General features: G+C 63.9%; 61 protein-coding genes and 3 tRNA genes (1 of these 64 running past the window's edge). 24 read left to right on the top strand and 40 right to left on the bottom strand.

All coding sequences use genetic code 11. From position 1 onward, the window contains the following. From AC1DQR_RS14420 to AC1DQR_RS14400, 5 genes are all read right to left on the bottom strand, one after another. A protein-coding gene (locus tag AC1DQR_RS14420) for a phage portal protein (RefSeq protein WP_477133201.1) crosses the window boundary here: on the bottom strand, positions 1–148 show its start. Its footprint begins 1,439 nt before the window's first position; 148 of the gene's 1,587 nt are visible here — the first part of the coding sequence; it begins with the start codon at positions 146–148; its stop codon lies off the left edge, out of view. Beyond that, positions 145–360, bottom strand: coding sequence for a DUF6148 family protein (locus AC1DQR_RS14415; protein ID WP_477133200.1), 216 nt, complete (start codon positions 358–360; stop codon positions 145–147). Before AC1DQR_RS14415 ends, AC1DQR_RS14420 begins: the two co-directional genes overlap by 4 nt. A gap of 3 nt (positions 361–363) precedes the next feature. Continuing rightward, complete coding sequence (locus tag AC1DQR_RS14410) at positions 364–2,469, bottom strand: phage terminase large subunit family protein (RefSeq protein ID WP_477133199.1); 2,106 nt, start codon at positions 2,467–2,469, stop codon at positions 364–366. Further along, positions 2,453–2,977, bottom strand: a complete 525-nt coding sequence (locus AC1DQR_RS14405; RefSeq protein ID WP_477133198.1) for a terminase small subunit — start codon at positions 2,975–2,977, stop codon at positions 2,453–2,455. Before AC1DQR_RS14405 ends, AC1DQR_RS14410 begins: the two co-directional genes overlap by 17 nt. A gap of 140 nt (positions 2,978–3,117) precedes the next feature. Then, a complete protein-coding gene (locus AC1DQR_RS14400; RefSeq protein WP_477133197.1) occupies positions 3,118–3,756 on the bottom strand; it encodes a hypothetical protein in 639 nt (212 codons plus the stop codon). 215 nt (positions 3,757–3,971) lie between these two features. Between AC1DQR_RS14400 and AC1DQR_RS14395 the strand changes: the two genes are divergently transcribed. After that, a complete protein-coding gene (locus tag AC1DQR_RS14395) occupies positions 3,972–4,355 on the top strand; it encodes a hypothetical protein (RefSeq protein ID WP_477133196.1) in 384 nt (127 codons plus the stop codon). Positions 4,356–4,574: 219 nt separating this feature from the next. On the opposite strand, the gene AC1DQR_RS14390 is transcribed toward AC1DQR_RS14395, so the two are convergent. The 6 genes from AC1DQR_RS14390 to AC1DQR_RS14365 form a co-directional block, all read right to left on the bottom strand. Continuing rightward, the gene (locus AC1DQR_RS14390) at positions 4,575–4,970 is read right to left on the bottom strand and encodes a hypothetical protein (protein WP_477133195.1); all 396 of its coding nucleotides are present in this window, start codon (positions 4,968–4,970) and stop codon (positions 4,575–4,577) included. Positions 4,971–4,984: 14 nt separating this feature from the next. Next, positions 4,985–5,311: a hypothetical protein gene (locus AC1DQR_RS14385; RefSeq protein WP_477133194.1), complete on the bottom strand. Its 327-nt coding sequence runs from the start codon at positions 5,309–5,311 to the stop codon at positions 4,985–4,987. After that, on the bottom strand, positions 5,308–6,462 hold the full coding sequence (locus AC1DQR_RS14380) for a hypothetical protein (RefSeq protein WP_477133193.1): 1,155 nt from the start codon (positions 6,460–6,462) through the stop codon (positions 5,308–5,310). Before AC1DQR_RS14380 ends, AC1DQR_RS14385 begins: the two co-directional genes overlap by 4 nt. 195 nt (positions 6,463–6,657) lie before the next feature. Next, positions 6,658–7,059 (bottom strand): hypothetical protein, encoded by a 402-nt coding sequence (locus tag AC1DQR_RS14375; RefSeq protein WP_477133192.1) that lies wholly within the window; start codon positions 7,057–7,059, stop codon positions 6,658–6,660. Continuing rightward, positions 7,056–7,388, bottom strand: a complete 333-nt coding sequence (locus AC1DQR_RS14370; RefSeq protein ID WP_477133191.1) for a hypothetical protein — start codon at positions 7,386–7,388, stop codon at positions 7,056–7,058. Before AC1DQR_RS14370 ends, AC1DQR_RS14375 begins: the two co-directional genes overlap by 4 nt. Next, complete coding sequence (locus AC1DQR_RS14365) at positions 7,385–7,957, bottom strand: RNA-binding protein (RefSeq protein ID WP_477133190.1); 573 nt, start codon at positions 7,955–7,957, stop codon at positions 7,385–7,387. Before AC1DQR_RS14365 ends, AC1DQR_RS14370 begins: the two co-directional genes overlap by 4 nt. A gap of 480 nt (positions 7,958–8,437) precedes the next feature. Here AC1DQR_RS14365 and AC1DQR_RS14360 point away from each other — a divergent pair, with 480 nt between their 5' ends. The 15 genes from AC1DQR_RS14360 (at position 8,438) to AC1DQR_RS14290 (ending at position 18,315) form a co-directional block, all read left to right on the top strand. Next, the gene (locus AC1DQR_RS14360) at positions 8,438–9,145 is read left to right on the top strand and encodes a S24 family peptidase (protein WP_477133189.1); all 708 of its coding nucleotides are present in this window, start codon (positions 8,438–8,440) and stop codon (positions 9,143–9,145) included. Positions 9,146–9,231: 86 nt separating this feature from the next. Beyond that, entirely contained in the window at positions 9,232–10,053 is an 822-nt protein-coding gene (locus AC1DQR_RS14355; RefSeq protein WP_477133188.1) for a DUF7946 domain-containing protein, read from the top strand. After that, positions 10,050–10,619, top strand: coding sequence for a hypothetical protein (locus AC1DQR_RS14350; protein ID WP_477133187.1), 570 nt, complete (start codon positions 10,050–10,052; stop codon positions 10,617–10,619). The genes AC1DQR_RS14355 and AC1DQR_RS14350 overlap by 4 nt, the downstream gene beginning before the upstream one ends. Positions 10,620–11,097: 478 nt before the next feature. Continuing rightward, complete coding sequence (locus tag AC1DQR_RS14345) at positions 11,098–11,229, top strand: hypothetical protein (protein WP_477133186.1); 132 nt, start codon at positions 11,098–11,100, stop codon at positions 11,227–11,229. Positions 11,230–11,237: 8 nt separating this feature from the next. After that, a complete protein-coding gene (locus tag AC1DQR_RS14340; protein ID WP_477133185.1) occupies positions 11,238–11,681 on the top strand; it encodes a hypothetical protein in 444 nt (147 codons plus the stop codon). Further along, positions 11,678–11,803: a hypothetical protein gene (locus AC1DQR_RS14335; RefSeq protein WP_309405553.1), complete on the top strand. Its 126-nt coding sequence runs from the start codon at positions 11,678–11,680 to the stop codon at positions 11,801–11,803. The genes AC1DQR_RS14340 and AC1DQR_RS14335 overlap by 4 nt, the downstream gene beginning before the upstream one ends. After that, positions 11,800–12,024 carry a hypothetical protein gene (locus tag AC1DQR_RS14330; RefSeq protein WP_309405552.1) on the top strand — a complete coding sequence of 75 codons (225 nt, stop codon included), beginning with the start codon at positions 11,800–11,802 and terminating at the stop codon, positions 12,022–12,024. The genes AC1DQR_RS14335 and AC1DQR_RS14330 overlap by 4 nt, the downstream gene beginning before the upstream one ends. Before the next feature lie 9 nt (positions 12,025–12,033). Then, positions 12,034–12,423, top strand: a complete 390-nt coding sequence (locus tag AC1DQR_RS14325) for a hypothetical protein (RefSeq protein WP_477133184.1) — start codon at positions 12,034–12,036, stop codon at positions 12,421–12,423. An 8-nt stretch (positions 12,424–12,431) separates the two neighbouring features. Then, positions 12,432–12,842, top strand: a complete 411-nt coding sequence (locus tag AC1DQR_RS14320; protein ID WP_477133183.1) for a hypothetical protein — start codon at positions 12,432–12,434, stop codon at positions 12,840–12,842. Positions 12,843–12,870: 28 nt separating this feature from the next. Beyond that, on the top strand, positions 12,871–14,952 hold the full coding sequence (locus AC1DQR_RS14315; RefSeq protein ID WP_477133182.1) for an H-NS family nucleoid-associated regulatory protein: 2,082 nt from the start codon (positions 12,871–12,873) through the stop codon (positions 14,950–14,952). A gap of 33 nt (positions 14,953–14,985) precedes the next feature. Continuing rightward, complete coding sequence (locus tag AC1DQR_RS14310) at positions 14,986–16,077, top strand: hypothetical protein (RefSeq protein ID WP_477133181.1); 1,092 nt, start codon at positions 14,986–14,988, stop codon at positions 16,075–16,077. Further along, positions 16,074–16,388: a hypothetical protein gene (locus AC1DQR_RS14305; protein ID WP_477133180.1), complete on the top strand. Its 315-nt coding sequence runs from the start codon at positions 16,074–16,076 to the stop codon at positions 16,386–16,388. The genes AC1DQR_RS14310 and AC1DQR_RS14305 overlap by 4 nt, the downstream gene beginning before the upstream one ends. Further along, positions 16,381–16,839: a hypothetical protein gene (locus AC1DQR_RS14300; protein ID WP_477133179.1), complete on the top strand. Its 459-nt coding sequence runs from the start codon at positions 16,381–16,383 to the stop codon at positions 16,837–16,839. The genes AC1DQR_RS14305 and AC1DQR_RS14300 overlap by 8 nt, the downstream gene beginning before the upstream one ends. A gap of 112 nt (positions 16,840–16,951) precedes the next feature. Continuing rightward, positions 16,952–17,197: a DUF4224 domain-containing protein gene (locus AC1DQR_RS14295; RefSeq protein WP_477133178.1), complete on the top strand. Its 246-nt coding sequence runs from the start codon at positions 16,952–16,954 to the stop codon at positions 17,195–17,197. Beyond that, positions 17,194–18,315 carry a tyrosine-type recombinase/integrase gene (locus AC1DQR_RS14290; protein ID WP_477133177.1) on the top strand — a complete coding sequence of 374 codons (1,122 nt, stop codon included), beginning with the start codon at positions 17,194–17,196 and terminating at the stop codon, positions 18,313–18,315. Before AC1DQR_RS14295 ends, AC1DQR_RS14290 begins: the two co-directional genes overlap by 4 nt. Before the next feature lie 92 nt (positions 18,316–18,407). On the opposite strand, the gene AC1DQR_RS14285 is transcribed toward AC1DQR_RS14290, so the two are convergent. The 14 genes from AC1DQR_RS14285 to AC1DQR_RS14220 all read right to left on the bottom strand — a co-directional run bounded on the left by AC1DQR_RS14285 (position 18,408) and on the right by AC1DQR_RS14220 (position 30,855). Next, positions 18,408–18,484, bottom strand: a tRNA-Pro gene (locus AC1DQR_RS14285). A 56-nt stretch (positions 18,485–18,540) separates the two neighbouring features. Next, entirely contained in the window at positions 18,541–18,972 is a 432-nt protein-coding gene (locus AC1DQR_RS14280; protein WP_416048156.1) for a MerR family transcriptional regulator, read from the bottom strand. A 124-nt stretch (positions 18,973–19,096) separates the two neighbouring features. Next, positions 19,097–19,513, bottom strand: a complete 417-nt coding sequence (locus tag AC1DQR_RS14275) for an integration host factor subunit alpha (protein WP_183031521.1) — start codon at positions 19,511–19,513, stop codon at positions 19,097–19,099. A 69-nt stretch (positions 19,514–19,582) separates the two neighbouring features. Next, positions 19,583–22,030: a phenylalanine--tRNA ligase subunit beta gene (gene pheT / locus AC1DQR_RS14270; protein ID WP_477133176.1), complete on the bottom strand. Its 2,448-nt coding sequence runs from the start codon at positions 22,028–22,030 to the stop codon at positions 19,583–19,585. Positions 22,031–22,101: 71 nt separating this feature from the next. Continuing rightward, positions 22,102–23,133: a phenylalanine--tRNA ligase subunit alpha gene (gene pheS / locus AC1DQR_RS14265; protein WP_416048154.1), complete on the bottom strand. Its 1,032-nt coding sequence runs from the start codon at positions 23,131–23,133 to the stop codon at positions 22,102–22,104. A 334-nt stretch (positions 23,134–23,467) separates the two neighbouring features. Further along, the gene (rplT, locus tag AC1DQR_RS14260; protein ID WP_006163216.1) at positions 23,468–23,824 is read right to left on the bottom strand and encodes a 50S ribosomal protein L20; all 357 of its coding nucleotides are present in this window, start codon (positions 23,822–23,824) and stop codon (positions 23,468–23,470) included. 27 nt (positions 23,825–23,851) lie between these two features. Next, positions 23,852–24,049, bottom strand: coding sequence for a 50S ribosomal protein L35 (rpmI, locus tag AC1DQR_RS14255; RefSeq protein ID WP_006163215.1), 198 nt, complete (start codon positions 24,047–24,049; stop codon positions 23,852–23,854). 170 nt (positions 24,050–24,219) lie between these two features. After that, positions 24,220–24,741, bottom strand: coding sequence for a translation initiation factor IF-3 (gene infC / locus AC1DQR_RS14250; RefSeq protein ID WP_081488948.1), 522 nt, complete (start codon positions 24,739–24,741; stop codon positions 24,220–24,222). A 45-nt stretch (positions 24,742–24,786) separates the two neighbouring features. Further along, complete coding sequence (gene thrS / locus AC1DQR_RS14245; protein WP_043345032.1) at positions 24,787–26,694, bottom strand: threonine--tRNA ligase; 1,908 nt, start codon at positions 26,692–26,694, stop codon at positions 24,787–24,789. A 367-nt stretch (positions 26,695–27,061) separates the two neighbouring features. After that, a tRNA-Val gene (locus tag AC1DQR_RS14240) sits at positions 27,062–27,138 on the bottom strand. A 69-nt stretch (positions 27,139–27,207) separates the two neighbouring features. After that, a tRNA-Val gene (locus AC1DQR_RS14235) sits at positions 27,208–27,284 on the bottom strand. 21 nt (positions 27,285–27,305) lie between these two features. Continuing rightward, a complete protein-coding gene (locus tag AC1DQR_RS14230; protein WP_174422750.1) occupies positions 27,306–29,528 on the bottom strand; it encodes a RelA/SpoT family protein in 2,223 nt (740 codons plus the stop codon). Positions 29,529–29,543: 15 nt separating this feature from the next. Beyond that, positions 29,544–29,906, bottom strand: coding sequence for a RidA family protein (locus AC1DQR_RS14225; RefSeq protein ID WP_416048153.1), 363 nt, complete (start codon positions 29,904–29,906; stop codon positions 29,544–29,546). 61 nt (positions 29,907–29,967) lie between these two features. Continuing rightward, the gene (locus tag AC1DQR_RS14220) at positions 29,968–30,855 is read right to left on the bottom strand and encodes an alpha/beta fold hydrolase (protein ID WP_416048152.1); all 888 of its coding nucleotides are present in this window, start codon (positions 30,853–30,855) and stop codon (positions 29,968–29,970) included. Between the two features lie 202 nt (positions 30,856–31,057). Here AC1DQR_RS14220 and AC1DQR_RS14215 point away from each other — a divergent pair, with 202 nt between their 5' ends. After that, a complete protein-coding gene (locus AC1DQR_RS14215) occupies positions 31,058–31,834 on the top strand; it encodes a 3-hydroxybutyrate dehydrogenase (protein WP_416048151.1) in 777 nt (258 codons plus the stop codon). A 35-nt stretch (positions 31,835–31,869) separates the two neighbouring features. Beyond that, entirely contained in the window at positions 31,870–32,343 is a 474-nt protein-coding gene (locus AC1DQR_RS14210) for a DUF411 domain-containing protein (protein WP_416048150.1), read from the top strand. A gap of 96 nt (positions 32,344–32,439) precedes the next feature. Here AC1DQR_RS14210 and AC1DQR_RS14205 read toward each other — a convergent pair whose 3' ends face one another. Both AC1DQR_RS14205 and AC1DQR_RS14200 read right to left on the bottom strand, forming a co-directional pair. Then, the gene (locus AC1DQR_RS14205) at positions 32,440–33,078 is read right to left on the bottom strand and encodes a CoA transferase subunit B (RefSeq protein WP_477133175.1); all 639 of its coding nucleotides are present in this window, start codon (positions 33,076–33,078) and stop codon (positions 32,440–32,442) included. Positions 33,079–33,089: 11 nt separating this feature from the next. After that, positions 33,090–33,791, bottom strand: a complete 702-nt coding sequence (locus AC1DQR_RS14200; RefSeq protein ID WP_043345022.1) for a CoA transferase subunit A — start codon at positions 33,789–33,791, stop codon at positions 33,090–33,092. A gap of 173 nt (positions 33,792–33,964) precedes the next feature. Between AC1DQR_RS14200 and AC1DQR_RS14195 the strand changes: the two genes are divergently transcribed. Then, positions 33,965–34,510 carry a PAS and helix-turn-helix domain-containing protein gene (locus AC1DQR_RS14195; protein WP_043345020.1) on the top strand — a complete coding sequence of 182 codons (546 nt, stop codon included), beginning with the start codon at positions 33,965–33,967 and terminating at the stop codon, positions 34,508–34,510. A 10-nt stretch (positions 34,511–34,520) separates the two neighbouring features. Here the strand turns inward: AC1DQR_RS14195 and AC1DQR_RS14190 are convergent, their stop codons facing one another. From AC1DQR_RS14190 to AC1DQR_RS14165, 6 genes are all read right to left on the bottom strand, one after another. Next, complete coding sequence (locus AC1DQR_RS14190; protein WP_416048149.1) at positions 34,521–34,919, bottom strand: acyl-CoA thioesterase; 399 nt, start codon at positions 34,917–34,919, stop codon at positions 34,521–34,523. Between the two features lie 210 nt (positions 34,920–35,129). Beyond that, the gene (locus AC1DQR_RS14185) at positions 35,130–35,834 is read right to left on the bottom strand and encodes a DUF2968 domain-containing protein (protein WP_416048148.1); all 705 of its coding nucleotides are present in this window, start codon (positions 35,832–35,834) and stop codon (positions 35,130–35,132) included. Between the two features lie 236 nt (positions 35,835–36,070). Next, the gene (locus AC1DQR_RS14180; protein ID WP_477133174.1) at positions 36,071–37,099 is read right to left on the bottom strand and encodes a DctP family TRAP transporter solute-binding subunit; all 1,029 of its coding nucleotides are present in this window, start codon (positions 37,097–37,099) and stop codon (positions 36,071–36,073) included. A gap of 69 nt (positions 37,100–37,168) precedes the next feature. Beyond that, positions 37,169–38,473 carry a TRAP transporter large permease gene (locus AC1DQR_RS14175; protein ID WP_416048147.1) on the bottom strand — a complete coding sequence of 435 codons (1,305 nt, stop codon included), beginning with the start codon at positions 38,471–38,473 and terminating at the stop codon, positions 37,169–37,171. Next, positions 38,470–39,078, bottom strand: coding sequence for a TRAP transporter small permease (locus tag AC1DQR_RS14170; RefSeq protein ID WP_416048146.1), 609 nt, complete (start codon positions 39,076–39,078; stop codon positions 38,470–38,472). Before AC1DQR_RS14170 ends, AC1DQR_RS14175 begins: the two co-directional genes overlap by 4 nt. Before the next feature lie 317 nt (positions 39,079–39,395). After that, complete coding sequence (locus AC1DQR_RS14165) at positions 39,396–40,181, bottom strand: SDR family oxidoreductase (protein ID WP_043345010.1); 786 nt, start codon at positions 40,179–40,181, stop codon at positions 39,396–39,398. Positions 40,182–40,529: 348 nt separating this feature from the next. Here AC1DQR_RS14165 and AC1DQR_RS14160 point away from each other — a divergent pair, with 348 nt between their 5' ends. Beyond that, positions 40,530–42,215, top strand: coding sequence for an electron transfer flavoprotein-ubiquinone oxidoreductase (locus tag AC1DQR_RS14160; protein ID WP_416048145.1), 1,686 nt, complete (start codon positions 40,530–40,532; stop codon positions 42,213–42,215). 55 nt (positions 42,216–42,270) lie between these two features. Here the strand turns inward: AC1DQR_RS14160 and AC1DQR_RS14155 are convergent, their stop codons facing one another. Continuing rightward, the gene (locus AC1DQR_RS14155) at positions 42,271–42,732 is read right to left on the bottom strand and encodes a hypothetical protein (protein WP_416048144.1); all 462 of its coding nucleotides are present in this window, start codon (positions 42,730–42,732) and stop codon (positions 42,271–42,273) included. A gap of 148 nt (positions 42,733–42,880) precedes the next feature. After that, on the bottom strand, positions 42,881–43,771 hold the full coding sequence (locus AC1DQR_RS14150; protein ID WP_416048143.1) for a flagellar brake protein: 891 nt from the start codon (positions 43,769–43,771) through the stop codon (positions 42,881–42,883). A gap of 305 nt (positions 43,772–44,076) precedes the next feature. On the opposite strand from AC1DQR_RS14150, the gene AC1DQR_RS14145 reads away from it, so the two are divergent. Continuing rightward, positions 44,077–44,775 carry a FadR/GntR family transcriptional regulator gene (locus tag AC1DQR_RS14145; protein ID WP_416048142.1) on the top strand — a complete coding sequence of 233 codons (699 nt, stop codon included), beginning with the start codon at positions 44,077–44,079 and terminating at the stop codon, positions 44,773–44,775. A 108-nt stretch (positions 44,776–44,883) separates the two neighbouring features. After that, on the top strand, positions 44,884–45,990 hold the full coding sequence (locus AC1DQR_RS14140) for an NAD(P)/FAD-dependent oxidoreductase (RefSeq protein WP_416048141.1): 1,107 nt from the start codon (positions 44,884–44,886) through the stop codon (positions 45,988–45,990). Between the two features lie 30 nt (positions 45,991–46,020). Here AC1DQR_RS14140 and AC1DQR_RS14135 read toward each other — a convergent pair whose 3' ends face one another. The 5 genes from AC1DQR_RS14135 to AC1DQR_RS14115 form a co-directional block, all read right to left on the bottom strand. Then, positions 46,021–47,247: an MFS transporter gene (locus tag AC1DQR_RS14135; protein WP_416048140.1), complete on the bottom strand. Its 1,227-nt coding sequence runs from the start codon at positions 47,245–47,247 to the stop codon at positions 46,021–46,023. Position 47,248: 1 nt separating this feature from the next. Beyond that, positions 47,249–48,367 (bottom strand): chorismate synthase, encoded by a 1,119-nt coding sequence (gene aroC, locus AC1DQR_RS14130; RefSeq protein ID WP_309405460.1) that lies wholly within the window; start codon positions 48,365–48,367, stop codon positions 47,249–47,251. An 87-nt stretch (positions 48,368–48,454) separates the two neighbouring features. Then, positions 48,455–49,174: a glutathione S-transferase C-terminal domain-containing protein gene (locus AC1DQR_RS14125; protein WP_174422767.1), complete on the bottom strand. Its 720-nt coding sequence runs from the start codon at positions 49,172–49,174 to the stop codon at positions 48,455–48,457. 22 nt (positions 49,175–49,196) lie between these two features. Beyond that, positions 49,197–51,095: an MFS transporter gene (locus AC1DQR_RS14120; protein ID WP_416048139.1), complete on the bottom strand. Its 1,899-nt coding sequence runs from the start codon at positions 51,093–51,095 to the stop codon at positions 49,197–49,199. Between the two features lie 163 nt (positions 51,096–51,258). Further along, positions 51,259–51,705, bottom strand: a complete 447-nt coding sequence (locus AC1DQR_RS14115) for a CBS domain-containing protein (protein ID WP_006163173.1) — start codon at positions 51,703–51,705, stop codon at positions 51,259–51,261. A 202-nt stretch (positions 51,706–51,907) separates the two neighbouring features. On the opposite strand from AC1DQR_RS14115, the gene AC1DQR_RS14110 reads away from it, so the two are divergent. Together AC1DQR_RS14110 and AC1DQR_RS14105 are read left to right on the top strand one after the other, a co-directional pair. Next, positions 51,908–53,218, top strand: a complete 1,311-nt coding sequence (locus AC1DQR_RS14110; protein WP_183031501.1) for an O-acetylhomoserine aminocarboxypropyltransferase — start codon at positions 51,908–51,910, stop codon at positions 53,216–53,218. Beyond that, entirely contained in the window at positions 53,218–54,042 is an 825-nt protein-coding gene (locus AC1DQR_RS14105) for an alpha/beta fold hydrolase (protein WP_477133173.1), read from the top strand. Before AC1DQR_RS14110 ends, AC1DQR_RS14105 begins: the two co-directional genes overlap by 1 nt. Positions 54,043–54,416 lie beyond the last annotated feature (374 nt).

Below are 54,416 nucleotides of genomic sequence, written 5' to 3'. Positions count from 1 at the left end.
GGGAGGCTCCGTCATAGGCGCCCGAGTAGGCCTGCGCTGTGCGGGCCTGCGCGCGCCGATTGCCAGCGGCCGGGTTGAAGTAGTTGACCACGCGGTCTGGAAACGTCAGCTTCTCGGCCAGCAAGGCACCCAGCTTGGCGTCCTTCATTCCGCCACCCCGTAGCCGATCCGCATCCGGCGGCCGCCGCGTTTCGCTTGCGCCACCCGCATCTCCCAATAGTCGATCTGCTTGCGGATCTCATCCGCATCCACGCGCGTCAGCTTGCGGCCCTCGATCTCATAGGACTGGCTCTTGGCCACCGCCAAGCTGGCGGCATACCAGGCAGAGAGCGCCGTCTGTGCTTGCTCCACGGTAATCATGGGTCATATCTCCACGCCACCTGAGACGGTGCCGTAACGGCGCCGGCGTCGCGGTGGCAAGTTGGGGGTTTCGTTGGTGGTGACCACCGCAGGCGCCTGTCGATGCCGCGCCGGCGGTGCGTCCTGGTCGTCTTCATCGTCTTCCGCGTCGACCTCGCGCGGTGCAGCAGCGGGTTCCGGAGTCGGTACCGGATCGGGCGGCGCCGGCTCGTCGAAGAGTCCGGCCTGCGATAGCCGCGCCTCCAGGGCGGCCCAGTCCCGCTCCTGCATCAGGTGGATCTTGGCGGCCCGCGTTGCGTGCAAGGCATACACCTCGCAGTCCAGCGCTTCATTGCGCTTGCCCACCTTCTTGAGCCAAGCGCGAATGACGTGCCCGTTTTGCTGGCGCACCGGCGCCTTAACCTCGGCCAGCAGCTGCTCGAAGTAGTCGGCGATCACACCTTTGTAGACGTGGAAGCGGCCAGGTCCTTTGCCCTCCATACCCACGCGGCCGCGCTCACCGATCAACAGATCCTTGGCGCGGCCCACGCCGACCATAAACACCGAAACGCCGTACTTCGCGGCCTTGGTGTTCTTCTTGTTGGTCTCCATCACCGGGCCTGGCTTGCGGAAGATCTCGGCATCCGGGCTACGCGCACCCTTGATGGCCATGACATGCGCCACGCCGCGGCCCTGGCGGGAACGCACATACTTGTAGACCGCATCGGAGGTGTTGCCGTCTGAGCTGTCGATGGAAACCGCCGCGATGCCGAGACCGAAGCCGCGCTCGTGCCGGTATTTTCCGAAAATCAGCTTATCGAGCTGGTTCCAGACATCATCCTGGATCAATGCTGTCTGGCCATACAGTCGGTCATAGCGCACCAGCCAGGATTCTTCGCCGCGACCATACGCGCGCACGATCACCTCCAGGCGATCCGGCTGCACGTCGACACCCATCACCAGCATCAGGCCACCGGCCGGCACCGTGCCAGCGTCATACGGTTGCGCGCGATCGGCCAGCTCTTCGGCCTTGGGCTGGTCACCCTTGAACGAATAGGGCACGCCCATCGAGCTGTTGGTGAATGCCACCAACTTGCTCTCATCGCCCATTGCCAGGTGGTGGAGCGCCGTGAGCCAATTTTCCATCAGCGTCGGCATCACCGAGCCTGGAAACGGGCTGTACAGCTCGTTGATAAAGTAGCCGGCGATACCGTTGAATGGCGCGGTGGCCATCCAGCGGCCAGCCTTCACGTTCCGGCGCTTCTCGGCATCGTTCCAGATCCCGCCGCAGTGCGGGCACACGTAGAAGGCTTTTTCCGGCACCTTCTTGCCAAAGATCGGATGCGATGCCCCCTCCTCTTCGGGGCATTTGAGGTAGTCAAAGCTCAGCGCGTGCTCCTCGCCGCAATGGTGGCAAGGCACCATGCCGACGCGCTTGTCGGACAGCTCCATCTCGGCCGCGATGGTCGACGTGCCCTCGACCGTGGGCGTGCCGCCGATGACGATCTTGACCCGCGAGCGGCGGAACGTCTTGGTCCGCTCTTTAGCCAGCTTGATCGAGTCGCCTTGGCCGCGCAGGTTCAGGTTGCAGTCGTCCGGTTCTTCGATAAAGATGCGCGGGATCGGGCTGGACTTGACGCTGGAAGGCGAGTTCGACCCGACCAGCTTGAGGAAACCGCCGCGGAAACGCTTGAACAGCATCCGCTGCTGCGCCTTTCGGCTGCGCAGGTCCACTGCCCTGCGCAGCCGCTTTGTGGCGCTCACCATCGGCTCGAATTTCTCGGCCATGTATTCCTTGGCTGCGCCCTCTTTCGGGAACAGGCCGAGGATCGGCGACGGATCCAGGTCAATCCACTTGCACAGGATGTTGCCCAGCACGCCCGAGGTCCATGCGACCTGCGCCGACTTCTGGCAGCACACCTCGATCACGGTCGGATCATCGAGCGCCTCGAGCGGATTGCCCGGCCAGCACAGGTAAGGCGTCACCTCGGGGTCATACTTGCCGGCGCGATCGGCCTCGATGCTCGACAGGTAGCGATACTTGCGCGCCCACTCCAGCGCATTCATGCGGGGCGGCAACGCCCAACGCGAAACAGCAACGCGCAGCGTGCGCTTAGCCGTCTTCGTCATCCTCCTCACTGTCTCCGGCATCGTCAGGATGCTCAGAGTCGGGATCTCCATCATCGTCTTCGTCCAGGTGTTGGAGTTTCGCCAGGCACTCCTCTATGTAGGGCAGCACCAGCTGCTCATCGATCTCGATGTCGTGCGCCTCGAAGACGGCATCGGCCACCTTGCCCGGCAGCAGCAGCATCTCGGTCTTGGCCGCCTCGACGTGGTCGGTCCACAGGCGCTCAAAGGTGGCCGCCGGCGCCAGCAGCTCGAGCTTCTCGCCGATGCGCAGCTCAACCTCGATCTTTCGCGCGCGGTCCAGGTCATCCTTCGGACTGGACAGGCCTGCGCGGTCCACCGCGCGCTGCGAGTGCCAGGCGATTACCGCCGCGGTGTCATACTCGTTGCCGCGGCCACGTTGACCGGCCAGATCCACAGGCATTCCCTCTCTCGCTTGCCAGCGGATCAGCGTCTGCACCGTGAATCCGGTGATTTCGGCCAGCTCCTGCAGGTTCACCTTCTTGCCCATGGAATCCCCAACTAACTAACCCTAGAGGGCCTTTTATCTAGAAAAAGAACGCGGTGCGAATGACCCCCGTGAGACGGGAGGCCGGAAGGACCCGCGCGCGCCCGGCCGCACCCCACCGGGCGCCCCGCCCTGGCCGCCGGCTACCGCGCCGTGGCCAGCGCGCGCTCCCAGGCCTGCAGCATCTCGCGCGCGAAGCTCTCGCGTGCCGTCAGCTCAGCTACCTCACTGAACCGCAGCCGACTCTGGTACTCGGCGCTGGTGGCGAAGACCAGCACCGGCACGATCTTGCGGTTCCCATCCACACGCGCGTAGATCGCCTCGGGCAGGTTGTGCCCGCGCGGCTGGCCCTTGAAATATCGCTTGGAGGTGCCAGAAGAATTGAGTTCGGCCGCGATCTTCTTGATGGTCGCCCTGGTCAGGTTGCCGTACTGATTCAACCTCGCCCCGGCGCCCGGCAATGCAATACCCTTGCCAAAGATCTTCTCGAAGGGCTTCAGGTCCCGCTGGCCGCCCTCTACCTCCGCGCGCAAGTAACGCGCCTGCCGGTCCTTGATGAACACCGAGGATTCCAGCGATGTCTTGTTGGCCGGAATGGTTCCCACCGCTGTGCGCGTGAACGGCGCAGGGTTGTCGAACACCTGCATGATCTCAGCGGTCTCGGCCTCACGTGCCAAGCGCGCCACCTGCGTAAGCGTGTAAGCCACCGCAAATGGCATCTGACGCTGCTGCCGGCCGAACGCCTGCACCACGCCGTCTGCGTCAACTGTCACCGTTGCCATTGCAAGCTCCGGAAATAAAGAAGCGGGCCGGACCCCATGGCGCCGACCCGCAAGAACTCGCTCGAGTGAGCGAGAGGAGACAACCTGAGAACTCGCCAATCCCCGCTAGAGCAGGGAATACGCGGAGATCCTGCCGGCCCGTTTGCCAAGCAAAGCTTGTTATTCTCAGCGTGCAGCTAGTAGCGGACTGGCGCGATACAGGAGAGGGAGATCAAATGATCAAGGTCAAGATCATCGAACGCGACGGCGAGGACTTCGCCCTGGTCCCCATCGAGATATGGGATCAGATCGTGGATGTGGTTCACAGCATCAACGGCACAAGCCGATACCAGGACTCCACTCTCACGGAGAAGGCCCCCAGCCCACCTGGGCTACCCGGCGTGGTCGTGATGGCCCACATGAAGGGCACCGGCATCCTCAACGCGTGGTGTAGCCATCGAGGCATTCCCTTCGCCACACTGGCTGCGGTCGCCGGCATGACCGAACTGGAACTGAGAGCGGTTGAGCTCACTCCATCCAAGCGCACAGCCAAGGCGCTTGTGCCAATCTCCTTAGCTCTCGGTATCCCCACTGAGTTGGTGTTCGGCGGTTACCGATGACACCCAGGGCCAGCAGCCCATGCCGCCCCGGAAAGCAAAAAGCCCGACCAGGTAGAGACCGGATCGGGCTTCGCTTTCACTGCACGCACTGAAACCACAGCGTAGCCGAAATCTACCCCTACCCGGTCAGGATTACAAGGGTACGCGCTTGACCCCCTACCTAATCACATGATTCGAAAGGAAAATTAGACGGTCCATTGCAAAATGGATTCGCGGCCGTCAGGGCTTGAGCAGCAGACGCAGCGGCAGGACCTTGGCACGGGGATTTTTGAGGCAGTACTCCAACGCGATCAGCAGCGAATTGTGCAACCTGCGGACGTGACTTTCGCTGACGCCGAGCCGCACGCCGATCTTCTGGCGCGGAAGCTCCTCGACATACCAGGCCATGGCCAGCTTGCGCAGATCCAGCGGCAGCCGCCGCAGCGCCTCGTGCAGTTGCTCGCACTCCGGCGGCGACATTGGGATGAACGACCGCAACGGCATCGAGCGGATCTCCTCAAGCGTGAGGCAGCTCTCGCCATAGCCGTTCGGCGCTCCACCCGACTTCGCCCACTTGCCCCATGACTGCAGCTGCTCGACCGCCCACTCCAGCCGCTCGCGTTCGCGCTGGTCCAACCGACTCCCGACTGTCATCGCTTCCCCGTCCCTCCAACGATAGCGCGCATCCGCGCGAATTCCAGCTCGGCCGCCGTGGCGTCCGAAGGCATGTTCTCGGCTTCCGGAATACCAGGGATCGGCGGCAGGTGTTCACACACGGCCATTGACCACAGCGCTTCCCAGTGCAATCTCGCCTCGGGCCAAGCACAGGCCTGCAGGCGCTCGAAACCAAAACGCACGGCCGACCAGAACAATGCCCGTGAGCCCAGCCAATTGCTGGGCGCGCCAACAACACGCAATCGAACCTGCTTGACTGCCTCGGCATAGGCGCTCTCCGCGCTCAATGTGGCAGCCTTCATTTGCGCCGCCCCCGACCGCGGGTATTGACCATTGCCAGCACCGTCGATGGCCCAGCCTGCTTCGGAAGCTTCGCCACGAACGCCGCATCGCGCGCCGCCTGCTCCGCAAGTGTCTCTCGGTATTTGACGCGGGCCAGGGCAATTTTGTCCGCATAGACGGTCTTCCACGCATCACCCTGCTCTTGCGCATTCCGCAATAATGCGTGGAAGTAGGCCCACGGGTCCTTGACGATGTTGGCCTGCATAGCGCCCCGCAGTTCGTCCAAAACGCGCTGCCCCTGCGCTTTGCTCACCGCCTTGAGATCGATCGCCATGGAGGCTCTCTGCGCCTTACTGCTCGACACTGGCCAGTCCAGATCATCTTTCCACTCGAACCCCTCCCCCCCTGCAAGCCGGGCCGAAGGCCCATCCCCACCGCACTGGATGGTCTTCTGCCGTTCCTCTGAGAGCCGCTGCGCTTCTGTGGGAGCCGTTGGGGGTACCTGCTGGCCTCCCGCGCCATCGGCGTGGGGGGCTAGATCAATGCCTGTCCCATCTGCTCCGGCTTCGGGGTTGTCGTCCGCCGCCAGCTGCTGCACTGGCGCAGGAGGCAGTTGGGGGTCTTGCTCTCCCCCCGCGCCAACGGCGTGGGGGGGTGGATTGAGGGGTTCCCCACCGGCCTCGGATCCGCGGGAAGGGTTGGGTTGGGTATAGGTTTTACCCGACCCCTGATGTGTGTCGGCTTTCGGTTCCCTATTACCCTGTGCATAACCCTTGGAACGCTTACCCGGCTTAGCTTTGCGCCCCCCCTTGAGGCCTATTGCGCCACTGTCGGCTTTATTTTGGACATGCGTATCCGTGTATGCGAGCAGCAAACGGAACTTGAGCCGCAGCTTGCCGCTGATCGCGCGGACCAGGCCGAACTGCTCCAGTTGCTGGGCACGCCGGCGCAGTTGCTGCTCGGACGGCTTGATTCCCTTGAACCCAGGCCGGCCAGGCACCTCGGTGTCTTCGCGCAGGGACTGCCACGAGATGCCCTTCTCGGGGCCGCCCACGATGCCTGTCTTGAAGTTCATGTCGCGCCGCAGCGACGCGTAGAGATCGCGTGCCAGGTGGTCGACGTAACGTAGCGCGCGCCACTCCTGATCAGTGGTGAGGAAGCCCGCGCTCATGCGGCCGCCCCTCGACGCCCCCGCGCGGCTTCGCCTCGCATCGCTTCAAGCTCATTGCAATACCCCATTTCCCAGGCGCAACCGTGGTCGCTTTCCGGTGCGTAGGGGTTCACAGCGCTCGCGCCGTGCTTACGCGCATCCGTCTTGCCACGCGCGACTATTTCGGTGATCGGTTGGATTGGATAGTCCATAGCTCTACGACCGCGCGGAGGCGGTCTCACATAAGAAGTCAAAGGTCAGAATGAAGGCGAGCGAGTTGTACGGCCCGGTCTCGATGCGATTGGTGGCGATGGCCACCTCGGCGCGATAGGCAATGCGGCCGCTGTCCGGCAGCTGCAGCCATCGCTCTTTGCAGATCAAGGCCAGCGTCGACATCTGGCCGGCGCCGGCAAAAACGTAGAACACGTCACGCAGCGACCAGAAGGTCAGCAGGTGCCGTGCGAACGCATCGAGGCTGCTGGCGCCCTTCAGCGCGAGTTCCTGGGCGCGGCGGCGTGCACAGCACAGATGGCCCGAGTGCTGACACACGAGGTCAACGGAGACGCGCGTGGACCTGCAGCACGTCATGTCGGGATGAAAGCGGATCGCCATCTTCACGCTGGCTGCACCCGGTCAAAATCGCACAGTCGCTTCCACACAGCCATCAGGTCCGAGTCTTTGTCACAGGTGGTGATGTAATGCCGCTGCAGTTCCATCGCGCGCAGCTGCCGCCCGTAGTTGGGATCCTGAACGCTCAGGAGCGTCACTCGTCGCCCACGGCCGTGCTTCAGGACAAAGACGCCGAAAGGCTCCCCGCCACTGAATACCCGCGCCTTAATCTTCGCGATGGCATCCTCAAGCTCACGCCTGGTCAGCGGCTTCGGCCGACGAAGATGGCGATAGGATCGGCGTGCGCTGCGATAGGGCGTCAGCGCCGCTACCGTCATACCTTGCGCTTCCGCTTGGTGAGCAGCTTGCCGAGCGTGCGCATGAGCCGGCGCTTGAAGCCGACAGCCTCGCGCAGCTCGCGGTGCGCTTCCTGCACGGCTTCGTCGGAGGTATCGGTGGCCAGGCGAAGCACTGCCTGCTGCCCCTTGGCGTCCTCGCTCATGAGCCTGCCCAGGGCAGCGTGCACGCACAGCTCCGGGTCGCCTTCATCGACTTCGGCGCGGACCACCAGGCCGAACGGGGCCAGGAGGCTATCGAGCACGTCGAGCCGGAGATCCGGCGGCAACGCGGCCAGGATCGACGGAATGAAGTTGGTCGGCAGCAAGGTGCTGTCCTTGGTCTCGTCATCGAGCCACCGGAACACGCGCTCGCCATTGACTTTCATGCGCTCGAAGGCGTCCCGCGTGTTCGGCTCGAACCGGATCCCCGTCACGTCGTCGTAGCCGAGACGTTCATGGACGCTGACCACCAGGTCCACTACAGTGGCCTGCCCCAGTCGATCGCGTGAGCGCCACGTATTGACCGCCCCGCGAAGCAGGCCGATAAGCGTCTGAGATTGATGCCGCATGATTTGGAATCCCCCGGTAGATAGACTGCCGTCAAAACGTAAAAAGCGCCGTAGCGCGAGAACTCATCGGGATGAAATCTATGTTCCAACCCAAACCAAAATTTCTGCGCCGCTTGTCCCCTCTGGAGAAGCGGCAAATTGAAGCACTACGGGGTATTCGCCGAAGCGGGCGGATACTCAAGCAGCCCTGGCCAGATGTGATGCCATCGACCAGGAGCGAGGTCGTCCCGGGAGGCAACTTGGCGCCCATGGATCAACGCTAGCTCCAACACCCGATTGCGAGGGATACCGTTCTTCCTCCAGTCACTTACTGAGGGCGGCTTGATATCCAGGGACTCAGCAACAGCAGTCGTTCCGCCCAAGAAATCAACTAAGGTGGAAGCGGTGATCAGGTCGGGAGCGGTAGCCATGCCGAATCTTAGGCATTCCTTACATTGCGTGTCAAGGCACTCCTAAATTGATTTCGATTAGGCTTACCTAATGAGTGATCTATCTGAACGCCTCACCCTTGCCATGGCCGGCCCACCCGAAGTCAAGCCGTCGGAGCTTGCGCGCGCCTGCGGTGTGCGGCAGCCATCCGTCAGCGATTGGCTGTCGGGCAAGACCAAGAAGCTAGAAGGGGCGAACTTGCTCGCTGCTGCGGAATGCCTACGGGTCAACCCCTGGTGGCTCGCAACGGGACGCGGTGAGATGCATGCACCCTACGGCACGGTGTCTACGCAGCCCTCGCTTCAGCGACATCCCGCCCCACCGGTTGACCACCTTGAGGTGCCGCTGTTTGATGCCCGAGCATCGATGGGACTTGGCTACGCGCTCCCTGAGCACGACCACGTGGTTGAGCTCATTCGCGTTTCTCAAAACTGGGTGAGAGATACTCTGCCGTCGATTACCGGCGCAAAAAACCTCGCACTCCTCCCAGCCTTTGGCGACTCAATGAAGGGCACATTCAATGATGGCGACCTACTCTGGGTGGATCGGGGTGTTAAAGAGGTAAAGACTGATGCCATATATGTCTTGGCATTACGGGACGAGCTTTATGTGAAGCGCCTTCAGCGTCGCCCGGATGGGTCTATTCTTATGATCTCGGATAATAAGAAATATGAACCCTACTTAATTGAAAATGGCGAGAGAGAGAAATTTAGGGTACTGGGTCGAGTCATTTATGCCTGGTGTGGTGCAAGAGTATAAACCCTGTCACATTTTGACCAAACACTCTCATTCGCCTCCAAAATTGGCGGCATGATAGATTTTACAATCGAGTATCGAGGAATGCAGTGAGTGAAAAAGAACTAAGCTTGGTGCTGCGGATTGAGGGAGGGGATGCTGATGATGGATTGCTTGACGTCTACGACGCAGCCAACACAATTTACGGTATTGCGAGAGCAACAAATCTTGTCGTCCATGCATTTGCCAACGAGGAAGAAGTACGAACAAAAAATCAAAACGCTCACGGAGCAAAAGTCTTTATTCACTCCTCCAAAAAGGGGTGCTTTGAAGAACAGATTGACATTCGCTTTAGCGAGAAGGTGACCGAGGATATTGGACCATCCGTCATCGTTAACAATTTCTGGGATTACCTCACATGGACGTGGTCAAGATCCGTTGGGATCGAGTATGAACCAGAAGCGTTTCAGGTAAAAAGAATACAAGATAAAAACGATCTATTTATATACGAAATCGCGGATAGACTCGAGTCTCCAATGAATCTCTTGCACAGAGCTATCGCGAGGGATAAGTCCGTAAAAATATACGTTAGTCGCCCACGCGTGGGCGACGTGTTAACGCTCGATAATGAAACACTTGAGTACGTAAGCACACGCGAAGAAAAAATCGATGCAGAGTATATTACCGGCAATGTAACGCGAATGAACGTCTTGAGTCAGTTTGGAAGATTATTCTCAGACGAAGAGGTAAAGGTCGTTTCATTCGAGCTGGCGAACCCTGATGATCGACGTGTTCGGGGGCTGGCCTTGCGATCGATGCAGGATCACAATGAGCAAAGATCGGGAAAAGTTAATTTAAAAGTAACGAAAATCGTTAGCGCCCAGGGTGTTGTTAGGCGATATATTGTTCATGACATTTTGGAGATTAGGTGACAACACCGGCTGAGTACTGCCTAAAGTACACCAATATTTGCCTGACCATGCAGGAATGGGGGGTCTGCTGGCAAGCGGCCGGAGTATTTTTTGCTGCTCTTTTTGGCACAGTGGGGCTTTATAAAATCTACCACGAACTAAGGAGACTTAACGAGCAGAGAGAAAAGGATACGCACGATAAAGAGATATCCGCGCGACTTAAACGAACGGAATTCTTTTTATCCCTGCACCGCCGACTATTTGACGACAAAGACCTGTCTGGTGTTCTTAAATTGATCGACGCAGATGATCCCCGCCTGCGGGAGGAGAATATGTGGGATGCGAAGAGAAAGCTGCTGGTATTTTTTGAAGAAATTGCATTATTAATTAGATCGAAGCAGATCGATCGAGATGTTGCGCTGTACATGTTTGGTTATTATTCGTTGTGCGCCAGGCACGGCGAGAATTTCATGATAGGCATAAATGCGGAGCGGGAGTACTGGGCTCTTTTTTTCGAGTTTTCAGACGCTGCAATAAATTTTGCCGATGAGAACAAGGGTGGTCCACCCAAAAAAATGGCACTCTAATTGCGATGGAATCGCAACCTAGATACAACGCCTTCGCGCGGCTATCTCTAGGCCTCCTCGGCTGGACGACTTAGTGCCTCCGACCAACCGCATAGGGAGGCGGTGCATGGTCGATACGTCGCACGTTGGGCCACTCACCCCAAATTCGCCGAAGGAGAGCAATGGCTCAAGCGGAGCCATCCGGCCTTGGCCGCGATCTGGAGCCGCTGCAATATTGCAACCGTCGTCTGACGCCCTAAGCCAGCCGTCCGACTCTTCTGCAACGGACACAATCGGGACCGGATTTCTGCGAAGCCTCCGTCTTTCCTTGTGTTTCGCTCATCGGACGCGGCCACCCCTGAGAGGGATATGTAACCGCTAAGACACCCCTCTTAAGTGTGGGTGATCTGAAAATTAGGCATTCCTATTGACACGTAACTAAGGAATGCCTAATCTCCTCTTTGCCAGGCCACCGCCCGGCATTTTCGAGGGGAACTCCATGAACAAATCAAGCACGCTCCGGCGGGTCGCCTACGCGGCGGCCATTTGCATCGCTGCCGCCGCTCACTCCTGCGCCGTGGAGCGCGACCAGCAGGCTACACCGACCACCACCGCAACCCGCAGCGCGTGAGGCCGGCCATGGCAAAAATCCCAACTCACGACCAGATCATGGCCATGCCTCTGCGCCAGCAGATGGTCGCCTACGAGGAAGCACGCCACCGCGCTCGCATGAACGAGCTGAAAAAAGCGAGTGTCACGCTAGCGCTTCTGGAAGTCGAGCACAAGGCTATAAAGGCGGCCGGCTACCACATCTATCCTGAGTCGATCCATTCGACCTACCAGGAGCGCTCGACGTTGTCAGTGGTCGGCTCAGCGTTTGACGGAGACGCCCGCCTCTGCAAGGCCCTTCTTATCGCAGGCTTCGCTATCACCAAGCGCGCCGACACTACATCCAGCTTCGGAACAACCCACTTCAAAAAGGGCCGGCTGACGTTACGCGTGACATTGCGGCACGAAGACCTGGCTCGCGCCGAGCGTGAAGTTAATGCGGTCCTGGCTCCCGTCACGGAGGCCTCGCAATGATCCGCTTCCGCATCACCGTCGATGGCCGGCTCACCTATACCGGCCTGTTCCGCAGCACCTGCGACGCGATCCTTGATGCCATCGATCGCGGCGCACGCACCGTGTCGGCGGTACCGGCATGACCGCCCGCCGGATCTCGAAGGCCGAGCTGATTGCGGAATTCCTCCGCGTGCGCGGTAGCGGCAGGCCCGAAGAACAAGTCGAGATCCCGGCGATCCGCAAGAAGTTAGCGCGGTCGCGCCGCGCCTTTCTCAAGACTCAAGCGCGGCCCCCTCGCCCGCGTCCCCGCTTCGATCCCACGGTCATCGACCACAAACGCCGTCAGGCAAACGACCTCGACTGAGGAGCAATCATGCTGATAGGACTCACCGGCCCGGCCGGCGCCGGCAAGGACACTGCCGCCGATTACATTGTTTCCGCCCACAAATTCGTTGCGGTCGCATTCGCGCCAGCGCAATGCCCATCGTGGGATCACACGCTGACCGGTCTGCAGACCGCCGGCATCGATGTTGTCGTCAAAGAGATCCGCTCAAGCGTCGAGGCGGCCATCATCCGCGATCACGGTGGATTCATCGTTCGCCTAACGCGCAAGCCGAACGAACCCTGCGCGTTGCTGACGGATATAGGCGTAAGCCTGCGGGAATCCGACCGCGAGATCCACAACGACGGCACGCTGTTCCAGCTGTATGACCAGCTCGACGCCATCATCGGCGAGGAGTCGTTCGTGGGGGCCGTGTCGTGAGCGCCGCCATGTCTCTTCGCCAACCGCGCCGCGCGCAACTGACCTCACTGCCATTCGTGCGCGCCGCCGGGCACCTGACGTTTTCCGCCAGCCTGGTCGCATTCATCAGCGACCCCACGCCCAGCGCCTATATCAAGCTGGAGCGGACCCTCGACCTGGTCGCTATCGCAATGCAGGTCCAGCGCGGCAGTGCGCACCTGGTGCAGATCCAGTCAGCGCGACGTGTGATGGTCGCCATCCTCGACCGCGTCGAACGAATCGGCAAGCTCGCCGTGTCGACGCACGATGCGCAGACCTTGCGCACCGCCGCTCCGCATATCGAGGCCGCCATCGGCAGTATCCGCCTCGACGCCTTTTGCTTCGCCAACGCCATCGTCCAGCACAAGCTGCAGCTGCAGGTCGCGACGCTTGCCGACTGATTCCATCGCCCAACACATCGGAGCCACCATGCCCCAAGTCCAAGCCGGAGACCTTCTCCGCATCCCCGCCCGCCAATTGGTCATTTCGCCGCGCAACCGCCGCCGCCGGCCGCGCACGATGATTAACGAGATGGCCGCCTCACTGCTCGCCCATGGCCAGATTAAGAATTTGTCCGTGATCGAGCACGTCAGCCGCAAGAAGAACGCCCCCACGCATGAAGTCGTCGATGGCGGCGGCCGGCTTCTCGCTGCACTCCAGAATATTGAGGCTGGCACGCTCCCCGAGGATTTCGAATTCCTCTGCAAGCTGGAAGATCCTGGCCAGGCCGAAGAGATCAGCATCGCCGCGAACATGCACGAGGCCATGCACCCGGCCGACGAGTTCGAGGCCTTCCGCGACATGATCGATGCCGGCAGCTCCACCGAGGCGGTCGCAGCCCGCTTCGGTGTGACGCCGCTGGTGGTGCAACGCCGGCTCAAGCTCGCCAACGTATCGCCCAACCTGGTGCAGGCCTACCGCGAGGATGAACTGAACCTGGACCAGCTGATGGCGCTTGCCATCACTGACGATCACGCTGCACAGGAGCGCGTCTGGAAGCGCGTCAAGGACCTGGGACCGTGGGAACAAGGGCCGGCGCAGCTGCGTGCCGCCCTGGCCACGCCCGGCGCCATCAACGCTAAGACGGACCGTCTCGCGCGCTTCGTCGGCCTGGATGCCTATGAGGCTGCCGGCGGCCCGGTCATGCGAGATCTGTTCAGCGACGGCGGCGGCTTCATCGGCGACGGCAAGCTGCTAGCGCGTCTGGCCGACGAAAAGCTTGAGGCATTCGCCGAGCGGATCCGCGCTGAAGGCTGGGCTTGGGTCGAAACACGCGACAGGGTCACCTATAGCGAATTGGAGGCATTCGGCAAGAGCCAGGCCAAGAAGCGCGCCCTGAGCGACGAAGAGCAAACACAACTGACCGAACTCAAGGCACGGGCGGCGGAGATCGACCAGCGCACTACCGACCTGGATCTTGACGACGAGGACCTGCTCGCGGAGCTGGGCAGCGTGGAGGCACAGATAGAAGCGCTCGAAGCCAGCATGGCCACCTACACCGACCGTCAGAAGGCCAAGGCCGGTGCCATCGTCACGATCACCCATGAAGGCGTGCTGGAGATTCACCGCGGCCTCATCAAGCCGACCAAGGGCAAGGCGAAGGGCAATGACCTGCGCTCCAACGATGACGATGGAGAAAACCAGAGCACCGGCCAGGACGGCGCGCCAGAAGAACCGACCGCGCGGCCGCTATCGGAGGGCCTGGTGGCCAAACTCACCGCGCACCGCACCGCCGCCCTGCAGGCGCTGGTTGCCGGATCGCCCTCGGTCGCGTTAGTTCTCCTGCTCCAGGCCCTGGTGTCTCAGGTCTTCAGCTCCGTCGATTACCGCTGGCGCTATGACTCATTGGTCAAGGTACAAGGCTCCGACCAGCGCGGGACCATCCAGCGCGCGGCCGACGACCTGGAGTCTTCACGCGCCTGGCAGAGCATGGAGGCCAGCGTAGCTGATTGGCAGGATCGTCTGGCCGCCCAGGAAGGCGGGAACCTGTTCGCATGGTTGCAAACGCTGAGCCAGGCGGACCAGCTCGACCTGCTGGCCGTCTGCGTCGCCCACACCATCGATACGCAGGCCACGCGTGAAGACTCGGCAGTGCACGGACACGCCAACCAGCTCGCGGCCGCCGTAGATCTGGACATGGCCGACTGGTGGCAGCCCACTGCCGGCTCCTACCTGGCCAGCGTACCCAAATCTCGACGTATGGAAGCCGTACGCGAAGCCGTTAGTGAAGAGGCCGCCACCAGCATCAGCACCATGAAAAAGGACGCCATGATCGGCGCGGCCGAGCAGCACCTGGAGGGGCGCCGCTGGCTCCCGGCCGTACTGCGCCGGCCCGCCGTCGACAGAGCGCCTGCGGCGGAGACGCAGGCCTCCGGCGCGAAATCCAATAAGCCGCCCATCCGGTACCGCGATGCTGCAGGCAACACCTGGACCGGCCGCGGCAAACAGCCTGCCTGGCTCTCTGCAGCGCTGGCCGGCGGCCAGAGCATCGATGCATTCCTGGTGCAGTAAGCGCCCCCCCCTCAGATCACTAGGAACCGCCACATGAAACGGAATCGCAGCAAACAGGCCGCCAGCCCGGAATCCTCCATGGATAGCCTTAGCGCCCGCATCCCGGACGCTCAGCGCCTCCAATTCGCGGCCACTTCGAACAAGCGCGTGACCCCGCCCCCGCCCATCCATTCGGATGACATCGCAGTCGACCTGATAGCTACCGCCATGAAAGCCAAGATGGCGTTTTCTCGCACAAAGAGGGGCCGGCGCGGCTGGGATAGCCCTTTGGAGTGCTCCGGCGAACGACTCGCCGTCCTGCTCGCTGAGAGCCTGACCAAGGGCGACCCCGTCGACACGGCCAACTACGCCGCCATGCTGCATTTCCGCGGCGTCCCGCGCCAGGTAATCGCCGAGCAGGCCTTGCGCGCACTGCTGCGTGGAAGCCGCGAAGACCAGGCCCAACGCATTAAGGACGGCGATGAGCTACGACACGCGGTGCGGGGCATCACGGCGATGCTGGCCAATGACGAATGGGCCGAACACGTCAGCAGGGATCCGGACGCCAAAGCACTTGAGGCAGCCATTACCGAGCTGCACAACGACCTGGCGGAAGCCAGCAGGATTCTATCGGCCGATAGCGGTGAAGACATCACCGACGCTTTCGTCGCCGCGGTCATACTGGCCATCTCCGAGTTGCCCGACCGCACCAGCCCCGAGGACGATCCGGAGGCAATGATCTGCAGCGCGGATGAACTGCGCAGCTGCGTGGCCAACGCCCTAGAACAGCTGTCCGCTCACATCGCTGCGGACGGCATCGCTATCGAGCACGAGCCTCGGAATCGGGGCGTATTGGCCGAATACCCTGCGAAATGTCCTATCACCCGCCGCGATTTTTTCATGGTGATCGACCACCCCGAGCTGGGCATGGTGCCAACCTATGGCGGTCCGTATGACAGCTACACCATCCCTGAAATGGAAGGTGAGCCGGATCAGCCCTTCCACGAGCGCGGGCTGTTCGTTCACCACTACGACCACGATAGGGGTGGATGGGTTGACGACCAGAGCATCAGCCTGCGCATCATCCACGAGGACGCGCTGCACGACTTCACGGCCTCCATTTTCGGCGCGAAGGAGCCGCAATGACCGGCGACACCATGTGCAAGATCGAAGGCGAGGACCTGGTCGTCCGCATCCCTGTGAGCGCGATCGCCACTGCTGCAGAAATCATCCTGCCGGAGTTGCTTGGCATCGATCCGATGCTGTGCGAGCACCCAGTCAAGGTCACCGACCAGGCCGTCTGGGCTGATGAGGTGATCCACACCCTGCTCGCAGAGGATGAGATCGGCCAGACCCGCATCACCAAGATGTTCGATAGAGCATTTCTGCACGCGCTTGAGCAAGGCGCTGAAGGCATCGAGGTCGAGGATGTCTCGGAGGGGGCTAGCCATGGCTGAGATGGCCACCCGCATCCCGCGCGAATGGACGGCCGCCATCACCAGCCCAACCCGCGCCGTCATGGACATGGCGCCAGGTGCATGGCGTCATAGCCCCGCCGACATTGAGCGCGTCCTGGTACGCGAGATCCTGCCAGGCGGACAGCCGGCCGCGATCGCGCGCGCCGCTGGCGCATCCCTCGAAGCCGCCCAGGCCGTCGAGGCCGCCATGACGGAGCTGGCACGCGAGCTTGGCTGCTTCTACTCCAACCTGATCCCGCACAACACCGGCCTCTTCATTCCGGGCGAGGGGCAAGCCTGCCCCAACCCGGTCGACGCGATCCGCCGGCTTTTCGCGCACGTCCACGCCGGCGGCTCTGTGCACCGCCCGGGCACGCCCTACGACGCAGAAAAGGCCCAGCGTGGCCCTGCGGAGCGCGCTGTAGATCCTCGCCAGGAAGGCCTGTTCTAACTCCTACCAACCACACTTATATTTTGCATTTACCCATGTGACTCATAACGTAGCGATGCAGCAAGCAGCCGAAAGCATGATTGAAACAACCCGGCGGGCCTGGGAGAGGCAAATGGACACACGATTGATGAGCGAGCAGGACATGCAGGACGTCACCGGGAAGAAGCGCCACAGCGCCCAGGCCGCATGGTTCAAGCTGCACTTTGGCCTGACGCCCGTGCAGCGCGCCGACGGCAGGATCATCCTGACTTGGGCGGCATTCGAGGCGCTGCAGGCCAAGCGCGCCGGCGTGCTGCCGGGCGCTGGCGCGAGCATCGCCCACCGGCCCGCCCTGGTCCCCTTGAGGAAGGCGGCATGAACGCACGACGCAGAACCAGGGCTGATGGCCTCCCGAGCCGGGTCTACGTCCGCTATGGCAGTTACCACTGGGTCAGAAACACCGACCAAAAGTGGATCAAGCTTTGCCGCGTCGACGACGGCCAAACTCGGATGTACGAACGGCTGGCCGAGGAAAAACGGAAGACCGAGGTGGACGGCGACGAAGGGAGCATGTCCCGGCTCGTGGCCGTCTACATGGACCAGACCGAGAAGGAATATGCCGACTCGTTCCGGGTGGAGTGGCGCCGGCGCGGGGAGGAAATCCGGAAGGCATTCAAGCAGTACTCCATCGAGCAGGTCGACCCGGGCGCCGTGGAGGATTTCCTCCTGCATAACTGGCCTGACAAGCTGCCGACCCAGACTGCCATGAAGGGCTGGCTGTCCAAGTTCTTCAGCTGGGCCGTGCGCCGGCGGCATGTGCCGCTGAATCCATGCCGCGAGATCACCCTGAAGAAGCCGAAGCTGCGGACGACTTACATCCCGCACGGCCACTTCCTGGCCATTCGCGCTGCTCTCTCCACCTACACCTACACGAAGAAGATCAAGGGGAAAGAGCAGACGATCGCAGCTAAGGTGCCCACAGGCCCGGAGATGCAGGTGTTCGTCGACCTGTGCTATCTGACGTGCCAGCGATCCACTGAGATCCGGCTGTTGCGCTGGAGCCAGGTCGACCGGGAAGGCAAGGTGATTCACTTCGTACCGACCAAGACCGAAGACAGCACGGGCGAGGCAGTCGACTGGCCGATCACCCCTGAGATTGCGGAAGTGCTGCGGCGCGCCAAAGCGCTACGCCGGGCTGTGAAGGTTCAGGCGCTCGCGGACGACTTTGTGCTGGTCGACAGGAAGGGAAAGCCGAAGACCGCGGCGGCGTGCCGGGATGCGTGGCGCGATGCGATCTTGCGTGCCAGGATCGGCGAGGTGGACTACACGGTGAAGGACATCCGGGCAAAGGCGCTCACGGATGCAAAGAAGGCGGGCTACGACATCGACGCCCTGCAGGTCGCTGGCGCCCACGCGGATCGGGCAACAACCGAGGGGTACATTAAGCAGCGTGACGTCCCGGTTTCAACGGTCCGTTTGCACCTTCCCGTTGCTTGATATTGGATGTCATCCAATAAGACGATTTAAATCGCTACCCTGCGCAGAAAAGAAAAAACCCGCTAGACGTTGATCTAGCGGGTTCTTAATACTGGTCGGGGCGAGAGGATTTGAACCTCCGACCACCTGCACCCCATGCAGGTACGCTACCAGGCTGCGCTACGCCCCGAGAGAAAAAGATTATATCAGAAGCTTTTTAAAAATGGCTAGTCATTAGTGCACTTTTTATTCGTGCTTCGCGATCTGTTGAAGCTGCGCGAGCAGGTGCTGCACTTCCACCAGTTCGTTGCGCAGGTTGTTGAGGTCGAGCGAAAAAACCGGCGCTTCACCGGCGGCTTCCGCAGCCAGCGCTTGCACGTCTTCGGCGGCGGCTTGGCTGTGCTGCCGCCCTTCGTCAAGGCGATTGCGGGCACCGTTGATCGTGAAGCCCTGCTCGTACAGCAGGTCGCGGATGCGCCGGATCAGCAGGACCTCATGATGCTGGTAGTAACGCCGGTTGCCGCGTCGCTTGACGGGCTTGAGTTGCGTGAACTCCTGCTCCCAGTAGCGCAGCACATGCGGCTTGACGGCGCAAAGCTCGCTGACTTCCCCAATGGTGAAGTAGCGTTTGGCGGGAATCGGCGGCAACAAGATGCGTTCGCTGGATCGTTCCGACATACGGTGAATGGGCGGGCTTCAGGCCGTGCCGGGAGAGGTTGTGGTGCCCGCGCGGGCTAGCGCGCAAACAAGCGTGATACAGGGATTCAGCAGGATAACGAGTCGTCGTGCTGCTGGCAAACGATCAGCCGGGCACCGGCACCAGGCCAGCACGCTCTTCCACCAGGCCCTTGAGCTTCTGGCTGGCATGGAACGTCACCACGCGTCGCGCCGTGATAGGAATGATCTCGCCCGTCTTGGGATTGCGGCCGGGACGTTGCGGCTTGTCGCGCAGCTGGAAATTGCCGAAGCCGGAGAGCTTGACGCTGTCGCCCTGTTCCAGCGCTTCGCGAATCACGTCGAAGAATGCTTCGACCATGTCCTTGGACTCGCGCTTGTTGAGGCCGACCTGGTCGAACAGCATTTCAGCGAGCTCGGCCTTGGTAAGGGTCGGCACTTCGGCAACGCGAGCGTCGGAAGTATCGTCGTCGAGCGAGGCTGCCTGGCGGTCGCCTGCTTCACCCATTGCAGAGGCCATGAGATACGCGTGTCGATCGTTCATTGTCATTCAGTGTGGCGATCCGCCCGGATGCGGAAGTCCGGGCGCTCCATTGTCATGTCAGCTGGTGGATCAGCCGCGCATCCGCGCCTGGAATGCAGCGCCGGCGGCTTCGACCATGCAACGCACCGCGCTGTCGACGGTTTCGTCCTGGAGGGTCGCCCCAGTATCTTGCAAGGTCAAGCGGAACGCAAGGCTTTTCTCGTCCGCGCCAATGGCCGCCGAAGCCGCCTTCGGACGGAACTCGTCGAACAGCACCAGGCTCTGGCAATAGCGGGGGGAACCCTGTTTTTCCAGGGCTTCGCGCATGGCGTCGAGCAGGTCCTGCACGCGCACCGACTGCTTTACCACCAGCGCCAGGTCGCGTACGGCGGCCGGGAACTTGGAGATTTCGGTGTAGCCGGGCAGGCCCACTTCACGCAGCGCCTGCAGGTCCAGTTCGAACACGACCGGCGCTTGCGTCAGTTCGTACTCCTGCAGCCAGCGCGGATGCAGTTCGCCGATCACGCCGGCAACCTTGCCGTCGATCACCACTTGCGCGGCGCGGCCTGGATGCAGCGCGGGATGCGATACCGGCTCGAAGCGCGCAACGCGCGGGAACAACAACGCCTCGACATCGCCCTTGACGTCGAAGAAGTCCACCGGGCGGGCGGCGATGCCCCACTGCTCCTCGAAGGCCGGGCCGTAGGCAATGCCGCCTGCAACCATCGGCTGGCGATAGCCGGCCACCGTCAGGCCGCCATCGGCAACCGAGGCGTCGCGATGGAACACGCGGCCCACTTCAAACATCCGCACACGCGATGCCTTGCGGTTGAGGTTGTAGCGCACCTTGTCGAGCAGGCCACCGATCAGCGTGGAACGCATTACCGCCAGTTGGCTGGCGATCGGGTTCAGCAGGCGGATCGGGTTGTCGTTGCTGGCGAAGTCGCGCTCCCACTTCTCTTCGACGAAGGCGAAGTTGATCACCTCCTGGTAGTCGCGCGCGGCAATCGCGTGGCGCACCGCATGGGTTGAGCGGCGGGCTTCGTCGGTCGGGCGCATCTCGCTTTCGGCGATCGGCGGGCGTGCCGGGATACGCTCGAAGCCGTAGATGCGGGCCACTTCCTCGATCAGGTCTTCTTCGATCTCGATATCGAAGCGATAGCTCGGCGGCGTGACCACGAACACTTCGCCGTCCGCGCCTTGCTCGCGGGTGAACGGCAACTGCAGGCGCTGGAACACATCGGCGACGACCGCAGACGACAGCTCGATGCCAAGCACGCGCTCGGCACGCGCCACGCGCAGTCGCACCGGCATGCGTTGCGGCAGGTTGACAATCTGATCGTCGACCGGGCCGGCCTGGCCACCGCAGATCTCGAGGATCAGCGCGCTGATGCGCTCGATATGCTCAACCGTGGTGGCGTAGTCCACGCCACGTTCGAAGCGATGTCCGGCATCGGTCGAGAAGTTGAAGCGGCGCGAGCGGCCCTGGATGGCTTCCGGCCACCAGAAGGCGGCTTCGAGGTAGATGTTGGTGGTGTCGAGCGTCACAGCGGTGCTGTCGCCGCCCATGATGCCGGCCAGGCTCTCGATCTCCTTGTCGTCGGCAATCACGCCGACCTGCTCGTCGAGCTCCACGGTATTGCCGTTGAGCAGCTTGAGCTGCTCGCCCTTGCGGCCCCAGCGCACATCCAGCCCGCCGTGGATCTTGTCCAGGTCGAAGACGTGCGAGGGGCGGCCGAGCTCGAGCATCACGTAGTTGGAGATGTCGACCAGCGCGGAGATGCTGCGCTGCCCTGCCCGCTCCAGGCGCTGCACCATCCATGCCGGCGTGGCCGCGTGCGCGTTCACGCCGCGAATCACACGGCCCGAGAAACGGCCGCACAGGTCAGGGGCGGAAATCTTCACCGGCAGCTTGTCGGCCAGCGTCACGGCAACCGGCTTCATCTCCGGCAGGCGCAGCGCGGCACCGGTCAGCGCGGCGACTTCGCGCGCCACGCCGTGGATCGACAGGCAGTCGGCCTTGTTGGGAGTGAGCTTGATGACGAAGACCTGGTCATCCAGGTCCAGGTACTCGCGAATGTCCATGCCGATCTTGGCATCTTCGGGCAGGAGCATCAGGCCCCCGTGGTCCTCCGACAGCTTGAGCTCGCGCGCCGAGCAGAGCATGCCGAAGCTGTCCACACCGCGCAGCTTGCCCACCTTGATCTCGAACGGCTTGCCGCCCGCCTCGGACGGCGGCAGCACCGCGCCGACCAGCGCGCAAGGCACCAGGACGCCGGGCGCCACATTGGGCGCGCCGCAAACGATCTGCAGGGTCTCGCCGGTGCCGGCATCGACCTGGCAAACGTTGAGACGGTCCGCGTTGGGATGGCGCTCGGTGGAAAGCACGCGCGCCACCACCACCTTGTTGAAAGGCGGCGCGACCGGGCCGACCTCTTCCACTTCCAGCCCGGCCATGGTCAGGCTGTGCGAGAGCGCATCGGTGGAAATCTTGTCGGGATTGACGAAACTGCGAAGCCAGGATTCCGAGAATTGCATGGCGCTTCTGATCCGGTAAGTATTCTGTTCTGGGGTGTCGGTGACGATGTGCTCTGGCGCGGATACGCGCCTCAGGCGAACTGGCGCAGGAAACGCGCGTCGCCTTCGAAGAACAGGCGCAGATCGTTGATGCCGTAGCGGAGCATGGTCAGGCGTTCAAGGCCGGAACCGAAGGCAAAGCCGATATAGCGCTCGGGGTCCAGGCCCATATTGCGCAGCACATTGGGGTGCACCTGGCCCGAGCCGGAAATCTCCAGCCACTTGCCGTTGCCGAAGGCCATGTCGATTTCCGCCGACGGCTCGGTGAACGGGAAGTACGAGGGGCGGAAACGCACCTGGATGTCATCACGCTCGAAGAACTTGCGCAGGAAGTCCGTGTACACGCCCTTGAGGTCCGCAAAGCTCACGTCATCGCCAATCCACAGGCCTTCGACCTGGTTAAACATCGGCGAGTGCGTGGCGTCGCTGTCGACGCGGTAAGTACGGCCGGGGCAGATCACCTTGATCGGCGGCATCTCGCGGCCCTTGTACTTCTCCACGTGCATGCGCGCGTAGCGCACCTGCATCGGGCTGGTGTGGGTACGCAGCAGCAGCAGCTTGCCGTCGCTATCACGGCCGTCCACATAGAAGGTGTCCTGCATCGAACGGGCCGGATGATTGTCCGGGTTGTTCAACGCGGTGAAGTTCATCCAGTCCGTTTCGATTTCGGGGCCATCGGCCACATCGAAGCCCACCGAGCCGAAAATCTGCTCGACCCGCTCCCAGGTGCGCATCACCGGGTGCAGGCTGCCACGGGCAACCGCGCGGCCCGGCAGCGTGACGTCGATGGCTTCGGCGGCCAGCCGCACGTTCATCAGCGCATCGGCCAGCGCCTGGCGGCGTGCCTGCAGCGCAGCCTCGACCTGCTGCTTGGCCTGGTTGATGCGCGCGCCTTCGCTCTTGCGCGTTTCCGGGTCCAGCTTGCCGAGGCTCTTGAGCAGCTCGGTGAGCGCACCGGTCTTGCCGAGAAAGCGGGCTTTTTCGTTTTCCAGCGTGGCGTTGTCGTTGGCTGCAGCGAAGGCGGCCTGGGCGTCGGCGACGATTTGATCCGGATCCAGAGACATGGCGGCGGTCGGCGATAAATTTGGCGTCCGGGTCACGCTGGGCCCGGGCGTGGGTTGGCACTAAGTGCGATGTAGGTGCAGAGTCCGCGCGGCACCGGGGGCGGCGCGGGCTTCGTTTCGGATGTCGTCTTGCATCGAACCGGGAACGGCGCGAAACGGTATCCGAAATGAAAACGGGGCTCGGTGAGGAGCCCCGTTTCTGCAGGTCCGGCCGAACCGCCATCACGGCGACAAGCGCTGTTCAGGCAAATTCGGCGGAAATGCTGTCGACCTTGCGGTCGGTGCTTGCCCGGGGTGCCACACTAGACACTAGCGTGGCACCCCGGAGCCGGCATCAGGCAACGGTGGCTTTCACCTGGTTGACGATGGCGGCAAAGGCAGGCTTGTCATGAATAGCCATGTCCGACAGCACCTTGCGGTCCAGCTCAATCGAAGCCCGCTTCAGGCCGTTCATGAACACGCTGTAGGTCATGCCATGCTCACGCGAAGCAGCATTGATACGCGCAATCCAGAGAGCGCGGAACACGCGCTTCTTGTTGCGGCGATCGCGGTATGCGTACTGACCAGCACGCATGACCGCCTGCTTGGCGATACGGTAGACGTTATTGCGACGACCGCGGAAACCCTTGGCGGCGACGATGACTTTCTTATGGCGGGCCCGTGCAGTGACCCCACGTTTTACTCGAGGCATGTAATGCTCCTTTCGTTTTCGTTAGGGTTATGCGTAAGGCATCATTGCGCGAACGGCCTTCAGGTTCGTCTCATGGACGTCCTGGGTGCCGCGCAACTGGCGCTTATTCTTGGTGGTCTTCTTGGTCAAGATGTGACGCTTGAAGGCCTGGCCACGCTTGAACGAACCATTCGGACGCGCAGTAAAGCGCTTGGAGGCGCTTTTCTTGGTCTTCATCTTCGGCATGAAATACTCCAGCTTCTATGACATGCATGCAGGTGGCCAGCTAGCGCCGACACTTGCAAAACCCGCATCCACTTATTGTTGCGCTAAAGCCGCGTGCGGCCTCTGCGCTGCTTTCGCACGACGCCGCGCCCGGAGGGATTCCCCTCCGGGCCGCAGCGACGCGCAAAATCTTACTTCTTCTTCTTGGGAGACAGCACCATCACCATCTGGCGGCCTTCCATCTTCGGCATCTGCTCGACCTGGCCAACTTCTTCCAGGTCCGCCTTCAGGCGTTCGAGCACACGCGCGCCGATTTCCTGGTGCGCCATCTCACGGCCGCGGAAACGCAGCGTGATCTTGGTCTTGTCGCCGTCTTCGAGGAAGCGCTTCAGGTTGCGCAGCTTGACGTTGTAGTCGCCATCATCCGTACCCGGCCGGAACTTGACTTCCTTGACCTGGATGATCTTCTGCTTCAGCTTGGCGTCGTGCGCGCGCTTGGCTTCCTCGTACTTGAACTTGCCGTAATCCATGATACGGGCAACCGGCGGCACCGCTGTAGGAGCGATTTCCACCAAGTCCAAGTCCTTATCCTCAGCCAGGCGGAGCGCGTCCATGAACTTGACGATGCCGAGCTGCTCGTTATCAACCCCGACCAAGCGCAATTCGGGTGCGCTGATTTCGCGATTGATGCGATGACCTTTGTCTGTAGCGATGTTGCGTTACCTCAAGAAGACAAAAAACAAGCCGTGCTCATCCCATCAGGCTTTGCTGGCAACGTCCTGTTGCAGACGCTCCACAAACGCGGAAACGGACATCACGCCCAGATCCACGTTGCCACGGGCACGCACGGCCACTTGACTGGCATCCCGTTCTTTGTCGCCCACTACCAGGAGGTAGGGAATCTTCTGAAGGGAATGCTCGCGGATTTTATACGTAATTTTCTCGTTACGCAAATCCGCCTTAGCCCTAAATCCTTGTTTTTGCAGCAGTTGCACGACGTTTTCGGCATATTCCGCCTGCGAGTCGGCAATATTCAGCACCAGGACCTGCTCCGGCGCCAGCCAGGCGGGCAGCGCGCCGGCGTGGTTTTCCAGCAAGATGCCCAGGAAGCGCTCGAAAGAGCCCAGGATGGCCCGATGCAGCATGACCGGGCGCTTGCGCGAGTTGTCTTCGGAGACGTACTCGGCATCCAGGCGCTCCGGCAGCACCAGGTCCAGCTGCAGCGTGCCACATTGCCAAGACCGGCCGATGGCGTCCTTGATATGGTATTCCACCTTCGGGCCGTAGAAGGCGCCCTCGCCCGGCAGCTCCTCCCACTCCACGCCGCAGGCGCGCAGCGCCAGGCGCAGGCCTTCCTCGGCGTGATCCCAGACCTCGTCCGAACCGGCGCGCTGATCCGGGCGCAGCGACAACTTGACCGCGATGTCCTTGAAGCCGAAATCGTCGTACACGGAGAACGCCAGCTCGTTGAAAGCCTTGGCCTCCGCGACGATCTGCTCTTCCGTGCAGAAAATGTGCGCATCATCCTGCACAAAGCCACGTACGCGCATCAGCCCGTGCAGCGCGCCGGAGGGCTCGTTGCGATGGCAGGCGCCGAACTCAGCCAGGCGCAGCGGCAGGTCGCGGTAGGAGCGCAGGCCGTGATTGAAAATCTGCACATGGCCGGGGCAGTTCATCGGCTTGATCGCGTAGTCGCGCTTCTCCGACTCCGTGACGAACATGTTCTCCTTGTAGTTCTGCCAGTGACCTGACTTCTCCCACAGCGAACGATCCATCACTTGCGGCGTGCGCACTTCTTCATAGCCGGCCTGCGTCAGGCGGCCACGCATGTACTGCTCCACCGCTTGCCACACCTGCCAGCCCTTCGGGTGCCAGAACACCATGCCCGGCGCCTCTTCCTGCAGGTGGAACAGGTCGAGCAGCTTGCCCAGCTTGCGGTGGTCGCGCTTCTCGGCCTCTTCCAGCATGTGCAGGTAGGCTTCCTGGTCTTCCTTCTTGGCCCAGGCCGTGCCATAGATACGCTGAAGCATCTCGTTCTTGGCGTCGCCGCGCCAGTAGGCACCCGCCACCTTCATCAGCTTGAAGACCTTGAGCTTGCCCGTGGACGGCACGTGCGGGCCGCGGCAGAGGTCGACGAACTCGCCTTCGCGATACAGGCCGATCTCCTGGTCCTGCGGGATCGAGGCGATGATCTCGGCCTTGTACTTCTCGCCCATCGACTCGAACAGCTTCACGGCTTCGTCGCGGCTCCAGACTTCGCGCGTTACCTTCTCGTCCTTCTTGGCGAGCTCGGCCATCTTCTTCTCGATGGCGACCAGGTCCTCGGGCGTGAACGGGCGCTTGTAGGCGAAGTCGTAGTAGAAGCCGTTTTCGATCACCGGGCCGATCGTCACCTGCGCCTCGGGATACAGTGCCTTGACAGCGTAGGCCAGCAAGTGCGCCGTCGAGTGACGGATCACATCAACGCCATCGGCATCCTTGTCCGTGACGATGGCGAGAGCCGCATCGCGCTCGATGAGGAAGCTGGTGTCGACCATCTGCCCGTCCACCTTGCCCGCCAGGGCAGCCTTGGCCAGGCCCGAGCCAATGCTCTGCGCCACTTCGGCCACCGTTACCGGGCCGGGGAATTCGCGTCGGGAACCATCCGGCAGCGTGATTGCGATCATCTTGCACCTCATCAGAAATCCACCCGCCGGGGCCCAAACCGCCGGCAAGCGAATAAAAAGCATCTTGTAGCGCCCGGCTCATGCCTTTCGTGAAACCAGCATGAGCCAGGCAGCGGGGACTTCGCTCGGATCCACCCACGGGCGACCGAGCAGGATAGCAGGGAGCCAATAAGCGACAGACGAAAAAAAACGCAGCCAAGGCTGCGTTGTTTTTCGATTTAACCCCAATCCACCGGGTCCGAAGGCGCACCTCGACTACTGTCGCTAATTAGCGGTAGTAGTTCGCTGTGTCTTGAACATGGCGCCTTTTCCGTTCCAGGTTATCGGGATCAACCGGACTGCTTCGGTACTTCTTACTGCTATGCGTTGGTAGGCTCGATTGGACTCGAACCAACGACCCCCACCATGTCAAGGTGGTGCTCTAACCAGCTGAGCTACGAGCCTATGGTACTGCTTGAAACTAACCGCTGTATGCGCCTGCTGCACTGCGCCTACGTCTTACTGCTTGTTCGTTGGTAGGCTCGATTGGACTCGAACCAACGACCCCCACCATGTCAAGGTGGTGCTCTAACCAGCTGAGCTACGAGCCTACGGAGAACGAAAGTATAGCATCACTTTCTTTTCGCTTGCAAGACCCCCACCACATCTTCGATTAAACCAAGTGCGCGCTGCAACTGCGTGGCCTCGGAAACCTCGGCGGTGAACTGCATCCGCGCGACGCCCTTGCTCGACAACGTCTTCACGCCAGTGACGTTGATCTTCTCGCGCGACAGCACTTCGGAGATGTCACGCAGCAGCCCTTGCCGGTCGATCGCCTCCACGTGGATGTCCACCGGATAGACGGCATCGCTGCGCTTGCCCCACTCGGTATGGATCACGCGCTCCGGCGCACGCGCCGAGAGCTGCCCGAAGGTGTGGCAGGTGCGGCGATGGATCGAGACGCCGCGCCCGCGCGTGACGAAGCCCACGATCTCGTCCGGCGGCGCCGGCTTGCAGCATTTGGACATCTGCGTGAGCAGCGAATCCACGCCCACCACCAGCACACCGCTCTTGGCGCCGCGCGCCACGCTGGTGGCGCGGCTCTTCTTGGTGACGGCCTCTTCCTCGCTCTGCACCACCGCGGCTTCGCCCTCGGGGTGCCGCAGCGCCTGCTCCACATGGCGCAGGCTGAACTCATCCTTGGCAACCGCGGCGAACAGGTCGTCCGGCGTCTTGAAGCCCAGCCGCGTGGCAAGGTCATCCAGGTTGACAGCGGTCTTGCCCTCGCGCTGCAAGGTCTTGTCGATCAGCGCGCGGCCTTGCGACATGGTCTCCTGCGAATCCAGCGCGTTGAACCAGGCGCGCACCTTGGCGCGCGCGCGCGGGCTGGCCAGGTAGCCCAGCTCTGCGTTGAGCCAGTCGCGTGACGGGCCACCCTGCTTGACGGCGATGATATCCACCGTCTGCCCGTTCTTGAGCGGCGTGTTCAGCGGCACCATGGTGCCATCCACGCGCGCGCCGCGGCAGCGATGGCCCAGGTCCGTATGCAGGTAGTACGCGAAATCCACCGGCGTAGCGCCCTGCGGCAACGCCACCACGCGCGCCTGCGGCGTCAGCACATAGATGTGGTCGTCGATGGCCGCGTGCTTGAGCTGCTCCCACGGCGACTCGTCGTGCGCAACCGAATGATCGGCGTCGTCCTTCCACGCCAGCAACTGGCGCAGCCACGCGATCTTCTCGTCGTAGCGCTCGCTGGCGGAGAACTGGCCGCTATAGCCCTTGCTGCCCGCTTCCTTGTAGCGCCAGTGCGCGGCCACGCCGTACTCGGCGAAGTGATGCATCTCCTGGGTGCGGATCTGCACCTCGAAGGCGCGCCCGTCGTCGCCGATCACCACCGTGTGCAGCGACTTGTAGCCGTTCGACTTGGGCCGGGAAATGTAGTCGTCGAACTCACGCGGGATCGGCTGCCAGATATGGTGCACGATGCCCAGCACGGTGTAGCAATCCTTGATGTCGTCAACGATCACGCGGAAGGCGCGCACATCGTAGAGATCGGCAAAGTCGAGTTCCTTGCCGCGCATCTTCTTCCAGATGCTGTAGATATGCTTGGGCCGCCCGCTCACCTCGGCGCGAATCTCGGCCGACGCCAGTTCGGACTGCAGCCGCGCAATGGCGCTGGCGATATAGCCTTCGCGCTCGATGCGTTTTTCGTCGAGCAATCGCGCGATGCGCTTGTAGGTATCGGGCTGCTCGAAGCGGAACGCCAGGTCCTCCAGCTCCCACTTCATCTGCCAGATCCCGAGCCGGTTGGCCAGCGGCGCGTAGATGTCCAGCGTTTCGCGCGCGACCCCCGGCAGCGGCTGCGCCTTGACCTGCGCCAGCCAACGCAGCGTCTGCAGCCGCGAGGCGAGGCGTACCAGCACCACGCGGATGTCCTGCGCGAAGGCCAGCAGCATCTTGCGCAGCGCCTCCACCTGCTCCTGGCGCGCGGCGATTTCATCCTTGGTGGTTTCGGGCGCGCCGCTGTGGCCCACCGCGATCGCGCCGATACGCAACAACTGCCGCACACCCTTGACCAGCCCCGCTACTTCTTCGCCGAAGAGCGGCTCGATTTCCGCCTCGCTGCCAGGTACGAACGCGGCCAGCGCAAACAGGCAGGCCGCCGCGCGCGCGGCATCGTCGACGCGCAGGCCGTCGAGAATGCGCAGCATGCCCTCGGCATGCGAGAGCACGGTTTCGCCGGTGGGCAGCAATGCGGTGCTGCCGCGCTCGCGCACGAACGCCAGGGCGCGCTCCACCAGCCCGGCATCGGGCGTGCCGGCAATCTGCCCGGTCAGGTCAGTCGACGTCACCATCTCGCTGCCCCAGCCTCACTTGAGCGCGGCGGTGACCACCACTTCGATCAGGTACTGCGGATTGGCCAGGCGAGCCTCCACGGTGGCGCGCGGGGGCGTATGGCCCTGCACCACCCACGCGTCCCAGACTTCGTTCATGATGCCGATCTGGTCGACGTCGGTGAGGAAGATCTGGCACGAGAGAATCCGGCTCTTGTCGCTGCCTGCTTCGTTCAAGAGGCGCTCGATATGGCCCAGCACCTCGCCGGTCTGGCCACGCAGGTCCGCGCCGGGATCGACTTCCGGCACCTGGCCGGCAAGGTAGACCACGCCGTTGTAGATCGCGTATTCGGACAGGCGCTTGCCCACGTGGGCGCGCTTCAGTTCATTGGTACTCATGGCAATACTTTAGTCGTCGGGTAAAACATCAAAATCATCGGTCCGGGCAGCGCTTCTCGCCTCAGGCTGCGCCCAGGAAAAACTGCTTGGCGATGGCCACCTGCGCGGGATCGATGAACGTCGGGGCATGCCCCACATCCAGCACTTCCACAGAAGTCACGTTGCGCCCGCGCGCCACCATCTCCGCCACCGTCTCGCGCGTCAGCAGGTCGGACTGCGCGCCGCGCACCACCAGCGTGGGCGCCTGGATGGCCTCGAACATCTGCCACAGCGCCACTTCGCCCGCGCTCACCTGTTCGGGCGTGGTCTCGCGGAACGGCAGCGCCATCGCCGGATCGTAATGCAAGCCCCACTCCAGGCCTTCGGCGCCCTGCACCGGCTTGAGGATGGCGCCATTGAGCTCGCGCCATTGCTCGGGCGTGTGACGGCCAAAAGACGCGCTGATGGTCTGCAGGTAGGCGAGGCCTTCCTCGAACGTCTTGAAGCGCACCGGCAGGCCCAGGTAGGCACCGATCCGCTCCACCGCCGAGGCGGCGATGCGCGGGCCCACGTCGTTGAGCAGCAGCTTGCGCACCGGCGACTTGGGCAGGCCCGCCAGTCCCATGCCGATCAGGCCGCCCATCGAGGTGCCAAACCAGTCGACCTGCTCGACATTGAGCCGGGCGATCAGGGTGACCATATCGGACACGTACTGCGGCAACACGTAGCGGCGCGGGTCCGCGAGCCAGTCCGAGCGGCCGCGCCCGACCACGTCGGGGCACACCACGCGGTACTCGCCGCACAAGGCGGCGGCCACCGTGTCAAAGTCACGGCCGGTGCGCGTCAGGCCATGCACGCACATCAGCACCCGGGAATTGGTGGGATCGCCCCATTCGTGATAGGCCATGCGGTGAAGACCCGCCGGGCTGATGCACTGGACGAAGCCGAGGCGCGGACTGACTGACGACATCTGAACTCCCTGGCAATACGGTAGCAAGAACGGCGCCGCCGGCATGGTGGCGCCCGGGTTGGGCAAAGCTGGATTGTACGCTGCAGCAGTTACAATGCCACAGCATCGGGGTTCTCGCCGCCATGCCTTTGCCGCTGGCGCGCGACGGGTCCCTCGCGCAGTCCAACTCCAACGTGCAAAGCACTCCGACGAAAGGGCAAACATGCTTAAAGGCAAGACGGCACTGGTCACGGGTTCCACCAGCGGTATCGGGCTCGGCATCGCACAGGCACTGGCCGCCCAGGGCGCCAACATCATCGTCAACGGCTTCGGCGATGCGCAAGCCGCCAAGCGCGAGACCGCGCAGGCCGGCGCGGGCATTCGCGTGGGCTACCACGGCGCGGACATGAGCAAGTCCGCCGAGATCGAGGACATGATGCGCTACGCCGACGCGGAATTCGGCGGCGCCGATATTCTCGTCAACAATGCCGGCATCCAGTACGTGGCCAATATCGAAGACTTCCCGCCCGAGCGCTGGGACGCGATCATCGCCATCAACCTGACCTCCGCCTTCCACACCACCCGCCTCGCCCTGCCTGGCATGAAGCGCAAGGACTGGGGCCGCATCATCAATATCGCCTCCGCCCACGGGCTGGTGGCCTCCGCGCAAAAATCCGCCTACGTAGCCGCCAAGCACGGCATCGTCGGCCTGACCAAGGTCACCGCGCTGGAAACCGCCCAGACCGGCGTAACCGCCAATGCGATCTGCCCGGGCTGGGTGCTGACGCCGCTGGTGCAAAAGCAGGTGGAAGCGCGCGCGCAGAAGGACGGCATTCCCGTGGAGCAGGCCAAGCACGAGCTGGTGATCGAGAAGCAGCCTTCCGGCCAGTTCGTCACGCCCGACGAACTCGGCGCGCTGGCCGTGTTCCTGGCCAGCGACGCGGCCCGCCAGGTGCGCGGCGTGGCCTGGAACATGGATGGCGGCTGGGTGGCGCAATGAGCGCAATGAGCGCAATGAATACAAAGGCACAGAGCATGCAGCGACGCTACGTTCTGCGCGCCCTGACCCTGGGCGCCGCCGCCTCGCTGGGGCTGCGCGCCGGTGCCGGCGCCGCTGCCGCCCCGCTCGCCATCGAGGTATACAAGAGCCCGCAATGCGGCTGCTGCGAGGGCTGGGTCGAGCACCTGCGCGCGAATGGCGTTGCCGTGACCGTGCGCGACGTGGAAGACACCGGCGTCTATCGCGCCCGCTTCGGCATGCCAGAGCGCTTCGGCTCCTGCCATACCGGCCGCATCGCAGGCTATGCGATCGAGGGCCATGTGCCGGCCGCCGACATCAAGCGGCTGGTAGCCAGCAAGCCCAAGGCCGTGGGCCTGGCCGTGCCCGCCATGCCGGTTGGCTCGCCAGGCATGGAACAGGGTAAGCGCAAGGACCCGTTCGATGTCTTGCTGGTCCGCGCGGATGGCGGCGCATCGGTCTTCGCCAGCTACAACAAGCGCGGCACCTGAAGCACCCGGCGCATCTGACAAGGGCGCCCCCGGCGCTGAGAGCAAAAAACCCCGCGAACGCAAGCTCGCGGGGTTTTTTCATTGCGACAGCGCGTATCAGAGCAGCGGAGCGCCCGTCTTGCTCTGGATCTCTTCACGGCTCACGCCCGGCGCGGTCTCCACCAGCTTTAGGCCAGCTTCGGTCACGTCGATCACGCCAAGGTCCGTGATGATGCGATTGACCACGCCCACGCCGGTCAGCGGCAGCGCGCACGACGCCAGGATCTTGATGTCCTCGCTGCCGTCCTTCTTTTTAGCGGTGTGTTCCATCAGSACCACCACGCGGCCGACACCAGCCACCAGGTCCATCGCGCCGCCCATGCCCTTGACCATCTTGCCCGGSAYCATCCAGTTGGCCAGGTCGCCCTTCTCGCTGACCTGCATGGCGCCGAGGATAGCCAGGTTGATATGGCCGCCGCGAATCATCGCGAAGGAATCCGCCGAGGAGAAGATCGACGAGCCCGGCAGCGTCGTCACGGTCTGCTTGCCGGCGTTGATCATGTCAGCGTCGACCTCGGCCTCGGTCGGGAACGGGCCGATGCCCAGCAGGCCGTTCTCGGATTGCAGCCAGACTTCCATGCCTTGCGGCACGTGGTTGGCCACCAGCGTCGGCAGGCCGATGCCCAGGTTCACATAGAAGCCGTCCTGCAGTTCGCTCGCGGCGCGCGCCGCCATTTCGTCACGTGTCCATGCCATGATGATTCTCCTTAGCCCGCGGCACGCACGGTGCGCTGCTCGATGCGTTTCTCGGGGTTGGCGTTCAGCACGATGCGCTGCACGAAGATGCCCGGGGTGTGGACCTCATCCGGATCCAGCGTGCCGGTATCGACCAGGTGCTCGACCTCGACGATGGTGACCTTGCCGGCCATCGCGCACATCGGGTTGAAGTTGCGCGCGGTGCGGCGGAACACCAGGTTGCCGGCGCGGTCTGCCTTGTACGCCTTGACCAGGGCCACGTCAGCGGTCAGCGCTCGTTCCATCACGTACTGCTGGCCATCGAACTCGCGGATTTCCTTGCCGTCGGCCACGATGGTGCCTACGCCGGTCTTGGTGAAGAAGGCCGGGATGCCCGAGCCGCCGGCGCGCAGCTTCTCGGCCAGCGTGCCCTGCGGGGTGAATTCCAGCTCGAGTTCGCCGGCCAGGTACTGGCGCTCGAACTCCTTGTTTTCACCGACGTACGACGAAATCATCTTCTTGATCTGGCGCGTGGCGAGCAGCAGGCCCAGGCCGAAACCGTCAACGCCAGCGTTGTTCGAGATGCAGGTGAGCTGCTTGGCGCCGCTGTCGCGCAGCGCGGCAATCAGCGCCTCCGGGATGCCGCACAGACCGAAACCGCCAACCGCGATCGTCTGGCCGTCGCGAACGACGCCCGCGAGCGCCTCCGCGGCGCTGGCGTAGACCTTGTTCATGTTTGCTCCTTCCTCGGTGATTTCCTGTCATTGCGCCCGCCTCCAGGTGATGCCGGCGAGTCACGCAGGGAAATTGTAACGGTACAATCGGACGGAGATCGTCCAGTTGCCAACCGTCCGACAGCATACGCAAGCGTCGCATCCCGCGCCAATACGTACAATTACATAAGCAAATGCCCGCCATCGACTACCAGACCGCCTTCCAGCTCGCCCCAGTCGGCCTCGTGCTGTCGCGCGAGCGCATGATCGAGGACTGCAACGACGAGCTCTGCCGCATCTTTGGCACCACCCGGGCCGCCATGATCGGCGAATCGTTCCAGGTACTCTATCCCACCGCTGACGAGTTCGAGCGTACCGGCGCGCGCATCGTGCCGATCATGAATGCCAAAGGCACCTACTCCGACGAGCGCATCATGAAGCGCGCCGGGGGCGACCTGTTCTGGTGCCACGTCACCGGGCGCTCGCTGGACCGCCAGCAGCCCTTGGGCGCCGGTATCTGGACCTTCGAAGACCTCTCGCAGAAGCGCCCGGTCACCGCCGAGCTGACGGCGCGCGAACGCGATATCGCCGCGCAGTTGGTTGATGGCAAGACCAGCAAGCAGATCGGCAAGCTGCTCTCCATCAGCCCCCGCACGGTGGACATCTACCGGGCCAGGCTGATGAAGAAGTACAGCGCCCATACCTCGGTCGACCTGGTACAACGCCTGCTCAACCACTAAGGGCGGCGCCCTACGCCATCAGCGCCCGGATTGCCGGCGGCACGGGCACGGATTTCTCGGCCTCGTAGTCGCACCAGACCACCTTGGCGCCGCCTTGCGCGTACACCACATCCGGCTGGTCGATGCGGCGGATCTCCATGCGGGTCTCGAAGCTCGTGCGCCCCAGGTCGCCCGCAAACATCCGGCACTCGATATCCCCGGGATAGCGCAGCTGCTTCAGGAAACTCATGTGGGCGTTGATGATGACTGGCCCGCAACCGCTGGCGTCCTTGCCGCCATGTCCCAGCGACTCGAACCAGGCAATGCGCGCCTGTTCCAGGTAACGGAAGTAGACCGTGTTGTTGACATGGCCCATGGCGTCCATGTCGCCCCAACGGATGGGCATGTGCAGAGTGAATACGGGTTTCATCCGCGTGAGCGTAACACCAGGTGCCCGTCACTTCCATCGGCGGAAACGACGGTTCACACATCGGCACACCCGGAGGGCGGCAGCCTTGGCCTTTGATCAGCCGGGCAAGTTCACCTCGGGCCAATCCGATTCCGCGTTCAGAATTCCCGGCGGGCGCCAGCCGGCGACGGACGCCGCCGGCCTGACAGGCAAATACAGAAAATCGATGGCTTAGCGGCGCACCGGGCGGTCGCTGCCCGCCGAGCCGGGCATGGCGAGGCCGGAATCCGTCAGGGACGATTCCATGCGGCGGATCTGCTGCTGCAGCTGCTCCAGGCGGATACGGGAGGCACGGCTCTCGATTTCCGCGCTCTGCACCTCGATGCGCGCCGCCTTCTGCTCTTCGGCGATACGCTGGCGCTGCGCCTGCATCACGCGCACGTCTTCATTGAGCGCATTGGCACGCGCCTCGGTTTCCTGCAGTGCCTTGTCAAACGCGCGTTTTTGCGATGCCAGCACCTGGCGGCGGATATCGTCATCAGCCCAGACCGCGCTCTGCTGCGTTACCTGGCGGTAAGCCTGTTCCGCCGCCCCGATCGATTCGAAGCGGAAAACCCGCCAGAGATTCTTCTGGTAGAACAGCGCCACATAGCAAACCACCTGATCGTCTGCGAGCATCAGCGTGGTGCCATAGTCGCCGTTGTAGCTGGTGCGCAGCTCGCGCACCGACCTGTCACGCAGGCGCTTCTGCAGCTCCGACACCAACCCCAGCGAAGCCGGCGAGGCCTGCGGCATGCTGCCCGAAGCGGTCAGCGGCGCCGGGGCCACCGACATCGGCACGGGCTCGGCCGCCGCCACGACACCGGAGGCGGACAGCGACAAGGCCAGGCCGATCAGGCTGGCTAGCAAGGGGGCGCGGCAGGAATTATTCAACATGGCGTTCCGGCTGGGACGGGGACGAAATACGGTTCAAGAAATCGGAGTGCATCATGCAGCACTACCCGGCGGCAATGATGCGCAATGCGCACCCCACCGACCGCGGATTGTAACAAGCTTCCCAACAAGGACCGCGTTTTGTCACCATGACGGGATCGGCGGTGCCTTTCCCGCAACAGCCCCACTGGCGTGGGGGAGCGTTAGCGCCACCCCACGCTTTGACGATTGCCAGCCGCTTAGCGCTTGGCGATCGAGGATTCTGCCTTGCTCACCAGATCCACGCCAATCTGCTTCTTCCACTTGTCATAGACCTTGGCCGTGGCCTTGCGGAAGGCATCGTGCTCGGCCGGCGTCAGTTGCGCCACCTTCACGCCGTGGGCCTCCATATCCTTCCAGGCCGGTGCGCCCGCCTCGACCAGGCCCTTGCGGGCCAGCGCCGTTTCCTGCTTGCCGGCGTCAATGGCGGCTTGCTTGACGATCTCGCGGTCGGCCGGCGTCCAGCTTTCCCAGATCTGCCTGTTGACCACGAAGATCAGCGGGTCAGCCACGTAGCCCCAGGTGGTCACGTACTTCTGGCCGACCGTGTAGAGCTTGGCGGCGGCGAACACCGATTGCGGATTTTCCTGACCATCCACTGCGCCCGAGGCCATGGCCGGTTGCGCGTCGGCCCAGCTCATCTGGGTCGGGTTGGCGCCGAGCGCATTGAAGGTCTCGATATACAGCGGCGAGCCCACCACACGCAGCTTCATGCCTTTCAGGTCTTCCGGCTTGCGGATTTCGCGCTTGGAGTTGGAGACTTCACGAAAGCCGTTCTCGCCCCAGGCCAGCGGCACCACGCCGGACTTGTCCAGGGTCGCGAAGATAGACTTGCCGACTTCGCCTTGCGTGAGGGCGTCCAGTGCCTTGTAGTCAGGCATCAGGAACGGCAGCGAGAACAGGTTCAGCTCCTTGACCTGCGGCGACCAGTTGATGGTCGAGCCAACCGCCATGTCGATCACGCCCTGGCGGATCGCCGAGAACTCGCGGGTCTGGTCGCCGGCCACCAGCGAGGTACCCGGGTACAGCTTGATGTTGATGCGGCCGCTGGTGCGCTGGCGCACCAGGTCGGCCCAGATCTCGCCGCCCTTGCCCCACGGGAAGGCCGGGCCGAGCACCAGCGACATCTTGTACTCGGCTTTGTAGCTCTGCGCCATGGCGCCAGCGGGCGCGAGGGCGGCAGCGGCAATGGTGGCTGCCAGCGACAGCATCAGGGCACGACGTTTCATGCGTYCTCTCCTCTCAGGATCTGTTGTGTGTTTCTTATGGGCGACGAGAATTTCAACACCTCAAATAACTCAATAACCCAGGTAGTCAGGCAACCAGGTCGCCAGCGGCGGGAAGGCCAGCACCAGCAGCATGGCGACGAACATCGCCAGCAGCATCCACACCACCCAGGGCACGGTCTCTTCCATGCGCACGCGCGCGATCCGGCACGAGACCATCAGGTTCACCGCCAGCGGCGGCGTGAACTGGCCAAGCGCTACCTTGAGCGTCAGTACCACGCCGAACCAAACCGGGTTCCAATGAAAGGCATTGGCGATCGGCAGCAGCAGCGGCACGAAGATCAGGAAGATCGAGATGCCGTCGAGGAACATCCCCACCGTCATCAGCAAGGCCACGATCAGCGCCAGCACGCCGTATTCGCCCAGCCCGGAATGCGCAATGGCACTGGCCAGCGGATCGATCACGCCCAGCGTGGACAGCGCGTAGGCAAAGATGCCGGCTAGCGCTACCACCAACAGGATCACCGCGGAAGTCTCCGCCGCCTCCTGGAAGATCACGAACAGGTCGCGCATGCCGATGCTGCGGTAGATCACCATGCCGACGAACAGGCCGTACACCACCGCCACCACGGCGGCTTCGGTCGGCGTGAACCAGCCCGCGCGCATGCCGCCCAGGATCAGGAACGGCGCGACCAGGCCCCAGGCCGCTTCGCGCAGGCTCTTCCAGAACGGCGGACGCGGCAGACCGGCTTCGATGGCACCCATATTGTGCTTGCGCGCCAGCCAGACGGCCGGCACGATCAGCGCCACGCCGGCCAGGATGCCCGGGATCATGCCGGCGGCGAACAGCGCCGGCACCGAGGCGCCGGGCACCAGCACGCTGTAGATGATGAAGGCAACGGACGGCGGGATCAGGATGTCGGTCGCGGCGGCAGCGCCGACCACGGCCGCGCTGTACGCGCCGGGATAGCCGGCCCGCGACATCGCAGCGATCATCACCCCGCCCACCGCGGCCGCATTGGCCGGGCCGGAGCCGGAGATGCCGCCCAGGAACATGGCGACCAGGATGGCCACCAGCGGCAGCATGCCCGGACCGCGTCCGACGATGGCAATGGCGAAGGTCACCAGGCGCTGCGCCACGCCGGAACGGTCGAAGATCGAGCCGACCAGCACGAACATCGGGATCGCCAGCAGCGGGTACTTGCCCAGGCCGGCGTAGAAATTCTGCGGCACGGCCAGCAGGCCGAACATCTGTGTGTCCAGGTTGGACAGGCCGATCGCCACCAGGCCGCCAAGCCCCAGCGACACGCCGATCGGCACGCCCAGCATCATCAAGCCCAGGAACACCACGAACAGGATAATGGCAATAAGGGTCATGGCGTGGACTCCGAAGCTGCCGCGCCATCGATGCGCTCGGCATGCAGGGCCTTGAGCGCGCGCAGGTTGCGCACCGCTACGCCGAGCGCCCGCAGCGCGATGGCAGCGGACAGCACCGGCAGCCAGACGGAGTACCACCAGCTCGGCACGCCAATGCCCGGCGAGGTCTCTCCAAACGTGTATTCGTCCCACGCCACGCGAGCGCCCAGCACCGCCAGCGCGATGAACATGACCGCAACGGCTACCGCCGACAGCACCGCCAGGCGCCGCTGCCGCGCCATGCTGCCGCGATCGAAGAAGAATTCAATGCGGATATTGCGGTCGCGCGCCACTGCCGCGCTGCCTGCCACCAGGGCCAGCACGATCATCAGGAAGACCGAGAATTCCTCGGTCCAGGCAAACGATTCATCGGTGAAATAACGGACCACCACGTTGGCGAAGGTGATGCACACCAGCAGCACCATGACGATCACGCCAACCCAGTCTTCAATTCGCGGCGATACCTTGAAGCCGCTGTCCCCTTGCTGGCTGGCGCCAGTCTCGTCCGGCATGGCCGTGACGTGTTTTGGGTCGGCATCGCGCCGCCCCTCCCGATCTGCTTGCATCTCCCCGGCCTCCGGTCCGGTCCGCGCGGCGCCGCTGGCTGCGCACGGATTTTCTCTTTGAATTATGTAAAGACTTAATCTCAAGACATGGCGGATTATGCCAAGACTTGCAGAGCGCGCGGGAACTTTTGCTCCATGCCGCGTCAACAGGCAGTCTTCTGGCCATGGGAATCCGGCAGGCCATCGATTCCGCAGGGTGCCCAAGGGGACCGGATAAGCCCAGGGACCATGAATCGCACGCCCCGCCGCCGCTTTTGGCGCGGGCCAGGGCCAACCTGCCGGCAAGCGCACGCAAGCGCGCGCCGCCCTTCTGACGGCTATACCATGCCGTCGTCGGCGGTAATGATCGCGCCGTTGATGAATGCCGACTGGTCGGACGCCAGCAGCAACAACAGGCCGTCCAGGTCCTCGGGCTTGCCCACGCGCTTGCGGGGCAGCATCTGGACCAGCTTCTGGCCGGCGTCGGTGTCCCAATGGTGGTGATTGATATCGGTGTCGATATAACCGGGGCAGATGGCGTTGACGTTGATGCCATGGCGCGCCCACTCCAGCGCCATCGACTTGGTCATGTGCACCACCGCGGCCTTGCTCATGCAGTACACACCGATCTGCGACAGCACCTTGAGCCCGGCGACCGAAGCAATATTGACGATGCGCGACTGCGGCAGCGGATTGCCGTTCTTCTCGGCGCCCTTGGCGCGCGCAATCATGCGCTTGGCCACTTCCTGCGCCACGAAGAAAGCGCCCCGGGTATTGGTGTCGAAGACGAAATCGAAGTCGTCGGGGGTGACGTCGGTCAGGCGCTGGGTGGTGGAGACGCCCGAGTTATTGACCAGGATGTCGATCGCCCCGGCCTCGGTCTCGGCATGCGCCACCGCGGAGCGCACGCTGTCGTGGTCGGTCACGTCGAGCTGCACCACGTGCGCGCTGCCGCCCTCGGCCTCGATCGCGGCACGCAGCTCCTTGAGCCGCTCGGTACGCCGCGACGCCAGGATGACCTTGGCGCCGGCACTCGCCAGGACATGAGCAAACCGCGTGCCCAGACCGCTTGAAGCGCCTGTCACCAGCGCGACCTTGCCTTCCAGATTGATCGACAAACCCATAATGGCCTCTATGTTCGGGAGCCCCCGGCGCCGCCTGCCATGGCCACGGCCAACGGGCGCTCCTCGCGAAATCTGCCTGCTGAAACCCGAAGGCAGCATATCAAAAAAAAGAACGGTCGTTCCAAAAAAAATCTTGCCTGACCATGGCGAGTCCCGGACAATGCCGGAGATTCTAAGAACTCGGGCCACAAAGGGAAAGAGGAAAAACGCGCATGGCCGCCACGATTTGGCGAGTGCGCCGCCCCGCCCCTGCCCCAAGTTCCCCCCGATCATCGCATCCCCGGTACCACCGAACACGGCATTTCCCACAATTGCGCGCAAGTTGCCAAGAATAGAGGGTTAGAGACAATGAATCAGCAACAGCTCCTGGAGCAGTACGGCCCCCGCGAGGCCATGGAATACGACGTCGTCATCGTTGGCGGCGGCCCCGCCGGCCTGGCAACCGCCATCCGCCTGAAGCAGCTCGCCCAGGAGAAAGGCACCGAGGTCAATGTCTGCGTGCTGGAAAAAGGCTCCGAGCCGGGCGCCCACATCCTGTCCGGCGCCATCATGGACCCGATTGCGCTCAATGAGCTGATCCCCAACTGGAAGGAACTCGGCGCCCCGCTGAACCAACCGGTCGCCGAAGACAAGTTCCTCTTCCTCAACGAAACCGGTTCCAAGGCCACGCCGTCCGCGCTGCTGCCGGAGTGCTTCCACAACCACGGCAACTACATCGTCAGCCTGTCCAACTTCACGCGCTGGCTGGGGCAACAGGCCGAAGGCCTGGGCGTTGAGATCTTCCCGGGCTTCCCGGCTGCCGAGGTGCTCTACAACGACGACGGCTCGGTCAAGGGCGTTGCCACCGGCAACATGGGCATCAACAAGGAAGGCGAGCCGACCGAGAACTTTCAGCTCGGCATGGAGCTGCACGCCAAGTACACCATCTTCGCCGAAGGGTCGCGCGGCCACCTGGGCAAGCAGCTGATCACCAAGTACAAGCTCGACGACGGCAAGGATCCGCAAAGCTACGGCATCGGCCTGAAAGAGCTGTGGGAGATCGATCCCGCCAAGCACCAGCCAGGCCTGGTCGTGCACACCGCCGGCTGGCCGCTGGACCCGGCCACCTACGGCGGCTCCTTCCTGTACCACATGGAAGACAACAAGGTCGCCGTGGGCTTTGTGGTGGGCCTGGACTACACCAACCCCTGGCTCTCCCCGTTCGAGGAGTTCCAGCGCTTCAAGACGCACCCGGAAATCCGCACGTATTTCGAAGGTGGCAAACGCATCAGCTACGGCGCGCGCGCCATCACGGCCGGCGGCCTGCTGTCGCTGCCCAAGACCATATTCCCGGGTGGCGCCCTGGTCGGCTGCGACGCCGGTTACCTGAACGCCTCGCGCATCAAGGGCAGCCACGCTGCCATCAAGACCGGCATGATGGCCGCCGAAGCCGCCTACGATGCGCTGCAGGCCAACCGCCAGCACGACGAACTGACGGCCTACCCGACCGCCTTCGAGAACAGCTGGCTGCACAAGGAACTGCTGCAGGCGAAGAACTTCAAGCAGTGGTTCAAGAAGGGCCGCACCACCGCCACGCTGATGACCGGCATCGAGCAATGGCTGCTGCCCAAGCTGGGCATCCGCAACCCGCCCTGGACCATCCACCGCGAGAAGCCGGACCACGTCTACCTCAAGCCAGCCGCCGAGTGCCCGCAGATCGTCTACCCGAAGCCGGACGGCAAGCTCACCTTCGACCGCCTCAGCTCGGTGTTCATCAGCAACACCAACCATGAGGAAAACCAGCCGGCCCACTTGACGCTCAAGGATGCGAGCGTTCCCGTCAATGTCAACTGGGACAAGTTTGCCGGCCCCGAAAGCCGCTACTGCCCAGCCGGCGTGTACGAGTTCGTGCAAAACGACGACGGCAAGGAACGCCTGCAGATCAATGCGCAGAACTGCGTGCACTGCAAGACCTGCGACATCAAGGATCCCACCCAGAATATCGTATGGGTGACGCCGGAAGGCGGCGGCGGCCCGAACTACGTGGGCATGTAAGTTCGCCGCAGGGCAAGCAAAACGGCACCGGATTCGGTGCCGTTTTCTTTGGGGCTCAGACTTGCGGGCTCGACGTCGCGGGCGACGTCAGTGAATCATGGTAGAGCGGCTTATCGTCGGCCACGCTCTGATACCAGCCAATCACATCGGCCACGCCAGCAATCAGCGTGATGAGTGCCGGGCCGGCGAGCGGCACCTGCCCGATCCCGTCGATCAGGGCCAGCACCACGTCCGTCATGCCACCCGCCTCGTGCGGCTTGCCGAGGGCTGTGGCCGAGGCCACGTCCAGCGGCGACATCCCGACCAGCAGGCGTGCGCCGTCAGCGCCAGCGCTGGCGCTGGCTGGCTTGGTTCCGCTCGGAAGAGCCTCCAGTCCCAGCGCGCGCTCGTCCATCGACAAAGCGCTCGCCTGGCTGCCGCCCTGCGCGATATTGGCCATGGCTGGCATGGCAATGGCTAGCAGGGCTGCCAGGATGGGCGCGCGCAATGGCGCGCCAAGGCGGGATATGCGCTTCATGATGCCTCCTTGTGGCAGGGATCGGGATACCGGCCCGCCGCAATGCCAGCATGCCGTGCCCGATTTTCTTGCAGGGGACAGTAGAAGCGGGAAGCGTGATTCGGGCAAGAATCCGTGTTAGCAGGATGACTCCAAACGCCGCCCCCTCTCACGCGGCGCTGACCTGCATGCTGGCATTTGCCAGCAACTGCTCATAGATAAAGCACTGGAGCAGCGTCAGCTCGCGCTCTCCGAGGGCGTCGAACACAACGCCGAACGTGGGAAACTCCACATCGCCCTCGGCAGGCAACGCGTTGCGCACCACCCCGTCGACCATGATCTCGCTGTCCAGCGCGGCGGTGCGCAGATGGAAGCACAAGCGCACCACCGCACCGGATGCCGGCACTGCGCCGGCGATCTGGATCTGCGCGCCGCCAGTGCTCAGGTCGGTCAGCAACACCAGACGGGCAGGCCGGTGTTGTGCCGCTGTCTCATCGTCCGTGCTGCCGGGATCCACCAGGTAAGCCGCCAGCCGCGTCGGCACACGGGTCGCCTTGCGCACCGGCATCTGCTGCGGCTCGGCCGGCGCCGACAAGACCAGGTAGCGGAAAGGACTGCGGCAGATGGCGGTCACCGTCGACTCGAAACTGAGGATGGCGTGACCGGAAAAGCCGCGCAGCAGCACCGTCTCGCCGGGCTTGAGCTGCAGTTCCTTCCCGCCGAGCTGCGGCCAGGTCACGAACAGGCCCTGCTCGACAAATCCGATCAGCCGGCTGGCCGCGGCGCGCCCGGTCTGCCCCGCCGACTTGACCTGGAGCAGCGTGCCTACCTGCAGGCCAAGCGGCCCCGCACTGGCCTGCCGCCCGCTGTCCATCGGCTCGCCCGGTTCGCCCAGCTCGTCCTCTGGCCGGCACACCGTGCCATGGCGGAACACCAGGGCGACGTCGCGGTCCTCGGGAATCACGCTGCCGCTGCCGAGCACAAGATTGCCTGCCTCGTCCAGCAAGGACCAAGGCAAGGGCTGGCCGACGGGGAGATCGTTAGGGGTAAGCGCAATCATGGTTAGCACCGGTGAACGCCCGGGCAGCGGGCGTGGCAGATCCAACGGTGGGCACGGGAACGCAGGAACGGTCGTCCCGGCCACCACCTAGCGAGGCGCTCAGTGCACGGAGCGGCTGGCGCGGCTGCCGCGAGGCGCCGCGATGTACCAAGTGAATAGCGCATCTCATCCAGCTTGCTATCGGCGCATTCCTGGAAAACCTTGAGAACAATCCGACAGCCAAGGGGGCAGGCATGCCTTGACGCCGCCCCGCTTTCCTTGCAGAATCCCACCACAATCTGTCTGACAGCCTTACATATTTATCGATGACCGTCCTGAGCCGCCCCGCCTCGCTTGCCGCACGGATCGCCGACGCCCTGCGCGCCGACATCGCAGCCGGCCGCTTTGCCGCCGGTGCCCGGCTCCCGGCCGAAGCCGCACTCGGCGAGACCTTTGGCGTGAGCCGCCCCATCGTCCGTGAGGCCATTGCACAGCTGAAGGCGGACGGGCTGCTGGTCACGCGCAAAGGCTCGGGTGCCTATGTATCGGACATGCCCGGCGGCCAGGTATGGCGCATGGCCCCCGAACTGCAAGGCGGCCCGACCTCGGCCCAGCTGTTCGAGTTGCGCATGGTGGTGGAATGCGCCTGCGCCGAAATGGCCGCGCTGCGCCGCACCGAGGAGGACCTGCAAGCCATCCACGCCGCGCTGGCCGCGATGCGCGAGCACGCCAAGGACTTCACCAGCGCCGCAGCCGCCGACGTAGCGTTCCACCACGCCATCGCGCAGGCCGCGCACAACCCCTGCTTCACCGGCCTGACCGATTTTGTTGGCCAGCACATGCTGGCGGCGCGGCAAACCGCCTGGGAAAACGCCGCCCGCTTTCGCGGCGGCTCGCAGGGCGCGGACAGCGAGCACACCGCGCTGGTGGAGGCCATTGCCGCCGGCAACGCCAGCGCGGCGCGGCAGGCCGCACGCAGGCACCTCGGCGCGGCAGCCAAGCGCATGGGGCTGACTTTGCGTTAAGCCCAGGCGCGCAGAGCGCAGGGCCTATCTATCGACGGCACAACACAATCCAGGGACCCGCGGCACGCACCGCCTGAAAGGCGCCGGCCGCATCAGCAGAGAACGACAATGGAACAAGTAGATTGCGTGGTAATCGGCGCGGGCGTAGTGGGCCTGGCCGTGGCGAGACAACTGGCCATGCAGGGCCGCGAAGTCATCATCCTGGAAGCCGAGAACGCCTTCGGCACCATCACCAGCGCACGCAACAGCGAAGTGATCCACGCCGGCATCTACTATCCAGCCGGCTCGCTCAAGGCCGCGATGTGCGTGCGCGGAAAGGCCATGCTGTACGACTACTGCGCCTCGCACCACATCCAGCACCAGCGCTGCGGCAAGTTGATCGTAGCCACCACCGAGGCCCAGGTCGCCACGCTGGAAGGCATCCGGGCCAAGGCCGCGGCCAATGGCGTGCATGACCTGCAGTTGCTCAGCCAGGCCGAGGCGCAGGCGCTGGAGCCAAACCTGCAATGCCGCGCCGCCCTGCTCTCTGCGTCCACCGGCATCGTCGACAGCCATGGCCTGATGCTGGCCTTGCTGGGTGACGCTGAGAACGCCGGCGCCATGCTGGCGGTGCAGTCGCCCGTGGCCAGCGGCGCCGTGATGCCGGATGGCATCCGCCTCGACGTGGGCAGCCAGGACGACGCGGCCGGCACCACGCTACTGGCCCGCACCGTGATCAATTCGGCCGGCCTGACCGCGCCAGCGCTGGCGCGCAGCATCGAAGGCATGCCTGCCGCACATGTTCCGGCGCAGTACTACGCCAAAGGCTGCTACTTCACGCTGGCCGGGCGCGCACCCTTCTCGCGCCTGATCTACCCGGTGCCGGAGGCTGCCGGCCTGGGCGTGCACCTGACGATCGACCTGGGCGGCCAGGCGCGCTTCGGCCCCAATGTGCGCTGGATCGACGAGATCGAGTACGGCGTGGACCCGGCCGATGCCGACAGCTTTTACGGTGAAGTGCGCAATTACTGGCCGGGACTGGCCGATGGCGCGCTGCAGCCGGGCTATGCCGGCATCCGCCCCAAGATCAGCGGTCCGGGCGAGCCCGCGGCGGATTTCCGCATCGATGGCCCAGCCACCCATGGCGTGCCGGGGCTGGTCAACCTGTTCGGCATCGAGTCGCCCGGGCTGACCTCCTCGCTGGCGCTGGCCGAGCACGTGGCAAGCCTGCTGTGAATCCCTGAACGATCCAAATGCCGGCGCGCGTCAGCGCCCGGCCGTGGCGGCATCCGCCCTGGCGTCGGACGCCGCTTCCGCACGGAACGTCATGAACGCGCACAGTGCGCCGCCCGCCGCCGCCAGTGCCGCCAGGCCGAACGTATGAGCGGGCCCTAGCGCCTTCCACGTCCACCCCATCGCCAGCCCGCCGCAGGTGCCGCCAAGGCCGTAGGAAAGGCCGGTGTAAAGAGCCTGGCCGCGCCCCTGCAAGGGACCCGCGAACCAGCGCTGCAGGCGCTTCAGGCTAGCGCTATGGTGCGCGCCAAAGGTGGCCGCGTGCAGCACCTGCACCAGCGCCATCAGCCATGACAACTGGGCAAAATAGCCAGTCAGGCCGAAGCGGATCGCGGCCAGCACGAAGGTGCCGGCCAGGATGGTGCGCAACGGTACGCTTGCGAACAACCGCCCCTGGTAAAAGAAGAAAACGATCTCGGCCACCACGCCGATGGTCCACATCACGCCGATGGCAAACTTGCTGTAGCCAAGCTGCTCCAGGTACAGCGAATAGAACACGTACAGCGCGGCATGGGCGAACATCATCAGGAACGCCGAGCCGAAGAACCAGCTCACATCCGGACGGCGCAGCAGTGGCAGCGCCGGCGGCGGCTTGACGCGCGGCCCGTCGTCGGGCGCATCGCGCATGCCGAACACCACCACCAGGAACAGCGCCAGCATGGTGCTCGCCAGCCACGGGAACACCTCCATGCCGTAGCGCTCGAACAGCGCCCCGCCCAGCAGCACGGCCGCGATAAAACCAGCCGAGCCGAACATGCGGATGCGCCCGTAGCGGTAATCGAAGCCGCCGTAGCGGCGCAGCGTGGAGATGGTGAGCGCGTCGCCCAGCGGAGACATGGCGCTGGTGATCAGGTTCAGCCCGATCATCATCGCCATCATTGCGCCGTAGCTGGTGACGCCGGGCACCATCAGGAACGCCAGCAAGGATGTCACGGCGGCCAGGCGCAGCAGGCGCACGCGGGTATGCATCACGTCGGACAGCCAGCCCCAGAAATACGGGCCGACGATGCGGCTGACCTGGAAGCAGGCCATCAGCACGCCGATCTGCACCGGGGAAAAACCGCGCCCGGCGAAGAACAGGCTCACATAGGGGGAGATGACGCCGACGTAGCCGTAGTAGCCAAGATAAAACAGGCCAAAACGCGTCTCGGAGACGCGCCCGGTACCCGCGGCGCGGCCATGTTGTTCCGCCTGCGCCAACTCAGCGCGACTGGCCGGACTGGGGCGACTGGGCGGGAATGCGCGGGGTATCGACCTTGACGTCGCCGCACTGGGCGCGGTGGCGCAGCGCATGGTCCATCAGCACCAGCGCCAGCATGGCTTCGGCGATGGGGGTGGCGCGGATGCCCACGCAGGGATCGTGGCGGCCGAAGGTTTCCACCGTGGCGGGCTGGCCGGCCTTGTCGATGGATTCGCGCGGGGTGCGGATACTGGAGGTGGGCTTGATTGCCAGCGAAACGGTGACGTCCTGGCCGGTCGAGATGCCGCCAAGCACGCCGCCGGCGTTATTGCCACGGAAGCCTTCGGCGCTGAGCGAGTCGCCATGCACGCTGCCGCGCTGGCTCACGCTCTCAAACCCCGCGCCGATCTCCACGCCCTTGACGGCGTTGATGCCCATCATGGCATGCGCGATATCGGCATCGAGCTTGTCGAACAGCGGCTCGCCCAGGCCCACCGGCACATGGCTCGCCACCACCTCGATGCGCGCGCCGACGGAGTCGCCGTCGCGGCGCAGCGCGTCCATATAGGTTTCCAGCTCCGGCACGATCTCCGCATTGGGGGCAAAGAAGGGATTCTCCGGCACTTCCGCCCAGTCCACGAACGGCACGCGGACTTCGCCCAGCTGCGACATATAGCCCCGGATCTCGGTGCCGTACTGCTCGCGCAGCCACTTCCTGGCCACGGCCGCCGCCGCCACCACCGGCGCCGTCAGGCGGGCCGACGAGCGGCCACCGCCGCGATAGTCGCGGATGCCGTACTTCTGCCAGTAGGTGTAGTCAGCGTGGCCCGGGCGGAAGGTCTCGACGATATTGCCGTAGTCCTTGCTGCGCTGGTCGGTGTTGCGGATCAGCAGGCAGATCGGCGTGCCGGTGGTCTTGCCCTCGAACACGCCGGAGAGGATCTCGACCTGGTCGGGCTCCTGGCGCTGCGTGACGTGGCGCGAGGTGCCGGGCTTGCGGCGATCCAGGTCCAGCTGGATGTCGGCCTCGGTCAGGGACATGCCCGGCGGGCAGCCATCCACCACCGCGCCGATGGCCGGCCCGTGCGATTCGCCGAAAGTGGTGACAGTGAAGAGCAGGCCGAGAGTATTGCCGGACATGATGGAAGGCCGCGCAGGGCGTGAGAATTGGGGAACGGGCTACATTGTAAGGCTTTTGCCGCCCTTCCGGCCCTCCCCGGCCCTCGCTCAGGGCGCGGGCGCTGCCTGCAGGTCCGGATAGAAGCGCTCCCGCATCCGCGCCACGTAGGCCACCAGGCTGGGGTGGGATTCGGCGGCGGTACGGATCGGCGTGTCGAACAGCGGGCACAGCGCGCCGGCCATGAAGGCGAATACCGTGGCGTCGGCGCCGCAAGGCTTGTCGCCCATCAGGTAGGGCTGGCTGCCCAGCACGTCGGCCACGGCCGCCACATCGCGGCCGGCGATCGCAGCCAGATCGGCCGGGCTATGGCGCCCGAGCCCCTGCGTCCACAGGATGCGGCGGATCTTCGAGCGCACAAAACGCATCGCCAGCCCGCGCACCGGCCACGGCACGGCGCGGAAAAACGTCGCCGGACCCCGGGCAAAATTGGCGTCATGGTTCCAGCGCGCGTCGGCCACCGCCCAGTAGAAGTTATCTTCCAGCATCTTCTCGACCGCCCAGGCCGTGCCACGCTGGGACTGCGTCAGCCCTTCATCGAAGTCGATGTGGTAGGTCTTCTCCAGGTGCCAGCGGATCAGCGTGGAGTCCGCCACCACGCGGCCCTCGTCGTCGAGATAGGGCAGCTTGCCCTTGGGCGCGCGCCGCAGGCCGCCCTGCGCGGCGCGGTACGGCAGCCCCGCGAGCTTGAGCAGCATGTCGGCCTTGGTGACGAAAGGGCTGGCGTCTGGCAGGCCGAAGGCCGGCCCGAAGGTGTAAAGCGTGATCATGGTTGCCGCCTCCCGCTTGTCGTTAGCGCCACTCGCCGCGCAAGCCCTGCACCACCTGCTGCAGGCCCTCCGGCGTGGCCAGTTCCGGTGCGATCGGGTCGCCCACGACCAGCTCCAGCCGGTTCAGGATGCCACGCCGGAATGGCCGGGACATGGCATTGCCACCCTTGCGGGAGAAAAAGCTGCCCCACAGCCCCCGCAGCGCCATCGGCACGACCGGCACGGGGGTGCGCCGGATGATCTGCTGCACGCCCTGCTTGAAGGGATTGAGCTCGCCGGTGGCCGTGATCTTGCCCTCCGGGAAGATGCAGACCAGGTCGCCGCCGGCCAGCGCCCGCGCGACTTCGTCGTAGGCGCGCTCCAGCATGACCGGGTCCTCGTGCGCCGGCGCGATCGGGATCGCCTTGGCCTGGCGGAAGAACCACGACATCAGCGGCACCTTGAAGATGCGGTGATCCATCAGGAAGCGCACCGGCCGCGGGCTGGCGGCCATCAGCACCACCGCATCGGCAAAGCTGACGTGGTTGCACACCAGCACCGCCGCGCCCTCGGCCGGAATGTGCTCGGCATTGACGCGCTTCAGGCGATACACCGTATGCACCAGGATCCAGGCAATGAAGCGCAGCAGGAACTCCGGCACCAGCGAGTAGATGTAGATGGCAACCATCGCGTTGAGCAACCCCACCACCAGGAACAGCTGCGGAATGCTGAAGCCGGCCTGGGTCAGCACCACCGCCAGCAGCGAGGAGCCGATCATGAAGAAGCTGTTGAGGATGTTGTTGGCGGCGATGATGCGGGCCCGGTGCGTCGGCGCACAGCGGCTCTGGATCAGCGCGTACAGCGGCACGCTGTAGAAGCCGCCGAACATCGCCAGCAGGAACAGGTCGAACAGCACGCGCCAGTGGCGCGGGTCGGCGGCAAAGCCGGCCAGCCCGGACAATTCGCTGTGCTGCTCGCCGTTGCTGGCGAAGAACAGGTCGACCGCGAACACCGTCATGCCAATCGAGCCGAACGGCACCAGGCCGATCTCGACATGCCGCCCGGACAGCCGCTCGCACAGCAGCGAGCCGGTGCCGATGCCCAGCGAAAACACCGCCAGCAGCAGCGTCACCACGTTCTGGTCGCCGCCCAGCACGTCCTTGGCAAAGCTGAAAAACGAGGTGAGGAAGGTCGCGCCCAAAAACCAGAGCCAGGAAATCCCCAGCAAGCTCAGGAACACCGTGCGGTCGGTGCGCGCCAGCTTGAGGTTGCGCCAGGTCTCGGTGAACGGGTTCCAGTTGATGCGCAGGTCAGGCTGCGGCGCCGGCGAGTCCGGCACGCGCGCGGACACCATGCGGCCGGCCAGCGCCAGCACCACGCAAGCTGCGCCGACATAGAACGGCCCCACGATCTTCTCGCCATGGGTCAGGCCGGCCAGTTCGCCGCCAAGCAGGGTGCCGAGCAGGATGGCCACGAAGGTGCCCATCTCCACCAGGCCGTTGCCGCCCACCAGTTCGGTCTCGTCCAGGTGCTGCGGCAGGTAAGCGAACTTGACCGGGCCAAACAGCGTCGAGTGCAACCCCATCAGGAAGGTGCCCGTGTAGAGCAAGGGCGCGCTATGCATGGCAAAACCCGCCAGCCCCAGCAGCATGATGGCGATTTCCAGCGTCTTCACCAGCCGGATCAGCCGGGACTTCTCGATCTTGTCGGCGATCTGGCCGCTGGTGGCCGAGAACAGCACGAACGGTGCGATAAAGATGGCCGAGATCAGGAACGCCGCGCTCTTGGCGTCAACACCGTCGAACAGGGCCGTATGGTAGGTGACCAGCGAGGTGAAGGCGACCTTGAACAGGTTGTCGTTCATGGCGCCCAGGAACTGGGTCCAGAAGAACGGCGCGAAGCGGCGCGTGCGGAGCAGACGGAATTGGTTTTGTTGGCTCATGTAGCGCTCATGTCGCGGTCGGCTCAAAAAGATGCCGCGTCGTTGCGCGGCATTTACCACTTATACGGACTACGGGCGCGCCCCAGGAGGGTGCACAGCCCGAAGCGCCTCGATCGGCCCAACCCGGCCGCTGCTACGTGGCGCCTCTCGCGCCAAGGGCGGCTCAATCGGTCTTTTCTTCCGGCCAGTCGCGGATGTAGGCCTTGAGCATGCGGTTCTCGAAGCTCTGCTCTTCCACCACGGCCTTGGCCACGTCGTAGAACGAAATCACGCCCATCAGCGTCCGATTGTCCAGCACCGGCAGGTAACGGGTGTGGCGCTCCAGCATCATGCGGCGGACTTCATTGACGTCCGTCTCCATGGTGCAGGTCAGCGGCGCGTCGTCCATGACCTTGCGCAGGCTGGTGGTGCCGACATTGCCGCCGTTGGCGGAGAGCGTCTTGATGATCTCGCGGAAGGTCAGCATGCCGACCAGGTCGCCGTATTCCATCACCACCAGCGAGCCGATATCGTGCTCTGCCATGATGTTGACCGCCAGCAGCAGTGACGTTTCCGGCTTCACCGTGTAGAGCGTGTTGCCCTTGATCTGCAGGATGTCGCTGACTTTCATGATGGTCTCCGCTTCTCTGAATCTGCTGTTTTGCTGTTTATTACCTGCCGCCGCCGGCATGGCCTGATGCGCCGATCCTAGCCGAAACCAGCCGCCCAAGTAAAGCACGGGCCGCCGCCGGGGCCGCCAAGGCTATTTGCCATGCCCGCAGCGGCAGCGGATGCTACGATGCGATCCGGAGACAACTCTAGCCCTTGAAGCCATGTCCGGTACCCGTTTCGACACCCTGGCGCTGCATGCTGGCGCCGCCCCCGACCCCGCCACGGGGGCCCGGGCCACGCCCATCCACCTGACGACATCCTTCGTCTTTAAAGACAGTGAGCACGCCGCCTCGCTGTTCAATATGGAACGCGCGGGCCACGTCTACTCCCGCATCTCCAACCCGACGGTCGCCGTCTTCGAGGAGCGCATCGCCGCCCTGGAGAACGGCGCCGGCGCGATCGGCGTGGCTTCGGGCCAGGCCGCGCTGCATCTGGCGGTGGCGACGCTGATGGGCGCGGGCTCGCACATCGTGGCGTCCAGCGCCCTGTACGGCGGCTCGCACAACCTGCTGCACTACACGCTGCGCCGCTTTGGCATCGAGACCACCTTCGTGCAGGCGCGCGACATCGACGCCTGGCGCGCGGCCATCCGGCCCGAGACCAAGTTGCTGTTCGGCGAGACCCTGGGCAACCCCGGGCTGGACGTGCTCGACATCCCGACCCTGGCGCAGCTCGGCCAGGACAACGGTATCCCGCTACTGGTCGACTCCACCTTCACCACGCCCTACCTGCTCAAGCCTTTCGACCTGGGCGCCGGCCTGCTCTATCACTCGGCCACCAAGTTCCTGGGCGGCCATGGCACCACCATCGGCGGCGTACTGGCAGAAGGCGGCACCTTCGACTTCGAAGCCTCCGGGCGCTTCCCGGAGCTGTCGGAGCCCTATGCTGGCTTCCACAACATGGTCTTTACGGAGGAGAGCACGGTGGCGCCGTTCCTGCTGCGCGCGCGCCGCGARGGCCTGCGCGACTTCGGCGCCTGCCTGAGCCCGATGGCCGCCTGGCAACTGCTCCAGGGCATCGAGACGCTGCCGCTGCGCATGGCCCGCCATGTGGACAACGCGCGCCGCGTGGTGCAGTTCCTGGTGTCGCACCCGATGGTCGAGTCGGTCGCCTATCCGGAGCTGGAATCCCACCCGGACTACGAACTCGCCAAGCGCCTGCTGCCGCGCGGCGCGGGCGCCGTGTTCAGCTTCAACCTCAAGGGCAATCGTGCCGCAGGCCAGCGCTTCATCGAAAGCCTGGCGCTGTTCTCGCACCTGGCCAATGTGGGCGACGCCCGCTCGCTGGTGATCCACCCGGCCTCCACCACCCACTTCCGCATGGACGCCGCGGCACTGCAGGCGGCCGGCATCAGCGAAGGCACCATCCGTCTGTCGGTCGGACTGGAAGACCCGGACGACCTCATCGACGACCTCAAGCGCGGCCTCAAGGCAGCCGAGAAAGCCATGAGCGCCAAGGGAGGGCAAGCCTGATGGAACTGACGATCGCAGGCCACAAGGCCTACGCCTACACCGGCGGCAAACCCTTCGACCCCGCCCTGCCCTGTGCCGTGTTCGTGCACGGCGCGCAGAACGACCACAGCGTCTGGGCCCTGCAGACGCGCTGGTTCGCCAACCACGGCTTCAGCGTGCTGGCGGTGGACCTGCCCGGCCATAACCGCAGCGAGGGCATGCCCCTCAAGACGGTCGAGGCGATGGCCGACTGGGTGATAGAACTGGTCCGCGCAGCCGGCGTCAGCACCCCCGCGCTGGTCTTCGGGCACAGCATGGGCTCGCTGATCGCGCTGGAAACGGCCGCCCGCCACCCGGAAGCGGTACGCGGCATCGCCCAGCTTGCCACGGCCTACCCGATGAAAGTCGCCGACGCCCTGCTCGACGCCTCGCTCAACCGCGTGGACCAGGCCATCGCCATGGTCAACGCGTGGTCGCATTCCAGCCTCGCCAACAAGCCCTCCTCCCCGGGACCGGGCTCGTGGATGCAAGGCGGCAGCCAGCGCCTGATGGAACGCGTGGCACAACGCAACCCCGAAGGCCACGTCTTCCACAACGACTTCTCCGCCTGCAACGCCTACGCCAACGGCGACGCCGCGGTGGCCGCCGTGCGCTGCCCCGCCCTGTTCATCAGCGGCAGCAAGGACATGATGACCTCGCCCAAAGCCGCCCAGGCGCTCGCCGCCAGGATGGCATCGGCCAGCACGGTCACGGTGCCCTGCGGGCACGCGCTGATGGGAGAAAGGCCGGATGAGGTACTAGACGTGCTGGCGGCGTTTGCGCGCAAAGTGGTAGCGGCAGGTTGAAGACGGCGGCGTAGCGAGCGCCCGCACTCTCCCCCGGCCCCTCTCCCACAGGTGGGAGAGGGGTGCCAACCAGCGGACATAGCGAACGATTCGGTGTGGCCGTGTTTCCCGCCCGAAGGGGCGGGAAACACCCACGGCGATGCGAAGCGAGCCGTGGAGGTGTGCCAAGGCCGTATGGGGCGCCTCGGGATTCGGCGAAAAGAGCGGAAACGAGGGACCCATGTCTTGCAGTGGTCTAATTTCCTCGGACAGGTCGATAGGGTGACAATCCATATCGACGAGGAAACAGATGACAAGACAACGCCGACAATTTGATGCCAGCTTCAAGCTGGAAGTAGTACGGATGGTGAAAGACCAGGGGCTATCGGTGGGCG

The organism is Cupriavidus sp. 05L411 (assembly GCF_056398045.1).
Note: the sequence above shows the minus strand (reverse complement) of the source record. Positions and strands in the feature narration are given on the sequence as shown.

What these genes read in the sequence shown, in the direction of transcription:
- AC1DQR_RS14300 (WP_477133179.1), top strand. Translation starts at nt 16,381, where the DNA reads ATGGCTGAGATGGCCACCCGCATCCCGCGCGAATGGACGGCCGCCATC.
- AC1DQR_RS14340 (WP_477133185.1), top strand. Translation starts at nt 11,238, where the DNA reads ATGGCAAAAATCCCAACTCACGACCAGATCATGGCCATGCCTCTGCGC.
- AC1DQR_RS14195 (WP_043345020.1), top strand. Translation starts at nt 33,965, where the DNA reads ATGCCCGCCATCGACTACCAGACCGCCTTCCAGCTCGCCCCAGTCGGC.
- AC1DQR_RS14120 (WP_416048139.1), bottom strand. Translation starts at nt 51,095, where the DNA reads ATGAGCCAACAAAACCAATTCCGTCTGCTCCGCACGCGCCGCTTCGCG.
- AC1DQR_RS14410 (WP_477133199.1), bottom strand. Translation starts at nt 2,469, where the DNA reads ATGACGAAGACGGCTAAGCGCACGCTGCGCGTTGCTGTTTCGCGTTGG.
- AC1DQR_RS14295 (WP_477133178.1), top strand. Translation starts at nt 16,952, where the DNA reads ATGGACACACGATTGATGAGCGAGCAGGACATGCAGGACGTCACCGGG.
- AC1DQR_RS14400 (WP_477133197.1), bottom strand. Translation starts at nt 3,756, where the DNA reads ATGGCAACGGTGACAGTTGACGCAGACGGCGTGGTGCAGGCGTTCGGC.
- AC1DQR_RS14215 (WP_416048151.1), top strand. Translation starts at nt 31,058, where the DNA reads ATGCTTAAAGGCAAGACGGCACTGGTCACGGGTTCCACCAGCGGTATC.
- rplT (WP_006163216.1), bottom strand. Translation starts at nt 23,824, where the DNA reads ATGCCTCGAGTAAAACGTGGGGTCACTGCACGGGCCCGCCATAAGAAA.
- pheS (WP_416048154.1), bottom strand. Translation starts at nt 23,133, where the DNA reads ATGTCTCTGGATCCGGATCAAATCGTCGCCGACGCCCAGGCCGCCTTC.
- AC1DQR_RS14165 (WP_043345010.1), bottom strand. Translation starts at nt 40,181, where the DNA reads ATGGGTTTGTCGATCAATCTGGAAGGCAAGGTCGCGCTGGTGACAGGC.
- AC1DQR_RS14185 (WP_416048148.1), bottom strand. Translation starts at nt 35,834, where the DNA reads ATGTTGAATAATTCCTGCCGCGCCCCCTTGCTAGCCAGCCTGATCGGC.
- AC1DQR_RS14200 (WP_043345022.1), bottom strand. Translation starts at nt 33,791, where the DNA reads ATGAACAAGGTCTACGCCAGCGCCGCGGAGGCGCTCGCGGGCGTCGTT.
- AC1DQR_RS14365 (WP_477133190.1), bottom strand. Translation starts at nt 7,957, where the DNA reads ATGCGGCATCAATCTCAGACGCTTATCGGCCTGCTTCGCGGGGCGGTC.
- pheT (WP_477133176.1), bottom strand. Translation starts at nt 22,030, where the DNA reads ATGCAATTCTCGGAATCCTGGCTTCGCAGTTTCGTCAATCCCGACAAG.
- AC1DQR_RS14385 (WP_477133194.1), bottom strand. Translation starts at nt 5,311, where the DNA reads ATGAAGGCTGCCACATTGAGCGCGGAGAGCGCCTATGCCGAGGCAGTC.
- rpmI (WP_006163215.1), bottom strand. Translation starts at nt 24,049, where the DNA reads ATGCCGAAGATGAAGACCAAGAAAAGCGCCTCCAAGCGCTTTACTGCG.
- AC1DQR_RS14140 (WP_416048141.1), top strand. Translation starts at nt 44,884, where the DNA reads ATGGAACAAGTAGATTGCGTGGTAATCGGCGCGGGCGTAGTGGGCCTG.
- AC1DQR_RS14225 (WP_416048153.1), bottom strand. Translation starts at nt 29,906, where the DNA reads ATGAGTACCAATGAACTGAAGCGCGCCCACGTGGGCAAGCGCCTGTCC.
- AC1DQR_RS14155 (WP_416048144.1), bottom strand. Translation starts at nt 42,732, where the DNA reads ATGAAGCGCATATCCCGCCTTGGCGCGCCATTGCGCGCGCCCATCCTG.
- AC1DQR_RS14280 (WP_416048156.1), bottom strand. Translation starts at nt 18,972, where the DNA reads ATGTCGGAACGATCCAGCGAACGCATCTTGTTGCCGCCGATTCCCGCC.
- thrS (WP_043345032.1), bottom strand. Translation starts at nt 26,694, where the DNA reads ATGATCGCAATCACGCTGCCGGATGGTTCCCGACGCGAATTCCCCGGC.
- AC1DQR_RS14335 (WP_309405553.1), top strand. Translation starts at nt 11,678, where the DNA reads ATGATCCGCTTCCGCATCACCGTCGATGGCCGGCTCACCTATACCGGC.
- AC1DQR_RS14170 (WP_416048146.1), bottom strand. Translation starts at nt 39,078, where the DNA reads ATGCAAGCAGATCGGGAGGGGCGGCGCGATGCCGACCCAAAACACGTC.
- AC1DQR_RS14395 (WP_477133196.1), top strand. Translation starts at nt 3,972, where the DNA reads ATGATCAAGGTCAAGATCATCGAACGCGACGGCGAGGACTTCGCCCTG.
- AC1DQR_RS14405 (WP_477133198.1), bottom strand. Translation starts at nt 2,977, where the DNA reads ATGGGCAAGAAGGTGAACCTGCAGGAGCTGGCCGAAATCACCGGATTC.
- AC1DQR_RS14180 (WP_477133174.1), bottom strand. Translation starts at nt 37,099, where the DNA reads ATGAAACGTCGTGCCCTGATGCTGTCGCTGGCAGCCACCATTGCCGCT.
- AC1DQR_RS14160 (WP_416048145.1), top strand. Translation starts at nt 40,530, where the DNA reads ATGAATCAGCAACAGCTCCTGGAGCAGTACGGCCCCCGCGAGGCCATG.
- AC1DQR_RS14330 (WP_309405552.1), top strand. Translation starts at nt 11,800, where the DNA reads ATGACCGCCCGCCGGATCTCGAAGGCCGAGCTGATTGCGGAATTCCTC.
- AC1DQR_RS14315 (WP_477133182.1), top strand. Translation starts at nt 12,871, where the DNA reads ATGCCCCAAGTCCAAGCCGGAGACCTTCTCCGCATCCCCGCCCGCCAA.
- AC1DQR_RS14210 (WP_416048150.1), top strand. Translation starts at nt 31,870, where the DNA reads ATGCAGCGACGCTACGTTCTGCGCGCCCTGACCCTGGGCGCCGCCGCC.
- AC1DQR_RS14190 (WP_416048149.1), bottom strand. Translation starts at nt 34,919, where the DNA reads ATGAAACCCGTATTCACTCTGCACATGCCCATCCGTTGGGGCGACATG.
- AC1DQR_RS14150 (WP_416048143.1), bottom strand. Translation starts at nt 43,771, where the DNA reads ATGATTGCGCTTACCCCTAACGATCTCCCCGTCGGCCAGCCCTTGCCT.
- AC1DQR_RS14125 (WP_174422767.1), bottom strand. Translation starts at nt 49,174, where the DNA reads ATGATCACGCTTTACACCTTCGGGCCGGCCTTCGGCCTGCCAGACGCC.
- AC1DQR_RS14370 (WP_477133191.1), bottom strand. Translation starts at nt 7,388, where the DNA reads ATGACGGTAGCGGCGCTGACGCCCTATCGCAGCGCACGCCGATCCTAT.
- AC1DQR_RS14325 (WP_477133184.1), top strand. Translation starts at nt 12,034, where the DNA reads ATGCTGATAGGACTCACCGGCCCGGCCGGCGCCGGCAAGGACACTGCC.
- AC1DQR_RS14145 (WP_416048142.1), top strand. Translation starts at nt 44,077, where the DNA reads ATGACCGTCCTGAGCCGCCCCGCCTCGCTTGCCGCACGGATCGCCGAC.
- AC1DQR_RS14230 (WP_174422750.1), bottom strand. Translation starts at nt 29,528, where the DNA reads ATGGTGACGTCGACTGACCTGACCGGGCAGATTGCCGGCACGCCCGAT.
- AC1DQR_RS14320 (WP_477133183.1), top strand. Translation starts at nt 12,432, where the DNA reads ATGTCTCTTCGCCAACCGCGCCGCGCGCAACTGACCTCACTGCCATTC.
- AC1DQR_RS14360 (WP_477133189.1), top strand. Translation starts at nt 8,438, where the DNA reads ATGAGTGATCTATCTGAACGCCTCACCCTTGCCATGGCCGGCCCACCC.
- AC1DQR_RS14175 (WP_416048147.1), bottom strand. Translation starts at nt 38,473, where the DNA reads ATGACCCTTATTGCCATTATCCTGTTCGTGGTGTTCCTGGGCTTGATG.
- AC1DQR_RS14345 (WP_477133186.1), top strand. Translation starts at nt 11,098, where the DNA reads ATGAACAAATCAAGCACGCTCCGGCGGGTCGCCTACGCGGCGGCCATT.
- AC1DQR_RS14290 (WP_477133177.1), top strand. Translation starts at nt 17,194, where the DNA reads ATGAACGCACGACGCAGAACCAGGGCTGATGGCCTCCCGAGCCGGGTC.
- AC1DQR_RS14105 (WP_477133173.1), top strand. Translation starts at nt 53,218, where the DNA reads ATGGAACTGACGATCGCAGGCCACAAGGCCTACGCCTACACCGGCGGC.
- AC1DQR_RS14415 (WP_477133200.1), bottom strand. Translation starts at nt 360, where the DNA reads ATGATTACCGTGGAGCAAGCACAGACGGCGCTCTCTGCCTGGTATGCC.
- AC1DQR_RS14310 (WP_477133181.1), top strand. Translation starts at nt 14,986, where the DNA reads ATGAAACGGAATCGCAGCAAACAGGCCGCCAGCCCGGAATCCTCCATG.
- aroC (WP_309405460.1), bottom strand. Translation starts at nt 48,367, where the DNA reads ATGTCCGGCAATACTCTCGGCCTGCTCTTCACTGTCACCACTTTCGGC.
- AC1DQR_RS14380 (WP_477133193.1), bottom strand. Translation starts at nt 6,462, where the DNA reads ATGAGCGCGGGCTTCCTCACCACTGATCAGGAGTGGCGCGCGCTACGT.
- AC1DQR_RS14305 (WP_477133180.1), top strand. Translation starts at nt 16,074, where the DNA reads ATGACCGGCGACACCATGTGCAAGATCGAAGGCGAGGACCTGGTCGTC.
- AC1DQR_RS14115 (WP_006163173.1), bottom strand. Translation starts at nt 51,705, where the DNA reads ATGAAAGTCAGCGACATCCTGCAGATCAAGGGCAACACGCTCTACACG.
- AC1DQR_RS14220 (WP_416048152.1), bottom strand. Translation starts at nt 30,855, where the DNA reads ATGTCGTCAGTCAGTCCGCGCCTCGGCTTCGTCCAGTGCATCAGCCCG.
- AC1DQR_RS14275 (WP_183031521.1), bottom strand. Translation starts at nt 19,513, where the DNA reads ATGAACGATCGACACGCGTATCTCATGGCCTCTGCAATGGGTGAAGCA.